At 71.1% G+C, this 55456-nt stretch carries 54 protein-coding genes (1 of these 54 cut by a window edge); 32 read left to right on the top strand and 22 right to left on the bottom strand.

What is annotated here, in order from left to right; translation table 11 throughout:
* Positions 1 to 90: 90 nt before the first annotated feature.
* From ACIPVB_RS01835 to ACIPVB_RS01810, 6 genes are all read left to right on the top strand, one after another.
* Complete coding sequence (locus ACIPVB_RS01835; protein ID WP_400366461.1) at positions 91 to 360, top strand: hypothetical protein; 270 nt, start codon at positions 91 to 93, stop codon at positions 358 to 360.
* Complete coding sequence (locus tag ACIPVB_RS01830; protein WP_400366460.1) at positions 350 to 580, top strand: hypothetical protein; 231 nt, start codon at positions 350 to 352, stop codon at positions 578 to 580. Before ACIPVB_RS01835 ends, ACIPVB_RS01830 begins: the two co-directional genes overlap by 11 nt.
* Positions 573 to 1406 carry a TIR domain-containing protein gene (locus tag ACIPVB_RS01825; RefSeq protein WP_400366458.1) on the top strand — a complete coding sequence of 278 codons (834 nt, stop codon included), beginning with the start codon at positions 573 to 575 and terminating at the stop codon, positions 1404 to 1406. The genes ACIPVB_RS01830 and ACIPVB_RS01825 overlap by 8 nt, the downstream gene beginning before the upstream one ends.
* Positions 1407 to 1410: 4 nt before the next feature.
* Positions 1411 to 1683, top strand: coding sequence for a hypothetical protein (locus ACIPVB_RS01820; RefSeq protein ID WP_400366456.1), 273 nt, complete (start codon positions 1411 to 1413; stop codon positions 1681 to 1683).
* Positions 1684 to 2046: 363 nt separating this feature from the next.
* Positions 2047 to 2424, top strand: coding sequence for a hypothetical protein (locus tag ACIPVB_RS01815; RefSeq protein WP_400366454.1), 378 nt, complete (start codon positions 2047 to 2049; stop codon positions 2422 to 2424).
* 28 nt (positions 2425 to 2452) lie between these two features.
* A complete protein-coding gene (locus tag ACIPVB_RS01810; RefSeq protein ID WP_400368173.1) occupies positions 2453 to 2998 on the top strand; it encodes a dihydrofolate reductase family protein in 546 nt (181 codons plus the stop codon).
* On the opposite strand, the gene ACIPVB_RS01805 is transcribed toward ACIPVB_RS01810, so the two are convergent.
* The 4 genes from ACIPVB_RS01805 to ACIPVB_RS01790 form a co-directional block, all read right to left on the bottom strand.
* Positions 2985 to 3371, bottom strand: a complete 387-nt coding sequence (locus ACIPVB_RS01805) for a DUF86 domain-containing protein (protein WP_400366452.1) — start codon at positions 3369 to 3371, stop codon at positions 2985 to 2987. The genes ACIPVB_RS01810 and ACIPVB_RS01805 overlap by 14 nt on opposite strands.
* Positions 3368 to 3811, bottom strand: a complete 444-nt coding sequence (locus ACIPVB_RS01800; RefSeq protein WP_400366451.1) for a helix-turn-helix domain-containing protein — start codon at positions 3809 to 3811, stop codon at positions 3368 to 3370. The genes ACIPVB_RS01805 and ACIPVB_RS01800 overlap by 4 nt, the downstream gene beginning before the upstream one ends.
* A gap of 87 nt (positions 3812 to 3898) precedes the next feature.
* Positions 3899 to 4975: an alkene reductase gene (locus tag ACIPVB_RS01795; RefSeq protein WP_400366449.1), complete on the bottom strand. Its 1077-nt coding sequence runs from the start codon at positions 4973 to 4975 to the stop codon at positions 3899 to 3901.
* 168 nt (positions 4976 to 5143) lie between these two features.
* Positions 5144 to 5764, bottom strand: a complete 621-nt coding sequence (locus ACIPVB_RS01790) for a hypothetical protein (RefSeq protein ID WP_400366447.1) — start codon at positions 5762 to 5764, stop codon at positions 5144 to 5146.
* Between the two features lie 172 nt (positions 5765 to 5936).
* Between ACIPVB_RS01790 and pdxH the strand changes: the two genes are divergently transcribed.
* The 5 genes from pdxH (at position 5937) to ACIPVB_RS01765 (ending at position 11799) form a co-directional block, all read left to right on the top strand.
* Positions 5937 to 6581 (top strand): pyridoxamine 5'-phosphate oxidase, encoded by a 645-nt coding sequence (pdxH, locus tag ACIPVB_RS01785; RefSeq protein WP_400366445.1) that lies wholly within the window; start codon positions 5937 to 5939, stop codon positions 6579 to 6581.
* 132 nt (positions 6582 to 6713) lie between these two features.
* Positions 6714 to 7871: a GTPase family protein gene (locus ACIPVB_RS01780; protein ID WP_400366444.1), complete on the top strand. Its 1158-nt coding sequence runs from the start codon at positions 6714 to 6716 to the stop codon at positions 7869 to 7871.
* Between the two features lie 147 nt (positions 7872 to 8018).
* Positions 8019 to 8678 (top strand): HEAT repeat domain-containing protein, encoded by a 660-nt coding sequence (locus ACIPVB_RS01775; protein WP_400366443.1) that lies wholly within the window; start codon positions 8019 to 8021, stop codon positions 8676 to 8678.
* A gap of 144 nt (positions 8679 to 8822) precedes the next feature.
* Positions 8823 to 10142: an acyltransferase family protein gene (locus ACIPVB_RS01770; RefSeq protein ID WP_400368172.1), complete on the top strand. Its 1320-nt coding sequence runs from the start codon at positions 8823 to 8825 to the stop codon at positions 10140 to 10142.
* A gap of 169 nt (positions 10143 to 10311) precedes the next feature.
* Positions 10312 to 11799: an SDR family NAD(P)-dependent oxidoreductase gene (locus tag ACIPVB_RS01765; RefSeq protein WP_400366441.1), complete on the top strand. Its 1488-nt coding sequence runs from the start codon at positions 10312 to 10314 to the stop codon at positions 11797 to 11799.
* A 228-nt stretch (positions 11800 to 12027) separates the two neighbouring features.
* Here ACIPVB_RS01765 and ACIPVB_RS01760 read toward each other — a convergent pair whose 3' ends face one another.
* The 3 genes from ACIPVB_RS01760 to ACIPVB_RS01750 all read right to left on the bottom strand — a co-directional run bounded on the left by ACIPVB_RS01760 (position 12028) and on the right by ACIPVB_RS01750 (position 13835).
* Entirely contained in the window at positions 12028 to 12435 is a 408-nt protein-coding gene (locus ACIPVB_RS01760; protein ID WP_400366439.1) for an NUDIX domain-containing protein, read from the bottom strand.
* Between the two features lie 109 nt (positions 12436 to 12544).
* Positions 12545 to 12943 (bottom strand): DUF6992 family protein, encoded by a 399-nt coding sequence (locus ACIPVB_RS01755; RefSeq protein WP_400366437.1) that lies wholly within the window; start codon positions 12941 to 12943, stop codon positions 12545 to 12547.
* Positions 12944 to 13316: 373 nt separating this feature from the next.
* The gene (locus ACIPVB_RS01750; protein ID WP_400366435.1) at positions 13317 to 13835 is read right to left on the bottom strand and encodes a MarR family winged helix-turn-helix transcriptional regulator; all 519 of its coding nucleotides are present in this window, start codon (positions 13833 to 13835) and stop codon (positions 13317 to 13319) included.
* A gap of 82 nt (positions 13836 to 13917) precedes the next feature.
* Here ACIPVB_RS01750 and ACIPVB_RS01745 point away from each other — a divergent pair, with 82 nt between their 5' ends.
* From ACIPVB_RS01745 to ACIPVB_RS01735, 3 genes are all read left to right on the top strand, one after another.
* Positions 13918 to 16044: an MMPL family transporter gene (locus ACIPVB_RS01745; protein ID WP_400366433.1), complete on the top strand. Its 2127-nt coding sequence runs from the start codon at positions 13918 to 13920 to the stop codon at positions 16042 to 16044.
* Between the two features lie 190 nt (positions 16045 to 16234).
* On the top strand, positions 16235 to 16867 hold the full coding sequence (locus tag ACIPVB_RS01740; protein ID WP_400366431.1) for an acyl-CoA synthetase: 633 nt from the start codon (positions 16235 to 16237) through the stop codon (positions 16865 to 16867).
* Positions 16864 to 17250 carry an amino acid transporter gene (locus ACIPVB_RS01735; RefSeq protein WP_400366429.1) on the top strand — a complete coding sequence of 129 codons (387 nt, stop codon included), beginning with the start codon at positions 16864 to 16866 and terminating at the stop codon, positions 17248 to 17250. Before ACIPVB_RS01740 ends, ACIPVB_RS01735 begins: the two co-directional genes overlap by 4 nt.
* Before the next feature lie 47 nt (positions 17251 to 17297).
* Here ACIPVB_RS01735 and ACIPVB_RS01730 read toward each other — a convergent pair whose 3' ends face one another.
* The 5 genes from ACIPVB_RS01730 to ACIPVB_RS01710 all read right to left on the bottom strand — a co-directional run bounded on the left by ACIPVB_RS01730 (position 17298) and on the right by ACIPVB_RS01710 (position 24651).
* On the bottom strand, positions 17298 to 18338 hold the full coding sequence (locus ACIPVB_RS01730; RefSeq protein ID WP_400366428.1) for a zinc-dependent alcohol dehydrogenase family protein: 1041 nt from the start codon (positions 18336 to 18338) through the stop codon (positions 17298 to 17300).
* 176 nt (positions 18339 to 18514) lie between these two features.
* A complete protein-coding gene (locus ACIPVB_RS01725; protein ID WP_400366426.1) occupies positions 18515 to 21904 on the bottom strand; it encodes an OmpL47-type beta-barrel domain-containing protein in 3390 nt (1129 codons plus the stop codon).
* 395 nt (positions 21905 to 22299) lie between these two features.
* Complete coding sequence (gene purB / locus ACIPVB_RS01720; protein WP_400366425.1) at positions 22300 to 23679, bottom strand: adenylosuccinate lyase; 1380 nt, start codon at positions 23677 to 23679, stop codon at positions 22300 to 22302.
* Between the two features lie 26 nt (positions 23680 to 23705).
* Positions 23706 to 24212, bottom strand: a complete 507-nt coding sequence (locus ACIPVB_RS01715) for a low molecular weight protein-tyrosine-phosphatase (RefSeq protein WP_400366424.1) — start codon at positions 24210 to 24212, stop codon at positions 23706 to 23708.
* Positions 24213 to 24246: 34 nt separating this feature from the next.
* Positions 24247 to 24651, bottom strand: a complete 405-nt coding sequence (locus tag ACIPVB_RS01710) for a phage holin family protein (RefSeq protein ID WP_400366422.1) — start codon at positions 24649 to 24651, stop codon at positions 24247 to 24249.
* A gap of 129 nt (positions 24652 to 24780) precedes the next feature.
* Between ACIPVB_RS01710 and ACIPVB_RS01705 the strand changes: the two genes are divergently transcribed.
* The 4 genes from ACIPVB_RS01705 to ACIPVB_RS01690 all read left to right on the top strand — a co-directional run bounded on the left by ACIPVB_RS01705 (position 24781) and on the right by ACIPVB_RS01690 (position 29483).
* A complete protein-coding gene (locus ACIPVB_RS01705) occupies positions 24781 to 25857 on the top strand; it encodes a histidinol-phosphate transaminase (RefSeq protein WP_400366420.1) in 1077 nt (358 codons plus the stop codon).
* An 87-nt stretch (positions 25858 to 25944) separates the two neighbouring features.
* Positions 25945 to 27075 carry a thiamine pyrophosphate-dependent enzyme gene (locus tag ACIPVB_RS01700; protein WP_400366419.1) on the top strand — a complete coding sequence of 377 codons (1131 nt, stop codon included), beginning with the start codon at positions 25945 to 25947 and terminating at the stop codon, positions 27073 to 27075.
* Positions 27072 to 28049, top strand: a complete 978-nt coding sequence (locus tag ACIPVB_RS01695; RefSeq protein WP_400366417.1) for an alpha-ketoacid dehydrogenase subunit beta — start codon at positions 27072 to 27074, stop codon at positions 28047 to 28049. Before ACIPVB_RS01700 ends, ACIPVB_RS01695 begins: the two co-directional genes overlap by 4 nt.
* A 126-nt stretch (positions 28050 to 28175) precedes the next feature.
* Positions 28176 to 29483 carry a dihydrolipoamide acetyltransferase family protein gene (locus ACIPVB_RS01690; RefSeq protein WP_400366415.1) on the top strand — a complete coding sequence of 436 codons (1308 nt, stop codon included), beginning with the start codon at positions 28176 to 28178 and terminating at the stop codon, positions 29481 to 29483.
* A 233-nt stretch (positions 29484 to 29716) separates the two neighbouring features.
* On the opposite strand, the gene ACIPVB_RS01685 is transcribed toward ACIPVB_RS01690, so the two are convergent.
* Positions 29717 to 30103 carry a hypothetical protein gene (locus ACIPVB_RS01685; protein WP_400366413.1) on the bottom strand — a complete coding sequence of 129 codons (387 nt, stop codon included), beginning with the start codon at positions 30101 to 30103 and terminating at the stop codon, positions 29717 to 29719.
* A gap of 124 nt (positions 30104 to 30227) precedes the next feature.
* Between ACIPVB_RS01685 and ACIPVB_RS01680 the strand changes: the two genes are divergently transcribed.
* Both ACIPVB_RS01680 and ACIPVB_RS01675 read left to right on the top strand, forming a co-directional pair.
* Positions 30228 to 31745, top strand: a complete 1518-nt coding sequence (locus ACIPVB_RS01680; RefSeq protein ID WP_400366411.1) for a sensor histidine kinase — start codon at positions 30228 to 30230, stop codon at positions 31743 to 31745.
* A 1-nt stretch (position 31746) separates the two neighbouring features.
* Positions 31747 to 32403, top strand: coding sequence for a response regulator transcription factor (locus ACIPVB_RS01675; RefSeq protein ID WP_400366409.1), 657 nt, complete (start codon positions 31747 to 31749; stop codon positions 32401 to 32403).
* Here ACIPVB_RS01675 and ACIPVB_RS01670 read toward each other — a convergent pair.
* The 7 genes from ACIPVB_RS01670 to ACIPVB_RS01640 all read right to left on the bottom strand — a co-directional run bounded on the left by ACIPVB_RS01670 (position 32388) and on the right by ACIPVB_RS01640 (position 41556).
* Positions 32388 to 33410 carry a hypothetical protein gene (locus tag ACIPVB_RS01670; RefSeq protein WP_400366408.1) on the bottom strand — a complete coding sequence of 341 codons (1023 nt, stop codon included), beginning with the start codon at positions 33408 to 33410 and terminating at the stop codon, positions 32388 to 32390. The genes ACIPVB_RS01675 and ACIPVB_RS01670 overlap by 16 nt on opposite strands.
* Entirely contained in the window at positions 33407 to 34483 is a 1077-nt protein-coding gene (locus ACIPVB_RS01665; protein WP_400366407.1) for a phosphotransferase family protein, read from the bottom strand. The genes ACIPVB_RS01670 and ACIPVB_RS01665 overlap by 4 nt, the downstream gene beginning before the upstream one ends.
* Positions 34484 to 34491: 8 nt before the next feature.
* Positions 34492 to 36324, bottom strand: a complete 1833-nt coding sequence (locus ACIPVB_RS01660; protein ID WP_400366406.1) for an ABC transporter ATP-binding protein — start codon at positions 36322 to 36324, stop codon at positions 34492 to 34494.
* A complete protein-coding gene (locus ACIPVB_RS01655) occupies positions 36321 to 37457 on the bottom strand; it encodes a glycosyltransferase family 4 protein (RefSeq protein WP_400366404.1) in 1137 nt (378 codons plus the stop codon). Before ACIPVB_RS01655 ends, ACIPVB_RS01660 begins: the two co-directional genes overlap by 4 nt.
* The gene (locus ACIPVB_RS01650; RefSeq protein ID WP_400366402.1) at positions 37457 to 38686 is read right to left on the bottom strand and encodes a glycosyltransferase; all 1230 of its coding nucleotides are present in this window, start codon (positions 38684 to 38686) and stop codon (positions 37457 to 37459) included. Before ACIPVB_RS01650 ends, ACIPVB_RS01655 begins: the two co-directional genes overlap by 1 nt.
* Positions 38676 to 39854, bottom strand: a complete 1179-nt coding sequence (locus tag ACIPVB_RS01645) for a glycosyltransferase family protein (protein WP_400366400.1) — start codon at positions 39852 to 39854, stop codon at positions 38676 to 38678. The genes ACIPVB_RS01650 and ACIPVB_RS01645 overlap by 11 nt, the downstream gene beginning before the upstream one ends.
* 259 nt (positions 39855 to 40113) lie before the next feature.
* Positions 40114 to 41556: an MFS transporter gene (locus ACIPVB_RS01640; protein ID WP_400366398.1), complete on the bottom strand. Its 1443-nt coding sequence runs from the start codon at positions 41554 to 41556 to the stop codon at positions 40114 to 40116.
* 153 nt (positions 41557 to 41709) lie between these two features.
* On the opposite strand from ACIPVB_RS01640, the gene ACIPVB_RS01635 reads away from it, so the two are divergent.
* From ACIPVB_RS01635 to ACIPVB_RS01620, 4 genes are all read left to right on the top strand, one after another.
* Positions 41710 to 42612, top strand: coding sequence for a MetQ/NlpA family ABC transporter substrate-binding protein (locus tag ACIPVB_RS01635; protein WP_400366396.1), 903 nt, complete (start codon positions 41710 to 41712; stop codon positions 42610 to 42612).
* Positions 42609 to 43634 (top strand): methionine ABC transporter ATP-binding protein, encoded by a 1026-nt coding sequence (locus tag ACIPVB_RS01630; protein WP_400366394.1) that lies wholly within the window; start codon positions 42609 to 42611, stop codon positions 43632 to 43634. The genes ACIPVB_RS01635 and ACIPVB_RS01630 overlap by 4 nt, the downstream gene beginning before the upstream one ends.
* The gene (locus ACIPVB_RS01625; RefSeq protein WP_400366392.1) at positions 43631 to 44290 is read left to right on the top strand and encodes a methionine ABC transporter permease; all 660 of its coding nucleotides are present in this window, start codon (positions 43631 to 43633) and stop codon (positions 44288 to 44290) included. Before ACIPVB_RS01630 ends, ACIPVB_RS01625 begins: the two co-directional genes overlap by 4 nt.
* A 184-nt stretch (positions 44291 to 44474) precedes the next feature.
* On the top strand, positions 44475 to 44888 hold the full coding sequence (locus ACIPVB_RS01620) for a hypothetical protein (RefSeq protein ID WP_400366390.1): 414 nt from the start codon (positions 44475 to 44477) through the stop codon (positions 44886 to 44888).
* A gap of 216 nt (positions 44889 to 45104) precedes the next feature.
* On the opposite strand, the gene ACIPVB_RS01615 is transcribed toward ACIPVB_RS01620, so the two are convergent.
* Positions 45105 to 46430, bottom strand: a complete 1326-nt coding sequence (locus ACIPVB_RS01615; RefSeq protein ID WP_400366388.1) for an aspartate aminotransferase family protein — start codon at positions 46428 to 46430, stop codon at positions 45105 to 45107.
* A gap of 85 nt (positions 46431 to 46515) precedes the next feature.
* Here ACIPVB_RS01615 and ACIPVB_RS01610 point away from each other — a divergent pair, with 85 nt between their 5' ends.
* On the top strand, positions 46516 to 48018 hold the full coding sequence (locus tag ACIPVB_RS01610; RefSeq protein ID WP_400366386.1) for a PucR family transcriptional regulator: 1503 nt from the start codon (positions 46516 to 46518) through the stop codon (positions 48016 to 48018).
* Between the two features lie 229 nt (positions 48019 to 48247).
* Here ACIPVB_RS01610 and ACIPVB_RS01605 read toward each other — a convergent pair whose 3' ends face one another.
* Positions 48248 to 49762 carry a CoA-acylating methylmalonate-semialdehyde dehydrogenase gene (locus ACIPVB_RS01605; protein WP_400366384.1) on the bottom strand — a complete coding sequence of 505 codons (1515 nt, stop codon included), beginning with the start codon at positions 49760 to 49762 and terminating at the stop codon, positions 48248 to 48250.
* Positions 49763 to 49938: 176 nt separating this feature from the next.
* On the opposite strand from ACIPVB_RS01605, the gene ACIPVB_RS01600 reads away from it, so the two are divergent.
* The 7 genes in view from ACIPVB_RS01600 to ACIPVB_RS01570 are tightly spaced (at most 41 nt apart) and all read left to right on the top strand, a layout consistent with a single transcriptional unit that may run on beyond the window.
* On the top strand, positions 49939 to 50940 hold the full coding sequence (locus ACIPVB_RS01600) for a metal ABC transporter solute-binding protein, Zn/Mn family (RefSeq protein ID WP_400366382.1): 1002 nt from the start codon (positions 49939 to 49941) through the stop codon (positions 50938 to 50940).
* Complete coding sequence (locus ACIPVB_RS01595) at positions 50937 to 51752, top strand: metal ABC transporter ATP-binding protein (protein ID WP_400366380.1); 816 nt, start codon at positions 50937 to 50939, stop codon at positions 51750 to 51752. The genes ACIPVB_RS01600 and ACIPVB_RS01595 overlap by 4 nt, the downstream gene beginning before the upstream one ends.
* On the top strand, positions 51749 to 52609 hold the full coding sequence (locus tag ACIPVB_RS01590; RefSeq protein WP_400366378.1) for a metal ABC transporter permease: 861 nt from the start codon (positions 51749 to 51751) through the stop codon (positions 52607 to 52609). Before ACIPVB_RS01595 ends, ACIPVB_RS01590 begins: the two co-directional genes overlap by 4 nt.
* A 41-nt stretch (positions 52610 to 52650) precedes the next feature.
* Positions 52651 to 53064 (top strand): Fur family transcriptional regulator, encoded by a 414-nt coding sequence (locus ACIPVB_RS01585; protein WP_400366376.1) that lies wholly within the window; start codon positions 52651 to 52653, stop codon positions 53062 to 53064.
* Positions 53051 to 54094 carry a permease gene (locus tag ACIPVB_RS01580; RefSeq protein WP_400366374.1) on the top strand — a complete coding sequence of 348 codons (1044 nt, stop codon included), beginning with the start codon at positions 53051 to 53053 and terminating at the stop codon, positions 54092 to 54094. Before ACIPVB_RS01585 ends, ACIPVB_RS01580 begins: the two co-directional genes overlap by 14 nt.
* Entirely contained in the window at positions 54087 to 54944 is an 858-nt protein-coding gene (locus tag ACIPVB_RS01575; RefSeq protein ID WP_400366372.1) for a DUF1980 domain-containing protein, read from the top strand. The genes ACIPVB_RS01580 and ACIPVB_RS01575 overlap by 8 nt, the downstream gene beginning before the upstream one ends.
* Positions 54934 to 55456, top strand: the 5' portion of a protein-coding gene (locus ACIPVB_RS01570; RefSeq protein WP_400366370.1) for a hypothetical protein. It continues 884 nt past the right edge of the window; the window shows 523 of its 1407 coding nt (coding positions 1-523); its start codon is at positions 54934 to 54936; the stop codon falls past the right edge of the window. Before ACIPVB_RS01575 ends, ACIPVB_RS01570 begins: the two co-directional genes overlap by 11 nt.

The raw sequence follows: 55456 nt of genomic DNA, 5'->3' as shown, positions 1-55456 counted from the left end.
GGGCGTCAAAATAGCTGCGGTTGATTGATGTCGTCCGAGACACGCCGTACATCAATTATCAGAGTTGCCTGGAAGTGGCAGTGCGCCCCTATGGTGGAAGCATTCTTGATCAAGGGGGCTCCGTTGCCGAATGCCGAATCCGAACCGCCATGGGACGCGGTCATTGCCCGTTCGCTCGCCTACCAGGCCATGCATCTCGCGGGTCTCGCTGATGCGACGATGGTCAAGCGCGCTCAATTTTTGATGACGCTCGGCTTACCGCGAGCCGACGCCGCGGCGATGCTGGGCTCGAATGATGAGTCTTTGCGGGTTCAGATCAATCAGGCAAAGCGGAAGGCGGCCACCGCAGATGCCAAGTGAGACCGACGGCGTTGAGAAAATCGCCAATCTGCTCGCCTTGCTGCTGATCAAGGACATGAACAAATCGACGGCGGCGTCTACGCTCGCGACCTCTGGCTTCTCTAACAGGGAGATCGCAGGTCTTCTCTCAACGTCGGAGGGGTCCGTCCGCGCGCTTCTCTCTGCTTCACGGAAGAAGACCGAGAAGGTCGATAGGTCGGAGGCAGCTACGGATGGCTGATGGGGCGCTCATCCGGCGGCTCATCCGTGACAAGACTGGGTACAGCGAGCGACACATCAACCGGCTTGTCACCGCGAAATCCACTTCTGATCTGTTGAGCCGTGATCACGCCTCCATGGCAGTTGCCGTTGAGAACAACGTGAATATCAACAGAGCGGTAGATGATGCTGACTGGGCATCGCTGCGTGGCTCTCATCCTGGGGGAGCAACTTCAATGCCTGCAGCATCACCGAGCTCAGCGCGGCCCGCACGGGCCGCTCGCGCTGCATCAAGTTCGGCAACGCGCACCCCTCGTGTCAAGCCCGGCCGCACTGTAATGGTGGTCTACGGCCGTGACGGCGACGCGAAGAATGCGATGTTCGAGTTCCTGGAGTCGCTTGACCTGAAACCCATGAGCTGGACCCAAGGCATCAGTCAGACCAAAATCGCGAACCCGAGCGTTCGGGAAGTTGTGGACGCGCTCTTTGCCAAAGCGGTAGCCGTTGTTGTGTTGCTGACTCCCGATGACGAGGCCCGACTCAAGCCGGAGTATCACAAGAAGAACGACCCGGCGTACGAGAAAGAGCTTACGGGCCAGGCCCGCCCCAACGTGCTCTTCGAGGCGGGAATGGCGATGAGCAGCCACCCAGAGCGGACCGTCCTGACGCAGATCGGTTCGGTACGGCCATTCACCGACATCGGTGGCATCCACATCACTCACCTCAACAACTCGATTGAAACCCGCCGAGAGCTCGCAGCCAAACTCAGCAACGCGAAATGCCAGATTGACATGGACAGCGACAAGTGGCGGGACGCTGGCAACTTCGAGCCGGACGACGAGGAGTAGGGCTATGGGTGAGGAAGAAGAAGCAACGGTACCCGTATCTCCCGCGACCATCCAGGACCGGATTGCGGCGTTTGAGATGCTTGACCGCATGCATGAAGCTACGCAGGCGCAGAAGACGTATCGGTTGTCCCTCGTCGGTTTCAAACGTGCAGATATAGCCGCGATGCTAAATATCAGCGTGGCGTCGGTGAGCCAGAACATCTACACAGAACGCAACAAGGGCAAGAAGAAGCCGGTGGCTAAGAAGACTGCCGCTGAGGTGGACGCCGCCCAGTGAATCGGGTGGGGGTCTTCGACCCGAACCCTCCTGAACCAAGCGAGAGAGTCAGATCGTCAGTCCCCACTTGGTGACGGTCCGGACGCGACGTGCTGTCGCTTCATTCATGCTCGCCTCGCGTGAGACGGCGTAGCCCTCCGCATACTCGTTGCCGAAACGCGGCCGCGTACGTGGCGTACCCTCGGGCCAACTGTAGACGATCACGGCGTCGAGCAGGAGCTTGAGGAAAGCGCGACGTCGACCGGGCGTCCAGGTCAGCTAGTCCACTGCGTCAGCGAGCGCATTTGCGACGACCGGTCGACCGAGCAGGCCGTTGATCTGGCTCGCGATCGCATCGAGCGCGGCGTCGATCCGGCGGATCGCGTGCGACCCACGGTGCCGCACGGCGCTCCTTTCGCGCCGCGGGTCGTGCCGGGCTGGGACGTCGACGCGTTCGTATCCGCGCGATTCAAGGGGTCGGACACCAATGAGTGGCCCTGCCGCGGGACGCTGTTGCTGCACGCGCCGGCGCGAGACGTGCTGCCGTTCGCGGGCGACGGCACCGTCACCGCCATCGACGACGAGCGCTGCACCCTCGCGGCGGGCTCGTGGTCGTGGGGTGCGCTCGCCGCATCGTTCGGGAGGTTCGAGGTGGCGATGGAGGTCGTCGGGCCGCCGGAGCTGGCGGAGGCGTTCGCGGTGCAGGCCGCGCCGCCCGCCTCGAAAGGCTCTTCCACGGAGCAGCCGCGGCGACAAAGCTAGCGGCATGACCCAGCCTCTCCGCTAGGCCATCAACGTCACCCTCGACGGCTGCGTCCACCACGAGGAGGGCCTACCTCCGGATGCCGAATCCATGGCGTTCTGGACCGACGAGCTGCGCCGCTCCGACACCCTTTTTTATGGCCGCGTCACGTATGAGGTAATGGAAGGCGCGTGGCGCCGACCGCAGTCGGGGGAGTGGCCGGACTGGATGGATGCCAGCGAGGTCGCGTTCGCAGAGGTGATGGATCCGATGCGGAAGGTGGTGGCATCCGGAACCCTTCTTGAAGCCGACTGGAACGCCGAACTCGTGCGGGGAGACGTCGTGGAGGCCGTTCTTCGCCTGAAGGAGCTGCTGGGGCGGGGGATCTCGCTCGGTGGGGTGCGGCTGCCGGCTGTGCTGGCGGCTCACGGGCTGATCGATGAGTACACGTTCGTCGTGCATCCCGTGGTTGCGGGGCGGGGGCCGCGGCTGCTCGACGGCGTGGGGGATGAGGTGAGACTGCGCCTCTTCGAGCGACGAGAGCTGCCGTCGGGGGTCTCGGTGCAGCGGTATCGGCCGGTCACGCGTGACTGAGCGACGGGTTTGATCGGAGACCTCCGTCGAGAGCAGGGATCACCACGTCGTCGAGATAGGCGCGAAGGCGCGGCACATCGCGCGTCAGGGTCCGCCAGACGCGGTGCGGATCCAAGTCGTCGTACTGATGCGCGGCGAAGTTTCGCATGCCGATAATCTGCCGCCACGGCTGGTCGGCGAAACGCTGGCGAACCGGCTCGGGGATCTTCGCGACTGCCTCTCCGATGCGGATCAAGCCCATCTCGGCAGCCCACTGCGCTTGGACATTCGTCGAGAACGCCTCCTCGCCTTCGGCCACGATCAGCGCGATCACGTCGCAGACCGTGGTGATGCGGGTCGCGGCATCCAGAGCCTTCTGTGTTTCGCCGCTCACACGGGCACCGCTTCAGAGAGGATCCGCTCGCGCAGGTCGCCGCGCAGGGTGTCGGAGGCCACCACATCGACGGGGACCTGCAGCAGGTCGACGAGCGCCAGCCGAAGACCGACCTCGTCCAACAGTCCCGCGTCGGGAGTGAAATCCACGACAAGGTCGATGTCGGAGCTTTCGGACGCTTCGCCACGGGCAACCGAGCCGAAGACGCGCGGATTCTCGGCGTGATGCTCGACGACGAGCCGGTGAATCTCGTCGCGGTGCCGGAACAGCCGGTCGTTCAAGGTGCCGACGAGCGCGCGTCGGATCCGATCGAGCACCTCGGGGCTGGGCTGACGGCGGCCATTCTCGTACGCGGAGATGTTGGGCTGCGGCACCTGAGCCGCGCGAGCGAGCTCGGCCTGGCTCATGCCCGCCGCCCTACGCCCCGCGCGGATGTTCATGCGGCCAGGATAGCGGAGGGTATATCGGGGTCGATATACCGCGGGGCGACGCCATCGTCGTGACGTCGCCCCGTTGGCATCCGCGAATCAGGCCTGGAGGAACGGGTAGTCCGTGTACCCGCCCTCGCCACCGCCGTAAACCGAAGCCTGGTCGACCTCGTTCTCGTCGGCGTTCTGCTCCCACCGCGTCACCAGGTCGGGGTTGGCGATCGCGGGGCGGCCGACGGCGACGAGGTCGGCGATGCCGTCGTCGACGGCCGAGACGGCCTCGTCGCGCGTGGTCATCTTCGAGAAGCCCGAGTTGACGATGAAGGTGCCGCCGAAGGCGCGGCGCAGGTCCTGGATGAGGTCGCTCGCGGGGTCGGCGTGCAGCACGCTCAGGTAGGCCAGGCCCAGGGGGGCGAGGCCGGCGATGAGGGCCTCGTAGGTGGCGCGGGTCTCGGCCTCGTCCTTCTCCCACACGTCCTGGATGTTGTGGGCGGGCGAGATGCGGATGCCGACACGGTCGGCGCCCACCTCGGCCACCACGGCGCGGGCGACCTCGATGACGAAGCGCGCGCGGGCCTCGGGCGAACCGCCGTACCCATCGGTGCGCTGGTTCGACGCGGGCGAGAGGAACTCGTGCAGCAGGTACCCGTTGGCCGCGTGCAGCTCGACGCCGTCGATGCCGGCATCCACTGCCCGTCGAGCGGCCTTCACGAACTCGTCGCGGATCGTCTGCAGCTCGTCGGTCTCGAGGGCGTGCGGAACCGGGAACGCGACCTTCGAGCCGTCGGCCAGGCGCGTGTCACCCTCGATCGCGATCGCCGAGGGGGCGACGATGCGGTCGGTTCCGGTGATGCCGGTGTGGGTGACGCGCCCGCCGTTCATCAGCTGCATGAAGACGACGCCGCCCTCGGCGTGCACCGCGTCGGCGACCTTCGCCCACCCGGCGGCCTGCGCGTCGGTGACGATGCCCGGCTGACCCGGGTACGCCTTCGACTCGGCGCTGGGGAACACACCCTCGGTGACGAGCAGTCCGATACCCGCGCGCTGCTGGTAGTACTTCGCGACGAGGGGTCCGGGAACGCCGTCCTCGCTCGCGCGCAGACGGGTCATCGGAGCGAGCGAGACGCGATTGCGGACGCCGATGCTTCCGACGGTGGTGGGGGTGAAGAGGCTCACGGGTGTCCTTTCGTGGGGGTCACAGGGCCACGCGGAGGTAACGGAGCGCGGCGACCATCTATTCCACGGGATGCGCATGTGCGCAGCGGTGGGTTGACGCGTGGGTCATCGGCTGGCGGATGGGGTCGGCATCGCGCGGGAAGCGCACGTCATCAGCCGCTGGCCCCGTCAGCGACCCGAGCAATCCGACGAGATCGCCGGCAGGGTGAACGCCGGGTCAGCACTCCCGCCCGCGTAGGCGATGTCGATAACCTCGCCGCGCTGCTCAGCGCTATAGGTGCCCAGGAGGAAGGGGCGAGCGAAATCGTCGCCGGCGAACGTCTGAACCGTCTGGAAGAAAAGTCCGTCGCGCACGCCGATGGAGCCTTCGGGGCTGAGGCCATTCGGCTCAGCGGCGAGATATCCCGATGGGCAGCCGTCGATCATGACCGGCGTCACTTGCGATGACGTGAGGGGGAGCAGCAAGAACCCCACGAAGAGCACACCGATTGCGATGACGCGCGCCGGTATCGCCAGGAGCAACCACCACGCCCGACACCGCACCGTGAACACCGCCACCGTTGCCGCCGCCCATCCGACCAGCAGAGCGTAGAAGCGGATCTGCCACCCGAAAGTGTTGCCGATGAGCACGTCCGTCGAGCCCGACGTGATGGACGCAATGCCTTCGTAGATTGCGACACAAATCAGGAACAGTGCTGCGCATCCGATGAGAATCCCGACGCGTACCCGGGGCCTCGAAACGCGGGGAATGTCGCCCCACCGAGAATGCGTTCCAGCGGCCTCTTCCATGGCGCGAGCCTACCCACGCCTCGCAACTGTCGACGTGGCGATCACCGATTGTGCGATCCGCCCACCGCTTCCTCCGCCTCACCCTGCGATCCTGCTCAGATGCGAGGAATCGGCTGGGGACTCCCGCGGATCGTCCTACGCTGGTGACCCACCCCCGCACCGGAGGAACGCGATGACCGAGAACCCCCTCGCCCACCGGCTCGATTACACGCTCGACGAGCTCGATGACGCCGCGCTCGCGGCATCCCCCCTCGCGCTATTTCAGCGGTGGCTCGCGGATGCGGCCGACCTTCCCGAGCCGAATGCCATGGTCGTCTCGACGGTGGATGCCGAGGCCCGCCCGACCTCGCGCACCGTGCTGCTGCGCGGGATCGACGACGACGGTGCGCTGTGGTTCTTCACCAACCGCGGCTCGCGCAAGGGGCAGGCGCTGGCGGGGAACCCTTCGGTCTCGATCCTGTTCCCCTGGTACGCGCTGCAGCGGCAGATCATCGTGCTCGGCACCGCCACGCCCCTGCCCGCCGAACGTGACGACGCGTACTTCGCGTCCCGGCCGCGCGGATCCCAGCTGTCGGCCTGGGCGAGCCACCAGTCGGAGCCCGTGGCATCCCGTGCCGCACTCGAGGAGCAGATGGCCGAGGTGGCCGCGCGGTTCGGTGACGACGCGGTCGTGCCGCGCCCGCCGCACTGGGGCGGGTACCGGGTGGAGCCGCGCGAGATCGAGTTCTGGCAGGGACGACCGTCGCGGCTGCACGACCGGATCGTGTTCACGCGGGATGCCGCGGGGGAGTGGCGGGGGATGCGGCGGCAGCCGTGACGCGTATACCGGTTCGCGCAAGGGGGACGCGGCGGGGAGGCCGGGAGCGCCCCGCCCCGTAGATTCGTCACATCCTCATCCACGGCTTGAGTCGCGGCATCCTGAGGTCGACGTACGGGGGTAGGCGAGACGATGGCGAAGAAGAACGCGGACAAGCCGCCGCTCGACGACAAGGCGTTCATCCAGGCGTCGACCGAGGCGAAGTCGCGCTACGGGCGGTTCAGCCTCGCGATCGTCGGCGCGTCGGGGGTGGGTAAGTCCTCGCTCGTCAACGCCGTCTTCGGGCGCGACTGGGCGAAGGTCGGGCGCGGGTTGCCGGTCACGCGGGGCGTGCATTTCTACAGCGACGACTCGCTCGGCATCTGGGATGTCGAGGGGTTCGAGATCGGCTCGCCCGTCCCGCCCGACCAGCAGCTGCGGAATCACCTGGATGCCATCGCCGCCCACCCCGGCGACCACCAGATCTCGGTCGTCTGGTACTGCGTGCGAGCCGCCGACGATCGCCTGACGCCGGCCGACATCGCCATGATCCGCGAGCTCGACGCGCGGGGGCTGCCCGTGATCCTCGTGCTGACCAAGGTCGACTGGATCAAGAACCCGATCACCGGGCACCAGGGCGTCGCGAAAGACTTGGAGGCGTTCGTCGAGTGGCTGAACGACCCGATCGACCCGAACACCGGTGAGCGGCTGCGTATCCCGTATCGGCAGGTCATCCTGACCTCCACCCGCGATAAGAACGGGAAGGGCAAGGGGCACGGCCTCGGTGACCTTGTCACGCAGACCCTCGAGCTGGCCCCCGAGCGCGACAAGGACGCCTTTCGCATCGCACAGCGACTCAACCTCCCCTGGAAGCGCGAGATGGCGCGGCCGCTCATCGCCGCAGCGTCCGCGGCGGCCGCGGGGGCGGCATCCGTTCCGCTTCCTGTGTCGGATGCTGTCACGCTGGCGCCGATCCAGCTGACGATGATGGGACGCATCGCCGCGATCTACGACCTCGAGGTCAAGACCATGCTCTCGGCCGGGGCGCTCGCGCAATTCGGTGTGCAGGTCGCGGGACGCGCCCTGGCGACCAGCTTTCTCAAACTCATCCCGGGCGCCGGCGTCGTCGTGAACGCCGCGGTGGCCGCAGCGCTGACCGCGGCGACGGGCGAGAGCTGGCTCAAGATCTGCGAACTGCTGCACACCGGCAAGATCGACGTGCGAAAGCTCGACCAGGAATGGGCGAAGTACGCGCCGAGCTTCATGGACGTGGCGCGCAAGCTCGTCGAGCGGCGGGTGGGGCGGAAGTAGGGGTCGCCCCGTCGTTCGATCGACGTAGACGGGCGAGCGGAGGATGGATGCCGCTGCGACGGCCCCCGCGGCTGCCGGCCGTCCGCCGGTCGCGGGCTCGATCCCGCCGGCCCCCGCCGCCCCGAGGCGTGAAACCCTGGGACCACCATGACCGAATCCACCGCCTCCGACCGCCTGCGCGCCGCCCTCGAACACCCCGACGCCTCGGCCCGGCTGCAGGCCGCGCTCGCCGCGGGCACCCGGCCCGACGACAGCTACGTCGCCGAGCTCGTCGCCCGCTGCGCGGTCGAGCCCGACTTCTTCGTGCGCGACATGCTGACGTGGGCGTTGACGCGCCACGACCCCGCACGCGTGGTGCCGGGCCTGCTGCCGGAGGTGACGTCCGAGGTGCCGCAGGCGCGCAGCCAGGCGCTGCACACGCTGTCGAAGATCGGCGACCCCGCCGCCTTCGGCGCCATCACGCGGGCGGTGCTGCGCGACCGGCACCCCGAGGTGGCGCGGGCGGCGTGGCGGACGGCATCCGGTCTGGTTCCCGACGACGCGCGCGAGGCGCTCGCCGAAGAGCTCGCCACCCAGTTCGGACGCGGCGACCACGACACCCAGCGCAGCCTGAGCCGGGCCTTCGCGGCCATCGGCCCGCGCGCCGAGCCGGTTGTCGAGCATGCCGCGGCCTCGTCATACGACGTGATCAGCGCGCACGCGCGAGCAACTCTGATCGTCATGGACGACCCCGACACCGAGTTCGCCGAGGCGGTCGTCGAGGCGCGTCGCGTGGTCGCGCAGCGGGCGCTGGCGGGCGAGGACTGACGGCTCAGGCGTCCCGCGGGTGCGCCGAAGGCCGACGAGCCGAACCGTCAACCCCCTGGCCATCCCAAGGTTCCGCTCAAGAGGGGGCGGTACTTTCGAGAATGGTTCGCCGCGAGGCGCCCCTCCCGGGCGCCCACCGCGTAGCTGGAGAGGAGGCGGACGACCATCAGTACGACTCTGATCCGGCCCGCCGCGTCGACGGCATCCGCTCCTCCCCCGGGGCTGCGCCACCTCCCCTCGCTCACCGGACTGCGCTGGGCGACCGCGATGCTGATCTTCGGCCACCACATCATGGCCGTGCAGTACTTCGGCGGAACCCCCGGCGACGTGTGGGCCCTCGTCTTCGAGGCGGGCAAGACCGGCGTCACCCTGTTCTTCATCCTCTCGGGCTTCGTGCTCGCCTGGGGGTATAAACCGCAGCAGTCCGCCGGATCGTTCTGGTGGCACCGTGTCGCCCGCATCTACCCCCTGCACGTCGTGGGCGTCGCGCTCGCCCTGGTCGCGGCGGCGACCCTCATCCCCGAGATCCGCACCGACGGCGCCGCCCCCCTGGCCGCCAACCTGCTGCTGGTCAACGGGTGGGTGCCCGACTGGTGGCAGGCCGGCAACCCCGCCAGCTGGTCGCTCGTGTGCGAGGCGTTCTTCTACCTCGCGTTCCCGTTCCTCATCCGTCCGCTCGTGCGCCTGTCGACGCGCGGACAGGTGATCGTGATCGCGTCGTCTCTCGCGCTGGTGGCGCTGGCCCCGCAGATCGCCGCCTTCGCCCCGGGCGTGCTGTCGTCGGCATCCACCCCCCTTCTGCGACTGCCCGAGTTCGTGATCGGCATGAGCCTCGCGCTGCTCGTGAAGAGCGGGGCATGGATGCCGGTGCGCCTGCGCCTCGCGCTGCCTCTCGCCGTCGCCGGATACGCGCTGTCCGAGGCGCCCACCGTGCCCGGCACCGACGTGCACCCGGGCCTGGCGGCGACCGTCGGCTTCTTCGGGCTGCTGGTCGCCTCGCTCGCCGCGGCCGACGCGCACCGGGGGTCGACCGTGCTCGCCCGTCCGCTCTGGCAGGAACTGGGCCGGGTGTCCTTCGCCTTCTACCTCGTGCACCTGCTGGTCATCGCCTCGGTGTCGTCGGGCTCGCCCGAGGGCCACCCCGAACTGCCCTGGCGTCAGGCCGTTGCGCTCGCGCTCGCCGCGTTCGGCATCGCGCTGGCGATCGCGTGGGTGCTGCACCGCGCCGTCGAGGTGCCGGCGCAGCGGTGGCTGCTGCGGTTCGACCCGGCGCGGCGCTCGGGTGCGGGTGGCGGTGCGGCGGGTGCCGGTGCGGCCGGCGGCGGCATGGCGGGCGGCGGTTCGGCGGGTGGCGGCGGTGCGGCGGCCGGCGGCGGCATGGCGGGCGGCGAAGCGGCGGGTGGCGGCCGCGCGGCGGCTGGCGGCGGCGCGGGTGGCGGCGACGCGCGGGTGGCGGTGCGCTGAGAACAGGAGATGCGCCGAGAACAGGCTGATCGGCGCGGTTTCGGCCTGTTCTGGTGGCATCCCCTGTTCTGGTGACGGTGTCGGTGGCCGTGACGGCGTCGACGGCGGACGCCGGCGCGCGACACGCCCGGCCCACCGCACGTTCAGCAAGGCCCCGATACACTGCCCCGTGCCCGAAACACAACTGCTTGCCGACCGCGATGCCGCGCGGTCGACCACCATCGACCCGCTCGAGCTCGAGATCGCGCTGCGCGTCATCGACGCCGCCTCCTCGCTCGACCACGACGACCCCGCCTACATCGCCCTGCGCCGCCAGACCGGCAAGCTCTATAAGGACGTCAAGCGGCAGTCGCGCAAAGAGAAGCGCCAGCGCATCGCCGACGCCGACCGCGCCGTCGTCGCCGCCACCGCCACGGGCGCCGCCGATCGCATCGACGACGAGACCCGCGGCATCCCGCTGCAGGCCCGTACCGCCATGCCGTTCGCGGGAGAATTGATCAAGGCCCGCGCCTGCTACATCTGCAAAGAGGACTACACCCTCGTCGACGCGTTCTACCACCAGCTCTGCCCCGACTGCGCGTCGATGAGCCACGAGAAGCGCGACGCCCGCACCGACCTGACCGGACGACGGGCCCTGCTCACCGGCGGCCGCGCCAAGATCGGCATGTACATCGCGTTGCGGCTGCTGCGCGACGGCGCCCACACGACCATCACCACGCGCTTCCCCCGCGATGCGGTGCGCCGCTTCTCGTCGCTCCCCGACAGCGCCGACTGGCTGCACCGACTCAAGATCGTCGGTATCGACCTGCGCGATCCCGCCCAGGTGATCGGGCTGACCGAGTCCGTGGCATCCGAGGGTCCTCTCGACATCCTGATCAACAACGCCGCGCAGACCGTCCGCCGCTCGCCCGGGGCTTACAAACCCCTGGTGGATGCCGAACTCGAGCCGCTCCCCGACGGACCGCTGCCCGAGCTGGTCACCTTCGGTCACACCAACGACGCCCACCCGCTCGCGCTCGCGCAGTCGGTGTCGGCGCACCCGATCCTCGCGTCGGCGGCCCGGACGGCCGACGAGCTGACCGCCGAGGCGATGGCCGCGGGATCGTCGTCGCTCGAGCGCCTGATGGCCGGGACCGCGATCGACGCGGGCGGCCTCATCCCCGACGAGGACCGCATCAACAGCTGGACCCAGCACGTCGACCAGGTCGAGCCCCTCGAGATGCTCGAGGTGCAGCTGGCCAACATGACCGCGCCGTTCCTGCTGGTCAGCCGTCTGCGTCCCGCGATGGCGGCGTCGACCGCGAAGCGCAAATACATCGTCAACGTCTCGGCGATGGAGGGCGTGTTCGGTCGCGGCTACAAGGGCCCCGGTCACCCGCACACCAACATGGCCAAGGCCGCGCTGAACATGCTCACGCGCACGAGCGCGCGCGAGATGTTCGAGTCCGACGGCATCCTGATGACCGCCGTCGACACCGGCTGGATCACCGACGAGCGCCCGCACTTCACCAAGGTGCGTCTGGCCGAAGAGGGCTTCCACGCCCCACTCGACCTCGTCGACGGCGCCGCCCGCGTGTACGACCCGATCGTGCGCGGCGAGGCCGGCGAGGACCTGTTCGGCATCTTCTTGAAGGACTACCGCAAGAGCTCGTGGTGAGCCCTCGGCCCGTCTTCGCGCGGTGAGTGTCCACGACACGCCGCACCGGGCGGTGCCGGCGCGGCGTGTTCTGGACACTCGCGCACCGGTGACGGAGCGGCGGCGGGCGGGGGCTCGCGGGGTGGGTGTCCAAGACACCCGGACGGTTTTGGTCGGGATCCGGGTGTTTCGGACACTCGATCGGCGCGGGGCACCGCGGGGCGTGGGGCCCCGCGAGGGCGCGGGGCGTCAGGCGGGGAGGAAGAACTCCCGCGCGAGCGGGGCGATCTCGAGACCGGATGCCGTGCCGGCGGTGATCCAGCGCAGTTCGGCGATCTCGGCATCCGGCACCGGCCGCTGGTCGCCGATGTCGACACGGAACACGTCGGCGACCACCGCGAAGCCGGGCTCGTTCGCCGCGCTCGCGGTGAACCGGCCGAGGGGCTCGAGCGCGTCGGGGGACACCCGGATGCCGACCTCTTCGGCCAGCTCACGGGCCAGCGTCTCGGCGGGGGTCTCCCCGGGCTCGGGCTTGCCGCCGGGCTGCATGAACGCGGTGGTTCCGGCCTTGCGCACGACCAGCAGGCGGCCGTCGGCGTCGGTGATCACCGCGGCCGAGACGTGGATTCGGCGTGGGGGTGTGGCATCCGGAATCACGCCCGCACGCTAGCAGGAGCCGGGGCCGCGCGGTGTCGCGTAGGCGTCCGCGCGCTCCGCTCGCGTGGACGGGGGAGCGGCGGTGATCGGACGGTGACCGGCGCCGGTGTCAGCGGCGCAGGCGCCGCGCGGCGGTCAGATCGAGCAGGAACAGTGCGGCGCCCTGGATGACGACGGCCACACCGTGACCGCGCGCGTCGGCGGCGCTCAGACGGCCCCCGAACGTCGGCCTGCGAACCGCGAGATGCGCGCCCGCGGCGGCGTACCCGACGTCGAGCGCCGTGTTGATCAGCAGCAGACGCCGCAGCGGGCCACGCTTCGGCGCGGCCCCGCGGCGGACGGCGGACATCGCCAACGCGAGGTCGACGGCCCCCCACATCGCCGTCTGCACGCCGAAGGCGCGGGTGCGCGGGAAGAGCGCCAGGGCGCCTCCCGCGACGACGGATGCCGTACCCCATCGCCGCAGACGACGCACGAGGGTGCCGGCGACGGCCTTCGTTGATGCCATGACATCCATGATGCCGCCCGGCTGGCATCCCTGGGCGCTCCGCCGGCGCTGCCCGCGCGGGGGGTTGAGCGGTCGAGTGTCCAGGACACGCGGGTGCGGGGCATCGGCGTGCGGCGTGTCTTGGACACTCGACAGGCTGGGGCGCGGCGGGGCGCGGCGGGGTGCGAGCGCGCGGCGGGGACCTTGCGGGATGCGAGCGCGGGGCGGGGGCCCGGCGGGCAGAGGGGCGGGCGCGCGGGTCGGCGCGGGCGCAGGAATAGCGGGCGCGCGGGTCAGCGCGCGCGCAGGCATAGCGGGGGCGCAGGGTCGGCGCGGGCGCAGGAATAGCGCGGGCGCAGGAATAGCGGGGGCGCAGGGTCGGCGCGGGCGCGGGTCAGCGCGCGGCGCGGGGGACCGCCATCGACGGCTCGGCGTCGTCGGGGAGGCCGTAGGTCGCCACGACGCGTTCGAGGTAGCGCTCGATCACCCGCTGTTCGGCGTCGTCGAAGTCGTCGAGGACCGCGTCGACCCCCGCGATCATCGGCATGAGGTGACCCATCGCGCGCTCGACCGACGATTCCGTCGGTACGACCAGGACGCTGCGTCGATCGGTCGGGTGAGGGATGCGGGTGACGTGCCCGAGGTCGACGAGGCGGTCGATCGCGGCCGTGGTCGCGGCGGTGGTGAGGTCGAGGCGCCGCGAGAGCTCACCCGGTGACAGCGGACCCGACATGACCAGGTGACCCATGGCATCCAGTCCCGTCGGATTGACGGCGAGAGCGCGCTGCAACGCCTTCTCGAAGGCCGAACCCGCGGTGAACAGGTCGCGCACGAGCGCGGTCGGGCGCCGCGTGCGGGGCACGGGGGCGCCGCCGGCGGTGGGGGGATGGGTGGAAGATTCCGACGCTTCCATGGCTGGCACTCTACGCCCGTTTAGGATACTTTTCTCGTATCTCGATGATCGAGATACTCCAAAATCTAGGGGAAGAGTCGCGATGAACCGGCTGCTGCACCTGCTCACCTCGGCGCGCACCTCGTGGATCGTGCTGGTGGTGGCCTTCGCCGGCGTCGCCGCGCTGTTCACGCTCGGGTCGAGTTCCGCGGCCGAGACGGCCCCCTCGAACGGCCTCCCCGACTCCGCCGAATCAGTGCAGGTGTCGAAGATCCTCGACACCTTCCCGGATGCCGACACCACCAGCGCCCTGCTCGTGTTCGCCGCCGACGACGGACAAGCGCTGAGCCCCGAGACCGTCGCCGCGATCCAGCAGAAGGCCTTCGGCGACCTCGTCGACCTCACCCCGGACGGGTTCATCCCCCCGCCGCAGGTGTCGGAGGACGGCACGGTCGCCCTGCTGGTCGTACCCCTGACGCCCCAGCCCGACGTGGCCGCGCAGACCGAACGCGCCGATGAGATCCGCGCGCTCGCCGCCGACGGTCTCGACGGCGTACGCACCTACCTCACCGGCCCCGAGGGCTTCGAGGTCGACATCGCCGCGGTGTTCGACGGCGCCGACTTCACCCTGCTGCTCACGACCGTCATCGTCGTGGCGGTGCTGCTGCTCATCACCTACCGCAGCCCGTGGCTGTGGCTCGTGCCGCTGGTGGTCATCGGCACCGCCGACGCCTCGGCCGGGATCGTCGCGCGCCGGGTGGCGCAGGCGGTGGGGGTGCAGCTGGACGCCTCGATCACCGGCATCCTGTCGGTGCTCGTCTTCGGCGCCGGCACCAACTACGCGCTGCTGCTCATCGCGCGGTATCGCGACGAGCTGCGCCTGGCCGAGGACCGCCGTGAGGCGATGCGCCGGGCGGTCCGGGGCGCCGGGCCGGCCATCATCGCCAGCGGCTCGACCGTCGCACTGGCCCTGGCGACTCTGCTGCTGGGCGAGCTCTCGGGCAACCGCGCCCTCGGTCTCGCCTGCGCCGTCGGCATCATCGTGGCCATGGTGTTCGCGCTCGTGGTGCTCCCCGCCGCGCTGGTGCTGTTCGGCCGGGGGCTGTTCTGGCCCTACATCCCCCGCTTCGGCTCGCCCGACGCGATCTCGCGCAGCCCGTGGGGCCGGCTCGGACGCGGCGTCTCGCGCCGCCCGGTCGTGGTCGCCCTCTGCGGTGCCGTCGTGCTGGGAGCGCTCGCGAGCGGCATGTTCTTCGTGCAGACGGGCCTGTCGCAGAACGATCGATTCCTGCAGAAGCCCGACGCCGTCACGGGTCAGGAGATCCTCGCCGGCGCCTTCTCGGCCGGGGCCACCTCTCCCGCGACGGTGATGGCCGCACCCGCCGATGCGGACGCGGTGGTCGAAGCTGCGACGGCCATCGAGGGTGTCGACTCGGCCCGCGTCGTCGAGGAGACGACCGACTGGGCCCGCATCGACGTGACGTTGAACGCGTCGGCCGAGACGCCCGAGGCCTTCGCCGCGATCGAGCGCATGCGCGCCGACTTCGACGGCGTCGGCTCGGGGCAGACGCTCGTGGGCGGCCTCGACGCCCAGGCGCTCGACGTCGCCGGCGCGCAGGAACGCGATCAATCGCTGATCATCCCGCTCATCCTGGTGCTGGTGTTCATCGTGCTCGTCATCCTGCTGCGGGCGCTGCTGGCCCCCGTGCTGCTGCTGCTCGCGGTGGTCGCCAGCTTCTTCTCGGCCGTGGGCGCCGCGTGGTGGCTCTTCCAGACGCCGCTGTTCGGCTTCCCCGCGATCGACACGAACGTGCTGCTGTTCAGCTTCTTGTTCCTGGTCGCCCTGGGCGTGGACTACAGCATCTTCCTCGTCACCCGCGCACAAGAAGAGAGCCGCACCCTCGGCACCACGCAGGGCATGATCCGGGCACTCGCCGCGACCGGGGCGGTCATCACCAGCGCCGGCATCCTGCTCGCCGCGGTGTTCGCCGTGCTGGGGGTGCTGCCGCTGATCACGCTCACGCAGATCGGCATCATCGTCTGCATCGGTGTGCTGATCGACACACTGCTCGTGCGCACGGTGATCGTGCCGGCGATGGCCTTCATCGCCGGAGACAGGTTCTGGTGGCCGCGCGCGCCGAAGGTGACGGATGCCGAGGCCCCGTCCCCCCGCACACCGGACGCCCCGCAGACCCGCGCCGCCCGCCGCAGAAGCGTGCCGGTGCCCTGAGCGCCGCGGGCCGGGAGATGGCCCCCACTTCCTCCCGGTCCGCGGTCTCCCCGACGGGGAGCGGCCGTCCCCCGCGGCCGCTCCCCGTCGCATCCGTGCTCGACTGATTCGCCGTCGAGCTTCCCCGGGAGCCGCTCAGGCGCCGAGGAATAGACTGGACGCCATCGACACCGTCTCTCGGGGATCCTCCGTGACCACTGCTCCCGCCGCCCGCACCTTCGACGCTCGCCACCTCCAGCTGGCGCGCGCTCTCTTCGCTGCGCTCGCGGCCGTCATGGTCACCTTCTCCTCCGACCACTCGGCGCCGCTGGGTCTGGGCGTCTTCAGCGGCTTCGCGCTCGCGACGGGTCTCGTCTTCGCGCTCGCGGCCTGGCTGATCGCTCCGCGCGGCGAGCGGGCGGTGCCGGTGCTGCTGGCATCCGTGTCGGTGCTGGCGGGTCTGCTCGCCAGCGTCACCTCGTGGCGCACGACGGGGATGTTCTTCGCCCTCGTCATCTCGTGGGCGATCCTGTCGGGACTCATCGAGCTGGTCGGTGCGCTGCGTGACCGCAAGGCCGGCCGTGCCGCCGGGGCGCGTGACGGCATCCTGATCGGCATCCTCGGGCTCGTCCTGGGCGCGGTATTGCTGCTCACCCCGGCGCAGTACGCGCTGAACTACGACATCACCGGCGCGGGTTCGTTCACGCTGACCGGCATCACCATCGCCGTGGGACTCTTCGGCGGGTATGCGGCGGTCGTCGCCGTGTTCCTCGCGATCGCGGGCTTCTCGCCGCGCCGCCCCGAGCCCGTTCCGGCCGTACCCTCCGAGGAGGCCGCGTCATGACCGACAAGCCCACCACCCGCCGCGACCTGATGAAGCCCGTCCAGCTTCTGGGTCTGGCCTTCGGAGCAGCCCTGTTCGCGGGCTTCATCACCCTGATGTCGATGGGGTTCTTCCAGGCCCGCCCGGCCGATCAGATCCAGCGCGCCCTCATCGTCGGTCTCGTGGCCGCCGGGGCAACGTTCATCATCGTGCTCGTGAGCGTTTCGCTCATGCTGCTGGCCGTCGATCCGGCCAAGGTCACCACGACGGTCGACCGTCCGCTGCTCCTGCCCAAGGAGGCACCGGATGCCACGACCCCCGGCGCGGGTGCCGAGGCGTCGGCTCCGTCGGAGAGCGCGGTTTCGCCGCGAGCCGACGACACGGGCAGCGCTCCGCGTTCCTGACCTCGTCCGTGAGGTAGATCGTCAGGGCCCGGCCACGGGCCGATCCGTCAGGCCCGCCGCGGGTCGATCATCGTCATGCCGGCCGGTGACGCCGTGGCCATCGTCGTCAGCATCGATGCCGCCTCGCCCAGCCCGACGACCCGTTCGATCAGCTCCTGCGGACGCAGTGCTCCGCTCTCGATGAGCGACAGCATCTCGGGGTAGTCGACCGCGGCCATGCCGTGGCTGCCGAGCAGGTCGAGCTCCCACGCGATCACCCGCGCCATCGGCATCGACGTCATGCCGTCGTCCGTCGGCAGCAGGCCGATCTGCACGTGACGGCCGCGGCGACGCAGGCTGAGCACGGCGTCGCGCGCGGTCTGGGCGCTGCCCACGGCATCCACCGAGACATGGCTGCCGCCGCCGGTGATCTCGTGCACCGCGGCCGGGACGTCCGTGTCGCCGGCCCGCAGCGTGTGCTCCGCGCCCAAACGGCGGGCCGCCTCGAGGGCGGCGGGCGTGCGGTCGACCACGATCACCCGTGCTCCGATGGCGACCCCGATCATCACGGCGCTCAGGCCCACGCCTCCGGCGCCGACGACCGTGATCCACTCGCCGGCCTGCACGCGCGCGCGGCCGGTCAGGGCGCGGTACGCGGTGGCGAAGCGGCATCCGAGGGCCGCCGCCGCCTCGAACGAGACGTCGTCGGGAATGCGCACGACGTTCGTGTCGGCCGCGCGCAGCACCACCCGCTCGGCGAAGCTGCCCCACTGCGTGAAGCCCGGCTGCTGCTGGTCGGGGCACACCTGGGCGTTCCCGCTGCGGCACCACTCGCAGGCTCCGCAGCCCATCACGAAGGGCACGGTGACGCGGTCTCCGACGCTCCAGCGCTCCACGCCGTCGCCGACCTCGACGATGACACCGGCCAGCTCGTGCCCCGGGACGTGCGGCAGGGCGACGTCGTCGTGTCCCACCCAGGCGTGCCAGTCGCTCTTGCACAGACCCGTGGCGTGCACCTCGACCACGACGCCGCCGGCGGGGGCGGCGGGCTCGGCCACCTCGCGGACCTCGAGGGGTTCGGCCAGGGCATCCATGATCATCGCGCGCATGGCATCCATTCTCGCGGGGTCAGCCCACCCGTCGAGTGTCCACGACACGCCGCTCGGGCGCGCCGTGGTGCGGCACGTCCTGGACACTCGACGGCGGGGGACTTCGGAGGGCGGACGCGATTGTGACCCGGACGACGGACGCGCGGATGCCGAGGGGCACCCGCGCGTCCGCGACCTCAGGCGCGGCGGCGGCGCACCGCGAGCAGCGCACCGCCGGCGACCGTCAGCAGCAGGGCCGTCGCGCCCAGCGCGAGCGGGGCCGCGGCGCCGGTCGCGGCGAGACCGCCCGGGGCGCGGGTGCCGGACGACGCTGCCGGCGCACCCGCCGATCCGGCCGGCGCACCCGATCCGACCGGAGCGCCCGAGGCGCCGGGAGCGGGGGTCGACGGGGCGGGGGTCGACGGGGCGGGCGTTGCCGATCCGGTCGGCTCGGGCTGCGGGCCCGGCGTCGCGGCGACCGTCACGACGATCGACCGCGTCTGCTCGACGTTGCCGGCCACGTCGGTCGAGCGGTACTGCACGGTGTGGTCGCCGGCATCCGCGATGGTCAGCGACGTGCCCGTCGTCCAGGTCGTACCCGCATCGACCGAGTACTCGGTCGTCGCCACCCCCGAGGTGGCGTCGGTCGCAGTGAGTTCCACCGTAGAACGTGCGGGCGCCTCCCGCACCGCCGCGGGATCCATCAGCCGCGAGAGCAGCGCCGCATTCGCCGTCTCCGCACGTGTGCGGGGAGCGACCGTGTCGATGCGGATGTCGATCGATCCCGCGACAGCCGCCACCTCGTCGCCGTTCCACAGCGCGCGGTAGTCGACCGTGTGCGCGCCGTCGCCCGAGACCTCGAACTCCACGCCCGTCGTCCAGTCGCCGTCATCGGTGCGGTGCTGAACGGTGACGTCGTCGCCCCCGTCGTGCGAGAGCAGCACGCCCACGGAATCGCGGTACCAGCCGGCGGCGTTTGCCTCGCCCGTGAGCTGCGGGGTGATGCGGGCGATCCCGCCGGCCTCGGGCACGACGATCTCGGGGATCTTCAGGTACGAACCCGGGGTCGCGAAGGTCAGGCGCAGTCCCGTGGCCAGCACGGTCGAGAACGACATCGTGGTCTCGGTGCCGTTGACGACGGTCGGCGCCGCCCCGGCGGTCGTGACGGGCCTCCACTCACCCGACGGCGCGCGGAATTCGGCCGTGACCCCGGCGATCGCGCCCTCGATGTTCGTGAAGCGCACCTCGTTGAGGCGGTGGATCTCGCTCGTCTCGAGGGTGAAGGTCGAGGTGTCCTTGTAGCCCGCATCGGTCCAGGTCGACCACTGCGTGTTCAGGCGACCGTCGCACGCGTTGCCCGCCGGCATGGTGGCCCATTTGGTCTGGTGGAACGATGCCGACACCGTCGCATCGCCCCCGCGGCACACGTTCGGTGCCGAGGCGTTGCCCCACACGTCCACCTCCGCGATCGACTGCCACGTGTTCGCCTCGCTGGTCAGTCGAAGACGCAGGGCGCTCGCGGCGGGGAGGCTGCGCGCGTCGATCACGGCGACGGGCGCCGGGGCGGTGGCATCCTGAGCCAGGGTCGCGGCCACCTCGGTGTCGATCCACGCGCCGGAGGCGTCGCGGTACTGCGCCTGCACGCGCGAGGGCCAGGTCGCGGTGGGGCCGTCCTTGTAGGTGTGCACGACGATCGAGTCGAACGTGCGGTCGGTGCCCCAGTCGAACTCCAGCCAGCTGTCGCGCGGGTAGCCGTTGCCGGTCCAGTCATCCCACCCCTTGGCGGTCGCGTTGCCGTCGACGATCGTGCCGACGAGGTCGTTGCGACTGGATGCCGTGACCGTGGCCTCGGGGGCGATGTCGGCGATACCGGGCTCGACGACGGTGATCGTCCGCTGGAACGATCGGCCCGCGGTGAAGTGCGCGTCGGCGGCGAGGGTACCGGTGAGGGTCTGCGGACCGAGGACGCGAGTGTCGACCGCGCTCCAGGTCACCGCCACGGGTGTGGTCGTGCCGTCGACGTCGACGGGCACGCTCGTCGGCAGTTCCGGCGCCGTGCCGCGACGGACGGTCTCGGGAACGCCCGCGGTCAGGGCCTTCCACGTGCCGTGCCCGAAGCCCTTGTCATCCCAGTACGACGCGTCCCATCCGTCGCCGTAGCGCGCGGGATCCTCGGCGGCGGGATTGTGCATCTCGAGGCGGCCGTTCTCGCCCACGGTCAGGGGCAGCCACACGTACGTCGAGTCCGAGGCGCCGTCGTTCCAGCGGTCTCCCATGTAGACGAACTTGCCCGGCTCGAGCTCGAGCACGTTCGTGCTCTGCGAGCCGAAGGTGGAGCGGCGCACGTCGCCGATCGACAGCAGGCCGTCACCCCCGTCGGGGATGGCGTCGTACGACACGGTCTCGTTGGCATCCCCCGTCTCGACGCCGCGGATCCACCCGCCCATCAGGTTCTTCGTCGTGTAGTACGTCTGCGGGTTGGGAGCCCATCCGGTCGCCCCGGAGGCGATGACGCTGTAGGTGCCGTCGCGCTCGAAGATCGCGGGGGCCTCGAGGTGGCCGCACTCCTTGACGATCTGGAAGTCCTCGCCGCGCACGGGCGCCTCGGGGGTGCCGTCGGCGAAGACGTAGGGGTAGCGGCCGTCCTCCGAGTACTGCTTCACATCGAGGGTGTCGCGGTCGGTCGTGTGGGTGACGTTCGTGTACGAGTCGTCGAGGGCGGCGACGTACAGGCTGTAGTTCTCTTCGGACGAGTACGAGATGTACGCCCGGCCGTCGTCGTCCTGGAACACCGTCATGTCGCGGGCCTGGCCGGGCACCGCGTACGGCGTGCAGGCCTGGTAGTCGGCGCGGTTCGGCATGCGGAACGCCCCGGTCATGCGGAACGGACCGGCGGGCGAGTCCGACACGGCCACCGCCGCCATCGATCGGGCGTACGTGCTACCGCCGGGCTCGGTGCGCCCGTCGGCGTGCCACCACATGACCCACTTGCCCGTCTTCTCGTTGTGCAGCACCTTCGGTCGCTCGAAGATCGCCGTGTAGTCCGACTCCTGCGTCGAGTTCAGGTGGTAGGCGAGCTGGTCGATCTTCTCGGCCCGGGGCCGGCCGTCGTCGTCGACGGTGTCGTAGAGGTCGTCGAAGTAGGGCGTCAGCAGATCGTCGCGTGTCGAGATGCTGCGCAGCGCGTCGCCCAGATTGGTCCAGTTCATGGCATCCGTCGATCGGTAGACCGCGACGCCGGGGCTGTTCCAGTAGCCCTTCGTGCGGTCTTCGCCGTACCAGTAGTAGACGGTCTGGCCGTCCTCCTGGGTCGTGACGACTTGACCGCCGTGGGCCTGGATGTGGCGTCCGTCGGTATCGAACCACCGCGGCTGGAAGTAATCCGCCGCCCCGCGCCCCGGGTCGGCGAGCGGCTGGAAGCGGTCGTACGCGACGGGTGGGTCGACGCGGGGGACGCCGTCGCCCGGGTCGGTGGGCACGCCCGTGGCGGCGATGGCGGCGAGGGGGGATGCCAGAGCTCCGGCCAGGACGGCCGCCGCGGCGGCCGCGAGGAGTCGGCGGGTGGTCAGGGGGCGTCGAGGCGTCATCGCGTCTGTTCCGTTCCGCGCCGCGACGGTGCAGCGCATGGCGGCGCGAGCGCCGCGGGGGGATGTTTACGTCAACACACTACGGCCGGACGGCGGCGGCGTCCAGGTTTTTCTCGCCGGGCCGCGCCGGGCCGGGGCGGGGCGGGGCGGGCGGGGGCGCTCGCAAGCGGGCGCAGGCGCCGCCGCGGGCTCGCGGGGCGCGCGCACGCGTCGAGTGTCCAGGACACGCCGCGCGGGTGCGAGGCGATGCGGCGCGTCTTGGACACTCAACGGGGAGACGGGGGCGCGCGGGGCGGGGGCGCGCGGGCGGGGGCGCGCGGGCGGGGGCGCGCGGGCGGGGGGCGCGCGGGGCGGGGGCGCGGGCGGGGCGCGCGCGGGCGAGGGCGCGCGGGCGCCTACAGCGCGTCGACCACCCGCGAGGCCAGGCCCGCGTACGCGGCGGGGGTCAGCGCGAGCAGGCGCTGCTTCGCGTCGTCGCCGATGTCGAGGCCGCGCACGAACTCCGCGAGCTCGGGGCCGCCGACGCGGCGCCCGCGCGTGAGGTCCTTGAGCAGCGCGTAGGGGTCGGTGATCTGCGAGCGGCCCGCGGCGATCTCGGCGCGCACGACGGTCTGGATGGCCTCGGCCAGCACCTCCCAGTTCACGTCGAGGTCGGCGAGCAGCACGTCCTCGGCGAGCGAGATCTCGGTCAGACCGCGTCGCAGGTTGTCGAGCGCCAGCAGCGAGTGACCGAAGGCGACGCCGATGTTGCGCTGCGTGGTGGAGTCGGTGAGGTCGCGCTGCAGACGACTGGTGACCAGGGTGGATGCCAGGGTCGCGAACAGCCCACCGGCGATCTCGAGATTGGCCTCGGCGTTCTCGAACCGGATCGGATTGATCTTGTGCGGCATCGTCGACGACCCGGTGGCCCCCGCGACGGGGATCTGGGTGAAGTACCCGAGCGAGATGTACGTCCAGATGTCGGTGGCGAGGTTGTGCAGGATGCCGCCCGTGTGCCGCGCGCGGTCGTACAGCTCGACCTGCCAGTCGTGCGATTCGATCTGCGTGGTCACCTCGTTGAACCCCAGGCCCAGCGACTCGATGAACTCCCGCGTGAGCACGGGCCAGTCGACGTCGGGCTCGGCGGCGACGTGCGCCGACCAGGTGCCGGTGGCGCCGGAGAACTTGGCGAGGTAGTCCCCGGCATCCAGTTGACGGATGACGCGCTGCAGACGCCACGCGAAGACGCCGATCTCTTTGCCCATCGTCGTCGGCGTGGCCGGCTGGCCGTGCGTGCGCGAGAGCATCGCGGCGTCGCGGTGCTGCACCGCGAGCTCGGTGAGCGCCGCGGTGACCTCGCGCAGCTTCGGCAGCCACACGCGCTGCACCGCGCGCTGCACGGTGAGGGCGTACGCGGTGGAGTTGACGTCTTCGCTGGTGCAGGCGAAGTGCGTCAGCTCGGCGAGGGCCGAGAGGCCGAGGGTGTCGAGGCGGTCGCGCACGAGGTACTCGACGGCCTTGACGTCGTGGCGCGTGACGGCCTCTTTCTCGCCCAGCCAGGCGATCTCGTCGGCGCCGAAGTCCTCGTAGAGCGAGCGCAGACGGGCGCGGTCCTCGTCGGACACGGGTGACGTGCCGAACAGGGAACGGTCGGTGAGGGCGAGCAGCCACTCGACCTCCACCTCGACGCGGGCGCGGTTGAGGCCCGCCTCCGACAGGTAGTCGCCGAGTTCGGACACGACGCCGAAGTAGCGTCCGTCAAGAGGGCTGAGGGGCTGCGGAGGCAGAGCGGACACGGGTCTCCCGGGGGTCGCGCGAGCGGTCAGCCCGCGGAGCGGATGGCGGGCTCGAGCTGCCGGAACAGGGCGAGGCTGGCCCGTTCGATCATACCGAGCACCTCGTCGAACATCGGGGGCCCGGCGTAGTAGGGGTCGGGGACGTCGAGGGTCTCGGCATCCGGAAGGAAGGACTGCAGCAGCGCGATCTTGTCGGCGTCGTCGTCGTCGCGGGCCCAGCCGCGAAGCACCCGCTCGTGGCTGCGGTCGAGGGCGACGACCAGGTCGTTGCGGTCGAAGTCGACGTACTGGAACTGCCGCGCGCGGTGCGACGACCCGTCGTATCCGAGCCGATCCAGCGCCGCGAGGGTGCGGTGGTCGGCGCGCTCGCCGACGTGCCAGTCGCCGGTGCCCGCCGAGCTCGACGCGACACGGCTGCCCACGCCCGACGCCTGCGCGAGACGGCGGAACACCACATCGGCCATCGGCGACCGGCAGATGTTGCCGCTGCAGACGAACACGACGCGGAAGGGCGCGTCGGCACTCGCGGTCATCCCTCCATCATGGCGAGAAAGCGCCGCGCGCGCATCAGTCTCGTACGCGCTCGTTCCGCCGTGAGCGCAGGACGCCGCCGAGGACGGCGTTGATGATGCCGATCAGCAGGGCCGCCACGACCGTGAGCCAGAACTCGCCGGTGCGCAGCCCCCAGTCCCAACCGCTCGTGATCGCGGCGGTCAGCCACAGCAGGAAGCCGTTGATGACGAGCGAGATGAGCCCGAGCGTGAGGATGTAGAGGGGGATCGCGACGATCCTCACCACCGTGCCGACGATGGCGTTCACGACGGCGAAGATGAGCCCGACGACCAGCAGGGTGAGCAGCACCTGGAACCATTCGCCCGGGGCGAAGGGCACCAGACGCACCTGCAGAGCGGGCAGCAGCGTGACGATCCAGATGGCGAAGGCGTTGACGGCGACGCGGACGACGAAGCGCATGACTCCATGGTGGCACCCGTTCGCGTCGGCGCCACGGGGTTGCGTCCGGCGCGGACGGTGCACCGGCCGAGCGCGACCGCTCGCAAGAGGGGCTGACGCGCCCGCGTCGCCCCCGGTTAGGCTCGCGATGTGAGTGAAGAGCCGGTCCTGCCCCGCATCCGTCCCGAGATCGCCGCCCTGCCCGCCTACCGTCAGGGCAAGCAGGCCAGCCCCGACGCGTTCAAGCTCTCGAGCAACGAGAACCCGTTCGAGCCGCTGCCCGGCGTTCTGGACGCGGTCGCCGCCGCGGGGGCCTTCAACAGGTACCCGGATGCCACGGCCGCCCGCCTGCGCGAGCGCCTCGCCGCGCGCTACGGCGTCTCGCCCGATGAGGTGCACGTCGCCGCCGGCAGCATCTCGATCCTTGCGCAGCTGCTGCTGGCCACCTCGGGTCCGGGCGACGAGGTCGTCTACGCGTGGCGATCGTTCGAGGCCTACCCCTCGCTCGTCGCGGTCGCCGGAGCGACCAGCGTGCAGGTGCCCCTGACGGCCGACTTCCGCCACGACCTGCCCGCGATGGCCGACGCGGTGACCGCGCGCACGCGCCTGGTGATCGTGTGCAGCCCCAACAACCCGACCGGGCCGACGGTCGGTTACGACGAGTTCGTCGCGTTCGTCGACCGGGTTCCCCGCGACGTGCTCATCGTGCTCGACGAGGCGTACGCCGAGTTCGTCACCGACCCGGCCGCGGTCGAGGGCGGTCGCGTGCGCGCGGTGCTCGCCCGCCCCAACGTGGTGGTGCTGCGCACCTTCTCGAAGGCCTACGGTCTCGCCGGCCTGCGTGTCGGCTACGCGATCGGGCACACGGGTGTCCTCGACGCCGCCCGCAGCACCGCGATCCCGCTGTCGGTGACGGCCGCGGGCGAGGCGGCGGCACTGGCCAGCATGGATGCCGAGAGCGAATTGCTGCACCGGGTCTCGGTCATCGCCGAGCGGCGCGACCGCCTGGTCGCGCGGGTGCGCGAGACGGGGTGGGATGTGCCCGACGCGCAGGGCAACTTCGTGTGGTTCGCGGCGGGGGAGCGCGCCCTCGAGGTCGCGGCGGCGTTCGAAGAGGCCGGGCTCATCGTCCGGCCGTTCCCGGGCGACGGCATCCGCGTGTCAGTCGGCGAAGAGGAGTCCCTCGATCGCGTCGTCGAGGTCGCCGCGGCCACCGCGCCGCGCTGACCGTTTGTCCGACGTCCACGGCGGATCCCGGCATCCGTTGTGCACCTCATGCGGTCCGGCGCATGGGTGGCGCGTTAGCGTGGGTTCATGACCCCGCTCGACGACCCCGCTCTCGTGCGCGTTCTGGCGGCCGACGGCACGCTGGCCCCCACGCCCGCCGCCGAGCGCTACCTGCCGCTCATCGACGCCCTCACCGACGCCGAGCTCGAGACCTTTTATCGCGACATGGTCTCGATCCGCGCGTTCGACGTGCAGGCCACCAATCTGCAGCGTCAGGGCCAGCTGGCCCTCTGGCCGCCGTCGTTCGGGCAAGAGGCGGCGCAGGTCGGTTCGGCGCGCGCCGCCCGCGCGCAGGACCACATCTTCCCCTCGTACCGCGAGCACGTGGTCACCCGCATCCGCGGCGTCGACCCGCTCGACATCATCCGGCTGATGCGTGGGCTCACCCACGGCGGCTGGGATCCGGCCGACCCCAAGAACGGCAACACGCACATCTACACGCTCGTGCTCGGCGCGCAGACGCTGCATGCCACGGGCCTGGCGATGGGCCTGGTCTTCGACGGCAAGAGCGGCACGGGCGACCCCGAGCGCGACGAGGCCGTGATCGTCTACTACGGCGACGGCGCGTCGAGCCAGGGCGACGTGCACGAGGCGATGGTCTTCGCCGCGAGCTTCCAGACCCCCGAGGTGTTCTTCCTGCAGAACAACCAGTGGGCGATCTCGGTGCCGGTGACGACGCAGTCGCGCTCGCCGCTGTTCAAGCGCGGCGAGGGGTACGGCATCCCGAGCCTGCAGGTCGACGGCAACGACGTGCTCGCCAGCTTCGCCGTGTCGAAGGTGGCGCTCGACGAGGCCCGTGCCGGCGGCGGCCCACGCGCGATCGAGGCCATGACCTACCGCATGGGTGCGCACACGACGAGCGACGACCCCACCAAGTACCGCACCTCCGACGAAGAGACGGCGTGGGCCGGGCGCGATCCGATCGCCCGCATGCGCGCGTTCCTCGAGGCCCGCGGCGCCTCGCAGCAGTTCTTCGACGACGCGGATGCCGAGGGTCGGGCCCTGGCCGACGACGTGCGCGTGCGCACGAACGAGCTCGGCACGATCCCCCGCGCGCACATGTTCGAGAGCGTCTACGCCGACGCGCACGCGCTGATCTCCGAGGAGCAGCGCTGGCTCGACGACTACGAGGCCTCGATGGAAGGGGACGCGCGGTGACGGACAATCTGCCGATCAGCCGGGCGCTCAACGCCGGACTCCGCCGTGCGCTCGAGTCGAACGACCGCGTCCTGCTCATGGGAGAGGACATCGGCCCGCTCGGCGGGGTGTTCCGGGTGACCGAGGGCCTGCAGAAGGACTTCGGTCCGCGCCGCGTCATCGACTCGCCCCTGGCGGAGTCGGGCATCGTCGGCACGGCGATCGGGTTGGCGATGGGCGGGTTCCGCCCCGTGCTCGAGATCCAGTTCGACGGCTTCGTCTTCCCGGCCTTCGACCAGATCACCTCGCAGCTGGCGAAGATCACCAACCGCCACGAGGGCGCGGTGCGCATGCCCGTCGTCATCCGCATCCCCTACGGCGGACACATCGGCGCGGTCGAGCACCACCAGGAGAGCCCCGAAGCGTACTTCACGCACACCGCGGGTCTGCGCGTGGTCAGCCCCTCGAACGCGAATGACGCGTACTGGATGATCCAGCAGGCGATCGACTCGCCCGACCCGGTCGTGTTCCTCGAGCCCAAGGCGAAGTACTGGCAGAAGGGCGAGGTCGATCTCGAGGCCCCCGCGCTGCCGTTGCACGCGAGCCGGATCGTCCGCCGCGGCACCGACGTGACCCTCGTCGGCCACGGCGCGATGGTGACGACCCTGCTGCAGGCGGCCGCGCTCGCCGAGAGCGAGGGGACCAGCTGCGAGGTCATCGACCTGCGCTCGCTCTCGCCCGTCGACTACGGCCCGCTTCTGGACTCGGTGCGTCGGACCGGTCGCATGGTCTACGCGCAGGAGGCGCCGGGCTTCACCTCGCTCGGCTCCGAGATCGCCGCGACCGTGATGGAGAAGGCGTTCTTCGCGCTCGAGGCGCCCGTGCTGCGGGTGTCGGGCTTCGACGTGCCCTTCCCGCCCGCGAAGCTCGAGGGCACGTACCTGCCCGACGCCGACCGCATCCTCGAGGCCGTCGACCGCTCCCTGGCGTACTGACCCGCCGCCGCCCTCCCTCCCGCCGCCCCGCCGCTAGACCGCGAGACTGCACGTGGCTGACAAGTCGGTGACATTCCGTCACCGTCTCGTCGGTGAGATGCTGTTTCGCGAGCAAAGGACACCATCGTGACCGAGCAGACTTTCGTCCTCCCCGACGTCGGAGAAGGCCTCACCGAGGCCGAGATCGTGCAGTGGCGCGTCGCCCCGGGCGACACCGTCGCCGTCAACGACGTGATCGTCGAGATCGAGACCGCCAAATCGCTCGTCGAGCTGCCCTCGCCGTACTCCGGAACGGTGGGCGAGTTGCTGGCATCCGAGGGGGCCACCGTCGAGGTCGGCGCGCCGATCATCACGATCGGATCGACGGATGCCGGCTCCCCGGCCCCCGCCGAGCCGGTGAGCGTCCCCGAGCCCAGCGATCCCGGCGGGGCCGTCCTGGTCGGCTACGGCACGGGCGGTGCGGTGTCGTCCCGTCGTCGCAAGCCCGCCGAACGTCCGGTGAAGGCATCCGTCGGTGTGGTCGCGAAGCCCCCGATCCGCAAGCTCGCGCGCGACCTCGGCGTCGATCTCTCGGCCGTCACGCCCAGCGGTCCCGCCGGTGAGGTGACCCGCGACGATGTCGTCAAGCACGCCGAGCAGGCGAGCGTCTTCCGCAACATCGAGACCCCTGCCTGGGGCGAGGTGCGCGAAGAGACGATCCCTGTGGCATCCGCCCCCGCCCCGGCGGCCGACGCCCGCGAGGAGTCGATCCCGGTCCGCGGCGTCCGCAAGGCCACGGCCAACGCCATGACCTCGAGCGCGTACTCGGCCCCGCACGTGTCGGTCTGGGTCGACGTCGACGCCTCGCGCACGATGGAGCTCGTCAAGCGCCTGAAGGCCTCGCCCGACTTCGCCGACGTCAAGATCTCGCCGCTGCTGATCATGGCGCGCGCGGTCATCTGGGCCCTGCGGCGCACGCCGATGATCAACGCGGCGTGGGTCGACAGCGAGGACGGCGCGCAGATCTCGGTGCGCCACTACGTCAACCTCGGCATCGCCGCGGCGACCCCCCGCGGCCTGCTCGTGCCCAACATCAAGGACGCGCAGGCGATGAAGACGCGCGAGCTCGCCAAGGCGCTCGAGCACCTCACCCTCACTGCGCGCGAGGGGAAGACCAGCCCCGCCGACCAGACCGGCGGCACGTTCACCATCACCAACATCGGAGTCTTCGGGGTGGATGCCGGCACCCCGATCATCAACCCCGGTGAGGCCGGCATCATCGCGCTCGGCGCCATCCGGCAGAAGCCGTGGGTCGTCGACGGCGAGGTGCGCCCGCGCTGGGTGACCACGGTGTCGGGTTCGTTCGATCACCGTGTGGTCGACGGCGACGGGATCTCGCGGTTCATCGCGGACGTGGCATCCGTTCTCGAGGAGCCGGCGCTGCTGCTCGACTGATGTGAGATGTCCGGGATGCGGCGCATCCGTCGAGGGCGCTGCTGCGTTTGCGCCTCACCGCGTAGCGCGGAATCGTTAGCCTCACCGCGACCCTCCCTCGCCTTCGTGAACGCGGGCAGAGGTCGGAGGACGGGGACTTCCGAGCCGCCTACCGGACCGAGGAGGCCAGCGGTGGTGCCGACCCCACGGACGTCGTCGGGAGGTCCCGCTGTCGCTGCTCCACGCTCGCGATCTCAGTCGTCGTCATCGTCGTCCCCATCGTCGTCATCGTCGTCATCGGGTGCGACGGGCACCGGCGCGGGGGGCTCCACCGGCTGAGGGGCGGGGGGCACGACCGGTTGCTCCTCCACCGGCGTCACGGGCACGGGCGCGGGCTCGGGCGAGGGGGGCGGCGTCGTCGGCTGCGGCGAGGGCGTCCCGCTCGGCGACACCGTGGGGGCGACGTCGGGCGTGGGCCCCGGGGTGGACGAGGCCGGGTCGCCCGTGAGCGTTCCGCCGGGCAGGACGCGATCGGTCACCGTACGCGGTTCGAACGCCGCGGCGACGGCGGCGGTGGCGCCGATGCCGCCGAGCGCGGCGACGGCGATCAGGGCCGTTCCGACCCATGCACGACGTGACATCTCGAAGCTCCATCCGTTGTCGTGGTCTCCACTGTGAGGCCCGGCGGTAAGGCGGCGACAAGACCATGATGAGAGCTCTCTTATTCGGCCGGACCGGATGGTCGGCCCCGGCATACTGAACTGCATGCGAACCGCGCCCACCTCCGTCGCGGGCAGCGGATGGACCGTCCGCACACGCATCGTCGTCGTGATCACCGTGGTCGCCGCGGTCGGCCTGCTCGCCGTGGGCGCGTCGGTGTATTTCGTCGAGCGGACGCGCATCCTCGCCGCCGTCGACACCCGCCTCGACGCGGCCCTCGAGTCGGCGCGCGCCCTGGTCGCCACCGGCGACGGCGAGGCTGCGTGGCCGTCGTCGACCGCGGCCCTCGAAGCCGCCGTGACGCGAATCAGCCCCGACGACAACACCGGCGTCCTCGGAGTGATCGACGGCGCAGCGGCCTTCATCCCCGGCGTGCCTCTCGATGTCGACCTGCAGACCGCACCGGGCTTCGTGCCGCACGTCGTCTCCGTCGTCCAGGAGGACCCTCTCGTGGGCACGTACGCCGAGGACGGGGTCGCGTGGAGATATCTGGCCGCTCCCATCTCGATCCAGGACACGGCCACGCCCCGGGTGGTGTTCGTCACGGCATACGATCTCGACGCCGAACTCGCCGAGATCGACGACGCCGCCCGTGTCTACCTCATCGCCGCGCTGATCGTCCTCGGCGTGATCGCCGGTGCCGCCGGCGTCGTGGCCGCGCGCCTGCTGCGCCCCCTGCGTCGTATGCGCGAGACCGCGGCACGGGTATCGGAGCGCTCCCTCGCCGAGCGTCTGCCCGTCCAGGGCAACGACGACGTCTCGGCGCTCGCGGCCACGATGAACGACATGCTGGACCGGCTCGACAGGGCCCTCGGCGCGCAGCGCACGCTCCTCAGCGACGTCGGTCACGAGCTGAAGACCCCGGTGACCATCGTGAGCGGGCACCTGGACGTTATGGACGCGGACGATCCCGCCGATGTGCGCGCGACACGCGAACTGGTCCTCGACGAGCTCACGCGGATGGGTCGCCTCGTGCAGGACCTCACGCACGAAGCGGCGCTGCGCGGACCGAGCCCTCTGCGTCTCGGTGAAACCGACATGGCCGCGCTGATCGAGCAGGTCGCCGTCAAGGCGCGGGGCATCGAGGGTGCCACCGTGCGGATCGGGGCGGTGGTGCCCGCCTCCGCCCTCGTCGACTCCGCACGCATCACTCAGGCCCTGCTGCAGCTGGCGCAGAACGGCGTCGATCACGGCGGCGGCGATCTCGTCGTCGGCAGCCGGCGACGGGCCGAGACGCTCGAACTGTTCGTCCGCGATCATGGTCCAGGGGTGGGTCCAGACCAGCGTGAGCGCATCTTCGACCGCTTCCACCGGGGCGTTTCCGGCGACGGACGCGGCGGAAGCGGCCTGGGCCTGAACATCGTGGCGACCATCGCCGCCCTCCACGGCGGGAGCGCCCGCGTGCAGAACCCCGCTGATGGACCGGGGGCGGAGTTCGTCCTCTCCCTTCCGCAGTCCGCGGCGTCCCCGTCCGCGGGCACCGATCGTCATCGTGCGCTCACGGTCCCCCCGCGTCCCCCGCTGCCCGGCGTCCCGGGCGCACCGAACCACGAGGAGCAGTGACGTGGCATCCATCCTCATCGTCGACGACGAGACCCGCATCTCTTCCTTCATCGACAAGGGACTGCGGGCGGCCGGCTACGCCACCCGCGTGACCGGCGACGGTCGCCAGGCGCTCGAGCTCGCCCTCTCGGGTGAGTTCGACCTCGTGGTGCTGGACGTCAATCTGCCCGGGATGAGCGGCTTCGAGGTGCTCGAGCACCTGCGCGGATCGGGCTCGACCGTGCCCGTCATCATGCTGACCGCCCGCGTCGAGCTCGACGACACCGTCGCGGGGCTCGAGGGCGGCGCCGACGACTACCTGGGCAAGCCCTTCCGGTTCGACGAGTTGGTCGCGCGGATCCGGTTGCGCATCCGTCGCGAACCGGCGGCCACCACCGCGGAGCTGCGGCACGGCGACATCGTCCTCGACATCCGCGCCCGAACCGCCGCCGTCGCGGGACGCCAGATCGTCCTGTCGGCCCGCGAGTTCGCCCTCGCCGAGGAGCTCGTGCGCCACCCCGGCCAGGTCCTGAGCCGTGAGCAGCTGCTCAGTCGGGTGTGGGGTTTCGACTTCGACCCGGGTTCCAATGTGGCCGACGTCTATATCGGCTACCTGCGTCAGAAGCTCGGCGCCGACCGGATCGAGACGATCCGCGGCGCAGGCTACCGTCTGGTCTGAGCGGCCTCGACGGCGAGCCACCGCGCGGCCGCCGTCCGCCACGCCGGACGGAACAGATAGACCGCGCCCAACCGCAGTCGCGTCGACTTCTCGTAGACCGCGACCCGAGCCGGATCCACCTCCGCCCGCGCGGTGACCTCGTCGATCGCGTCCCGTGCGCCGCGCGCCCGCGCGACCGACAGACGCCCTTGCGCGAGCCGCCATGCGACGTGGGCGCGCAGGTTGCCGAGATCCAGGGCCGGTTCCGCACGCGCGGCGGTGTCGAGGTCGATCAGCCCGACGCTATCCCCGTCGAAGAGGATCTGCTTGTCGTGCAGGTCGCGGTGGGCTGCGGCCGAAGGGTCGCCCGGGTCGGTGACGAGCTGCCGCGCCGCCCGATCGAACGCCGCCGCGGTGCCCGGATCGACACCGGCCCTCAGCGCGTGATCCCGCCACCGGACGAGGACCTCGGCCTCGTCGGCCGGCGTGTATCGTGCCGCGTCGGGGTCGGGCGGCGCCGTCAGTACGCGCTCCCAGCCGCGGGAGAAGGCGCACCAGGCGGTGCGGACGGCGGTGTCCGAGACGCGTCGGTCGGCGCCGAGGTCGAAGAGGGTCGAGCCGGCGACGCGCGAGAGACGGACGGCACCCGTGTCATCCAGGACGGTGAGGGCGGGGGTGGCGAAGCCGCGGCGGAACGACTCCGCGCGTTCGTGGGCACGGGTGATCGTGTCCACCGTCTCTCGCCGGACGACCTTGACGAAACCACCGCCGTCGTTCGCGCGGATCACGATGCGGCGTCCGCGCCGCCACGAGATCACCGGGCCCGCCGCCGAGACCTGCGCGAGCGCGGGAAGGTGACGGTCGACTCCCGGTTCGAGCAGGTGAGCGCGCCCGTCCCGCCACCGCCCCGCGCGCAGTCGGCCGTCCGCGTGCATGACCTCGAGGTCGCAGCCGTTCGACGACGGCCAGGCGCGGCGCACGCTCCACTGCTCCCCTCCGTGGTGCACGACGCGTGGGGGAAGGGTCATCGCAGATCCCCCGCCCGCTCGACGGACGAGGTCACGAGGGAGGGCCACTGCGGGTGGCAGCGGCGGAACGGCTCGATCGCGCGCTCGAGGGCGCACAGCACGGTCGCGGCGCGCCACTCCTTCTCGGTGACGATGCCGCCGGCCGCGCGATACGCGGCGAACAGGGGCGTCATCAGGGTCAGCTCGCCCGTGCGCAGGTACTCCTCGACGGCGAACGCGGCGAGGTCGAGAGCGGGATCCCCCGCCGCCATGCGGTCGAGATCGATGACACGGATCCGTCCGTCGGGGCCGCTGAGGATCTGGTCCGCGGTGAAGTCCCCGTGCACGGTGGCCCGGCGGGAGGACAGCGGCAGGTGCCGGGCGAGATCGGCGGCACGACCGGCCACCGCCGGCAGGGCGGTTCGCAGTGCTCGCAGGGCCCGGTCTGCACGCGGACCCGGCTCCGACCCCTGGGCGAGGTCGACATCGCCCGTGAGCGCGTGCAGGCGGGCGAGCGCGACCCCCGCGGCTGCGGCATGCGCGGTCGAGACGATCGTGGCGAGGTCGGTGTCACCCCACGATGCGGTGGCCCAGGTGTGCGCGGTGACCACCCGTGGTTCGAGGGTGGGGATCCCCGCCCTGCGCAGCACGTGCGCATTACGGGCGGCGGCGTGGGCGCGTCCCGGAGCGGTCTTGGCGTACGCGTCGGCGGTCCGGACGACGAGGCGCCGCCCGGGATTGTGCCGCACCACCTGCGCCCCCCGCCACGACGGTTCGCGGTGCTCGGCGGAGCGGACGGCGCGCGCGAGCACGCGGTCGCTCCGTGCGGGACCACCCGCGGACCAGGGGATGCCGGGCAGTTGCCGGACGGAGGAGTCCCGTCGTCGGGCCGACGCGGGCTTGTCCGGCCCCGCCCACACACCCGCCCAGTGCGCGCCCCGCGCCGTGGTGTACGCCACGAGGACGCTCGTGCCGGGTTTGTAGCGCAAGTACTGCAGGTCAGCCGGCTCGCCGACGACCTCGGAGAGGGATGCCGCGTCGAGCAACGCGGACATCCCGGGCAGTCGGGGGTCGCGGTCGGCGAGGTCGTGCACGGCGGGGATCATCGGCGTGCCCCCGGGTGAGCGGCGACCACGCCGTCGTCCGTCGCGCGGCGCGTCCAGGCCCGCAGCCGGGAGTCGTCGTCGCCGAGAAGCTCCTCGGGGGAGCCGTCCTCGACGATGCGGCCGTCCTCGATCCACACCACGCGATCGGCCGACAGCGCCTGCGACACGTCATGCGTGATCGACAGGGTCGTCCGTCCACGGGTGAGCGCGCGCAGCGAATCCTCGACGTGCCGGCGTGCGCGCGGGTCCAGGCCCGTCGTGGCTTCGTCGAGCACGACGATCGGGCTGTCGCGCAGAAGGGCCCGCGCGATGGCGACGCGTTGACGCTGGCCGCCCGAGAGCGTGCCGCCGCGTGCGCCCAGGACGGTGTCGTATCCGTCGGGGAGGGCCGCGATGAAGTCGTGTGCGAAAGCGCGACGGGCGGCGTCCTCGACCTCGGCGTCGGTGGCGTCCAGACGCCCGAATCGGATGTTCTCGCGCAGGGACGTCGCGAACAGCACCGACTCCTGCAGGAGCAGCGACACCGAGGCCCGGACGCTGCCGACCGTCGCGCGGGAGATGTCGATCCCGTCCACTCGCACCCGTCCCGCGACGGGGTCGGCCGCGCGGACGAGCAGGCCTGCCAGCGTCGACTTGCCCGCCCCCGAGGGGCCGAGGAGGCAGACGTGCTGGCCGGCCGGGATGCGCAGGGTGAGGTCGCGGAAGACGGCGCTGCCGCGCGCATCGTCGACGGAGACGGCTTCGAGATCGATGTCGCCGCGCAGCACCGGAAGGGGGGCCGCGTGGGGGCCGTCGGCGATCTCGACGGGCTCGTCGAGCAGATCGGCGACGCGCTCGCCCGACGCGGTGGCCCGCGCGATGCGGCCGGTGTACTTGGCGAGGTCTTTCAGGGGCCGCATGGCGAGCTTGAGGTACGCGACGAAGACGACGAGGTCGCCGGGGGTCATCGTCCCCGACAGCACCTGCCACCCCCCTCCGACGAGCACCGCCGCGGTGGCGAGACCGACGATAACGTCGGTGCGTCGCTCGAGGGCGGCAGCCAGGCGCCGAGCGCGGACCCCCTGCGTCAGGGCTTGGTCGTTGCCGGCGGCGAAGGCCCCCGCGAGGCGCCGTTCGAGGCCGTAGGCCTGCACCACACGGATGGCCCCCAGGGCCTCGGAGGCGGTGTCGGCCAGAGCGCCCTCGCCCTTCCGGGTCGTCCGCGAGGCGGCGGTGATCCGGATCGAACTGCGCCGCGACGACACCGCATACAGCACCGCCGCGCTGACGACGACGGCCGTCAGCATCAGATCCATGAACGACATCACCACGACCAGGATGACGAGGGTGAGAACGTTGCCCACGAGCGGCAATCCGGCGGTGACGGCGACTTCTTGCAGTCGACCGATGTCGCTCACCAGCCGCTGGACGACGTCTCCCGACGAGGCGGTCGAGTGGTACCGGGCCGACAAGGACTGCACGTGGGCGAAGACGCGGGCGCGCAGCTCGGTGGCGACCTTCGAGCCGACCAGCGCGAAGGCGACGGTGCTCGCGTACGCCGACACCGCGCGCAGCGCGATCAGGCCGAGCAGCAGAGCCGCGCACGCGACGAGGAGCCCGATGCTGGCCTGGGGGAGTCCCGCGGCCGCCCCCGAGGAGGCGCCCAGACTCACCGAGACGGCGTCGACGACGAACTTGAGCGGCCACGGCTCGAGGACGCGGAAGACCACGTCGGCGAGCAGGGCGACCATGCCCAGCACGATGAGCGACGCCTTGCCGCGCAGGTGCGGCCGGACGATCGCGAGGCTCCGGCGCAGCGCGCGCGGGGAGGGGGTCCCGCCGCGTTTCATGCTGTCACCGCCGGGTGCACGGCATCCAGAATGCGGGAGAGGACTCCACCCCACCCGTGCGCGGCGACGGCCTGACGCCGCGCCTCGTCGGCCATCCGCCGGCAGAGCACCGGGTCGTCGAGGAGGAGCTGCAGCGCATCGGCGAGGGCGCGGGCATCGCCCGGGGTCACCAGGAGGCCGGTGCGCCCGTGGCGCACGATGTCGGCGAGCTGCCCCACCCGACTGCCGACGACCGGGAGGCCCGCCGCGAGGTATTCGTACGCCTTGAGGGGCGAGAAGTAGTCGTCGGCGGCCCGGTAGGGCGCGGCGCCGACGTCGAGACGCATCAGGACCTCGGGGATGTCCTGTGGCGCGACGGCGCCGGTGAAGGCGGCATCCACCCCCCTCCGACGCGCGTGCCGCTCGAGTTCCTCCCGCTGCGGGCCGTCGCCGACGATGAGGAGACGGGCGTGCAGACCGCGCCGCCGGATGTCGGCCATCGCCTCCACCAGGACGTCGACGCCGTGCCACGGTTTGAGCGTGCCGACGAAGCCGACGGTCGGGGTCGTGTCGTCCGCCCGTCGCACGAGAGGCGGACGGACACGGTCGGTGTTGACGCCGTTGGGAACGACCAGGGGGTTCGTCGCGCCGTTCGCGCGCGCCCACTCGGCGACGGGTGCGGACACGCAGGCCACCACGTCCGCGCTTCGCAGGGCACGCCCGGCGAGGGCGACCGCGCCCTCCTCGTCGACGAGGTCGCGATGCAGACGCTGCTCGTCGACGAGCGGGGCGTTGACCTCGAGGACCACGGGCACGCCGAGGCGTTCGGCCACGTCGGCGCCGCCCGCCGAGAACAGCGAGAACCGTTCGTAGACGAGATCGCAGCCCTCGCGGGCGATGGCGTCGACGAGGGCGTCCACGGCGCGACGGATGCCATGCTCGCGCTGCTGCGCACCCGTTCCCCGCACGCGCTCCTCGACGATGCGGACGTCGGCCAGATCGTCCGGCACGGCATCCCCCCGACGCGTGGCGTACACCGTCACGTCGTCCCCGCGCGCGCGGAGGGCGCGCACGATCTCCTGCACGTGCACACTCGCCCCCTTGGTGCCGAAGACGGGGATGCCGGGGTCGGCGACGAGATAGGCGACGCGCATCAGGCCGCCTCCCCCGCGTCGATCGCGGCGGGACCCGCGGTCAGGGCGGCGAGCGATTCCGCCTGCGCGTGCGCATCGAAACGCTGTTCGATGAGCCGGCGCGCTCGACGTGCGACCGCCGCGACCGGGTAGTCGGCTCGACTGATGCGCCGGAGGCCCTCGGTGAGCGATTCGAGATCGCCGGGGGCGCAGAGCACGCCCGTGCGGCCGTCCTCGACGATCTCGGGGATCCCGGTCACCGCCGTCGACACGCAGGGGATGCCGCTGGCCATCGCCTCGAGAAGGACGGTGGGAAGTCCATCGGCGTTTCCGTCGGCGCCCACGAGGCAGGGGGCGACGAAGACGTCCGCGTGGCGCAGGCGCACCGCGACCTCATCCTGCGGCAGCGGACCGAGGAAGCGCACCGCGGCGGATCCCGCCGCTCGTCGGCGCAACGGCTCGGCGAGCTCGCCGTCCCCCACGATGTCGACCGTGGCATCCACGCCCTCCGACCGCAGACGCGCCACCGCGTCGATGAGGAGGGAGAAGCCCTTCTTCTCCACGAGGCGGCCGACGGCGAGCAGGCGGAGGGGACCCTCGCGACGGCCGCGGGCGACGAAGGGGAACCGAGGCAGATCGATTCCGTTGTAGACGCGGACGACGCGTCCGGCAGAGGGGAAGCGGCGCTCGAGGTGGCGGAGGTTGAAGTCGCTGACGGTGACGGCGAAGGCGGCGTCGGCGAGCTTGCGTTCGAGGTCGAGCGGATCGACCGAGGAATGGAAGATGTCCTTCGCGTGGGCGGTGAAGGAGTACGGGATGCCGGTGAGCAGCGAGGCGAGTCGGGCGACGGTCGTCGCGGTGGAGGCGAAGTGCGCGTGCAGATGCGTCACCCCGCGGGCGACGACCTGAGCGGCGACCTCGACGGCTTGCACGGCGTCGTCGGGTTCCGCCGTCAGCAGCTCCGGCAGGTGCCGCCCGATCGCCGCGCGCAGCCCCGGGTCGGCCTGTGCGCGGCGCAGGCCGTCCCACGCGGACGACAATCGACGCGGCACCGGGATGGCACGCACCGGAGCCTGCACGCGGGCGAGTTCGGCGTGGAAACGGGTGTCGTCGCTCGGGCGCAGCGCGAAGATCTCGAGACGCTCGCCACGGGCTTCGCGGGCGAGGATCTCGGTCACGATGAACGTCTCGGAGAAACGCGGGTACATCTTCACGACGTAACCGATCAGGGGGGTGGCGTCAGTTGGCATGAGCGGAGAGCCCTTCGATGGTCGGGGACAGCAGGCGCGCGGCGAGGGTGCCGACCGTGGACAGCCCGCCGAGGTCGAGGCCCGCGCGGGGCGAGCGCGTGCGGTGGGCGCGGCGGAAGAAAGAGCCGATGACGGCGTGGTCGACGCCGTCGTCGCCGACGGTCTCGATCGCGCCGCTCTGCGCCAGCGCGTGCGCGCGGATGCGCTGTTCGTCGCGCCGCCCCGTCCGGGGCACCACGAGCGCGGGGGTGGAGGTGCTCATGACCTCGCAGACGGTGTTGTAGCCGCCCATCGTCACGACGGCCGCGGCCCTCGCCATCAGCCCCGGCAGGTCCGCGACGCTCTCGACCACCTCTGCTCCGGTGACGGTGGCGGCGGCACGGACGCGCCGCCGATCGGGCTCCGACATCTGCGGGCCCGTCACGACGAGGTGGTGGTGCCCGGCCGGGAGGGGGGCGCCGGCGGCGGCGATGGCGACGGCCGCTCCGTCGGACCCTCCGCCGACCGTCGTCAGCACGAAGGGGTCCTCGCCCGCGGTCGCCCCCGGGGTGATGCGACCGTGTGAGAGGTATCCGGTGAAATCGATCAGGGATGAGATGCCCGGGGGCGTCTCTCCGCTGCGACGCAGATCGTGGACGGCCGGGTCGCCGTACACCCAGACCGCGTCGAAATTCTCCCGTATCGCCCGCGCTCCCCCGACCGACCGGAACTCCGCACGGACCTTCGCCGGTCGATCCAGCACGTCCCGCAGACCGAGGACCGTGGTGCATGAGGGGTGCGATCTGCGCAGCGCGTGCAGGGCGCGGCGCAATTCGCCGTTCACACCGAAGGGGTGACGATCGACGACGAACAGATCGGGGGAGAAGGCACGCAGCAGTTCCGCGATGACGCCTCCCCGCATCGCGGTGACCTGTCCGATGTCGGATGCCAGGTGGCGGGCCCGGTACCCGGCATCGTCGACGGAGATGCTCGGGACCACGACCCAGTCCCATCCCGGAGGGGTGGGGAAGGTCGTGGCCGACGCCTGGCCGGTGATGAGAACCCCGGTGACATCACCGCCGGTCAGGGTCGGAAGGTCTCGAGCGAGGGCATGGGCGAGGGCGAGGTTGCGCCGCACGTGTCCGAGGCCGACGGAGTCGTGCGACGACAGGGCGATTCGATAGACCACGGGATCCTCCTGGGGTGGGCGCCTCGTTCGCGGGGGGTCCCGCGATCCCATGCTCCTGCCCGCGTGTAAAGCCGGAATAAGGCGATAACGAGAGGGTTCTTAGGAACCGCGCGCGGGAGTCGAGCGCGTCGACGTCACCGATAGCCGCACGATCCTGACGGCGTCGCGGCGTCGCCTCGCGTGCAACGGCGTCATCCGTCGCGCGGGGGTTTTGCGCCCGCTCGCTATCGACGAGATGGGGCGAGCAGCGTCGTGGGGGCTAGTCGGGCAGCGACGACCGCGTGGAGCCGAGCACCGGCCGCGCGGGGATGAACAGCGCCAGGACGAGCGCCACGATTGCGGCCCCGATGCCGAGCAGGAACGACACCTGGAACGCCTGCGCCGTCGGCACGCGCGTGTCGCCGTCGCCGGTCGACAGGGTCGCCAGCACGACCCCCACGATCGCCGCGGCGGTGCTGGTGCCGAGCGAGCGTGCGAGGGCGTTGAGCCCGTTCGACGCGCCCGTCTCGCTCGGCGGAACGGCGCGCATGATCAGCATGGGCATCGCGGCGTAGCCGAAGCCGATCCCGAAACCGATGAGGATGTTGGCCACGACGAAGTGCCACACCTCGGTCGAGAAGATCAGGCTGAACCCGTACGCGACGATGAGCGAGAACGCCCCCGCGATGAGCAGGATGCGGGGTCCGATCGTCCGGGCGAGCGTGCCCGAGATCGGCGAGAGCACCATCATCACCAGCCCCGACGGCATGACGACGAGGCTCGCGGCCAGGAGCGAGAGTCCCAGGCCGACGCCGGTCGCCACCGGCAGTTCGAGCATCTGCGGGTACGCGACGTTCGAGGTGAAGAGCGCGAAACCCATGGCGATGGATGCCAGATTGGTCAGCAGGACGGGACGTCGGGCCGCGACCCGCAGATCGAGCAGCGGGTTGTCGACGCGCAGTTCGTACCAGCCCCACAGCAGCAGCACGCCGACCCCGCCGACCGCCAGCGACAGGGTGAGCGGAGACGTCCACCCCCAGGTGTTGCCGCGCGAGACGGCGAGGAGCACGCCGATCAGACCGACCGCGAGACCGGCGGCGCCGACGTAGTCGAACCGCCCGGCGGTGCGCAGCACACTGACCGGAACGATCGACAGCACGAGCGCGAACACGATCGCGCCGAGAGCTCCGGCGATCCAGAACAGCCAGTGCCAGTCGGTGTTCTCGGCGACGAGGGCGCTGATCGGCAGTCCCAGCGCCCCGCCGACGCCGAGGGTCGCGCTCATCAGGGCGATGGCGCTGTCGACGCGGTTCTCGTGCAGGACGTCGCGCATGATCGAGATCCCGAGGGGCACGACGCCGACGATCGCGCCCTGCAGGGTGCGGCCGACGATCATCCCGACAATCCCGGTCGACAGCGCCGCGACCGCCGATCCGACGATCATGACGACCAACAGCACCAGCACGATGCGCCGCTTGCCGTACATGTCGCCGAGGCGTCCGGCGATCGGGGTGATCACCGCGGCGGCCAGCAGCGTGGACGTGACCACCCACGCGGTGTCGTCTCGCGACGCATCCAGCAACTGGGGCAGCTGCGACTGGATGGGCACCACGAGGGTGAACATGAACGACGAGCACAGCCCCGCGAGGGCCAGCACCGCCACGACCAGACCCTGGGGGCTGTTCCGGGAGAGTCTTCTTCGCGTCTTCTCATCCCGTGACATCGTCCCTACGCTATCCCGGACCAGCGGGGCGAGGGTCGCGCTGCCTACCCCGCCACCGCGGCATCCACCTCATCCATTACCCCGCGTGACAGCCCGTTACCCGTCGTAACGCGTCGGTTTGGACGCCTCTCGCGCGCATGTTGACGTGGTGTCATGACTTCGCACCGCACCGCACGCCTGGCCACGATCCTCAGTGCCTCCGCCGCCGCCCTTCTGCTGACCCTCACCGGATGCGCCGGGGGAGCGGCATCTTCCGACGACTCCTCGCGAATCGTGCTGGGCGCCGACGACGGCAACGAGGCGCACTGGACGGTGCTGAAGCAGAAGCTCGCCGACGAGGGCATCGACCTCGAGGTGCGAACGATCAACGACGGCGTGCAGCTGAACCAGGGCGTGCAGGACGGCGAGCTGGACGTGAACCTCTTCCAGCACCTGATCTACCTGTCGCAGTTCAACGTCGACAACAGCGGATCGCTCGTCCCGGTCGGCGCGACCGCGGTGTACCCGCTCGCCCTCTACTCGGAGCAGTACACCGACGTCACCGACCTGCCCGAGGGCGCGAAGGTCGCGATTCCCAACAACCCCACGAACCTGGCCCGCGGCCTGCTCAACCTGCAGAAGGCCGGACTGCTCACGCTCAAGGACGGCGGAACCGCGCTGTCGACCCCCGCCGACATCGAGACCTCGAAGGTCGAGCTGGTGCCGGTCGACACCAACCAGACGGTGACCGCGCTCAAGGACGGCAGCGCCCAGGCCGCGATCGTCAACAACACCCAGGCGCAGAAGGGCGGGCTCGGCGACGAGCTCATCATCTTCAAGGAAGACCTGAACAACCCGCAGCTGGCGCCGTACATCAACGCCTTCGTCACCCGCGACGACAAGAAGGACGACCCGCGCTGGGAGAAGCTCGTCGCGGCGTACCACTCGCCCGAGGTCGAAGCGGCCGTCACCGAGCTGAACCAGGGCAACCTGCAATTCAAGACCGAGTGGACCGGTGCCCAGCTGCAGGACGAGCTCACCAGCCTCGAAGACGCCCTCGAGGCCCGGAACGGATGACCGCGGTCATCGAACTGCGGGGCGTTACCAAGAGCTTCGCCACCGATCGCCGCTCCTCCACCACCGCCGTCGACGATGTGTCGCTGGCGGTGGAGGAGGGGTCGATCGTCGGTGTCATCGGGTACTCCGGCGCGGGCAAGTCCACACTCGTGCGGCTGCTGAACGGCCTCGAGAAGCCCACGTCCGGCACCGTCGAGGTGCTGGGGGTGGATGTGGGGGATGCCAGCGAGGCGACGCTGCGCGACCTCCGGCGCCGCGTCGGCATGATCTTCCAGCAGTTCAACCTCTTCACCTCGCGGACCGTGGCGGCCAACGTCGCCTACCCGCTGAAGGTGGCGGGCTGGAAGAAAGCCGACCGCGACAGGCGCGTCGCCGAGCTGCTCGACTTCGTCGGCATCGGCGACAAGGCGAAGCAGTACCCCCGCCGACTCTCGGGGGGCCAGAAGCAGCGCGTCGGCATCGCCCGCGCGATCGCGACCGACCCGAGGATCCTGCTCGCCGACGAGGCCACCAGCGCCCTCGACCCGCAGACCACGGCCGAGGTGCTCGACCTGCTGCGCGAGATCAATCGGCGTCTCGGCATCACGATCGTCGTCATCACGCACCAGATCTCGATCGTCCACGAGCTGTGCGACCGGGTCATCGTCATGGAGGGAGGCCGCGTCGTCGACAGCGGCGACACGTACCGCGTGTTCGCCCACCCGCGCGCCGAGCTCACCAAGCGTTTCGTCGCGGCCGTGACGCAGGGCGTGCCCACGGGCGAGACCCTGTCGGCGCTCGCCGCGGGCGGGGGAGACCTGGTCAGTGTCGAGATCAACGAGTTCTCGAGCGAAGACGTCTCGGCGATCTTCCACCGACACGGCGCGCGTCACTCGGTCGTCTACGGCGGGGTCACCGACGTGCTCGGCAAGCAGCTCGGCACCCTCACCTACCGGGTGCACACGGACGACCTGGATGCCGTCGTGACCGACCTGCGCGCCCACACCGACGTCGCGGTGCCTTCGACGGAGGTGCGCGCATGAACAAGTGGGACACCCTGACCCCGGTCCTGCTGCAGTCGATCGGCGAGACCGTCTACATGGTCGCCGTGTCGCTGCTCATCTCGGGCGTCGCGGGCCTCGCGATCGGCGCACTGCTGTACGCCACGCGGCCGGGCAACCTGTTCGAGAACCGCGTCGTCTTCTTCGTCGCGAACCTCGTGATCAACGTCATCCGCCCGATCCCGTTCATCATCTTCCTCACCGCCGTGGCTCCGGTCACCCGCGCCGTGACGGGAACGACTCTGGGCACGGATGCCGCGATCGTGCCGATCACGATCATGGCCACCGTCGTGATCGCCCGCGTCGTCGAGCAGAACCTCGTCGCGGTCGATCCGGGCACCGTCGAGGCGGCTCGTGCCGTGGGGGCGCGGCGGATCGGTGTGCTGTTCGGCGTCGTCATCCCCGAGGCCCTCGCCCCGCTGATCCTGGGCTACACGTTCATGTTCATCGCGGTCGTCGACATGTCGGCGATGGCGGGGTACATCGGCGGCGGAGGCCTCGGCAACTTCGCGATCATCTACGGCTACCAGCAGTTCAACCAGCAGGCGACGTGGGTGACGGTGGCGATCATCGTCGTGATCGTCCAAGCGGGCCAGCTGCTCGGCAACGCGTTGGCGCACCGCATCCTGCGGCGCTGAGCCCCCGCCCCCCCGGCTCGGTATCCTCCCCTCCCCCACCCCCTCCACCCCTGTTGAGTGTCCAAGAAACGCCGGGGGCGCGCCCCCGTGCGCGGCATGTCTTGGACACTCAACAGGGGGGCGGGGGGGCGGGGGGCAGGGGGGCGGGGGGAGCGGGGGGAGTGGGGGCGCCTACCCTCGGAGGATGAGCCTGCCCCGAACCCTCGCCCGCTGGCTGCTCGGTGCGGCGCTCGTCTTCGCCGGCACCGCGCACCTCACCTTCGCGCGCGACGAGTTCGTCGCCCAGGTGCCGTCCTGGCTGCCGCTCCCGGTCGACGTCACGGTCGTGGCATCCGGGATCGTCGAGATCGTCCTCGGACTCGCGTTGCTGGTCCTCGGGCGGTTCCGCGTCGCCGTCGGGTGGATCGTGGCGGCCTTCTTCGTCGCGATTTTCCCCGGCAACATCGAGCAATTCGTCCGGGGTACCGACGCCTTCGGCCTCGACACGGACCTGGCCCGCGGCATCCGTCTGCTCTTCCAGCCCCTGCTGGTGATCTGGGCGCTGTGGTCGACCGGGGCGTGGCGCGCCTGGCGTGCGCGCAGGGCCCGCGCCCGCTGAGCCGCCCGCCCGACCGGGTCCGCCCGGTGCGCGTCAGTTCCGTGCGCGTCAGGCCCGACCGGGTCTGCCCGGTGCGCGTCAGTTCCGTGCGCGTCAGGCCCGACCGGGTCTGCCCGGTGCGCGTCAGACCCGTGCGCGTCAGGCCCGCGCCGAGTCTGCCCGGGTGCGCGTCGGTTCCGTGCGCGTCAGGCCCGCGCCGGGTCTGCCCGGCGCGCGTCAGCCCTGCGCCGCCTCCGCGTGCAGCACGTCGGCCAGCACGTCGAGGCCACGGTGCGCGTCGGCGTCGCCGATGACGGCGGGCGGCACCACGTGCACGCGATTCTCGGCGAAGAAGCCGAGCACGCCGCGCTCGAGCATCGCGGCCTTGATCGCGCCGACGCGGGCGGCGGCGAGCGGCTCGCGTGTCGCCTCGTCGGCGACGAGCTCGACGGCCCAGAACACGCCGCGGCCGCGCACCTCGCCCACCAGCGGCGAGTCCTCGGCCAGCTGGCGCAGGCGCGGGCCGATGACCTCGTCGCCGATGCGGCGCGCGTTGTCGACCACGCCCTCGTCGGCCATCGCCTGCTGCGCGGCGACGATCGAGGCGGCTGCCAGCGGGTGGCCCGAGTACGTCAGCCCACCGGGGAAGACGCGGTCGTCGAACACCGAGGCCACGGCATCCGAGATCACCACCCCGCCCACGGGTACGTACCCGGAGTTCACGCCCTTGGCGAAGGTGATCAGGTCGGGGCGCACGCCGAACGCGTCGAACGCGAACCACTCGCCGGCGCGCGCGAAGCCCGCCATGACCTCGTCGAGGATGAGCAGGATGCCGTAGCGGTCGGCGATCTCGCGGACGCCGGCCAGGTATCCCGGCGGGGGGACGAGGATGCCGGCGGTTCCGGGGATCGTCTCGAACAGGAACGCCGCGATCGTGTCGGGTCCCTCGGCCTGGACGGTGCGCTCGAGGTGACGGAGTGCCCGCTCGGTCTCTTGTTCGGGGGTCTCGGCCCAGAACTCCGTGCGGTACAGGTACGGGCCGAAGACGTGGACGTGACCGCGCGAGTACTCGTTCGGCATCCGTCGCCAGTCGCCGGTGGCCACGATGGCCGCGCCCGTGTTGCCGTGGTACGAGCGGTAGTGCGAGACGATCTTGTCGCGCCCCGTGGACAGTCGGGCCATGCGGATCGCGTTCTCGTTGGCATCCGCCCCGCCGTTGGTGAAGAACACCTTCGTGAAGCCCGCGGGGGCGCGTTGGAGCACCAGCTCGGCGGCGTGCGCACGGGTCTCGTTCGCGTGCGCGGGGGCGACCGTGGTCAGGGTCGCGGCCTGCTCCTGGATCGCCGTGACCACGCGGGGGTGCTGATGGCCGATGTTGACGTTGACCAGCATGCTCGAGAAGTCGAGGTAGCGGCGGCCGTCGGCATCCCACACCTCCACGCCCGAGCCCCCCGCGAGGGGGAGCGGCGCGAGGGTGCCCTGGGCCGACCACGAGTGGAAGACGCTGGCGCGGTCGCGGTCGCTGATCTCGGCGTTGCGGGTCGTGGTGAGGGGAGTCGACATGCCCCCAGTGTGCTCCGTCACGGCACAGCCGCCAGTGGCGGAAGTGTCAGTACGCTCGAATCACAATCGACAGTTTGGCCAGCCGATGCCCGCCTCGCTCCGCACGCTCCTCGACCACGATCGCGCGCGCCTGCGCGCACGGACCCCGCTCGACGGCGCGGTGCTCGACCGACCGCTCTCGTGGGTGCACAGCTCCGACTTACTCGACCCGACGCCCTGGCTCGAGCCGGGGAACCTGCTGCTGACCAACGGCGCACCCTTCGCCGGGACGGATGCCGCCGACCCCCGCGCCTACGCGGAACGCCTGCGCGCCGCGGGCGTGGCGGGTCTGGGTTTCGCAACCGACGTCATCCACGCCGAGGTGCCGCCCGAGGTGGTCGAGGCGTGCGCCGCCGCGGGTCTGCCCCTGATCGAGGTCGGCGGCCGCGCGCCGTTCATCGGCATCATCCGCTTCGTCGCCGACCTGATCGCCGCCGATCGGGCGGCGCGCTTCACCTGGCTGCTCGATGCGCAAAGGTCGGTGGCGCGCGCGGCGGTGCGCGATGACGGACTGCGCGAGATCCTGCGCACGCTGTCGCGCCTGCTCGACACCTGGGTCGCGCTGTACGACGGTGCCGGTGCCCGCATCCCGCTCGAGGGGATCCGCTCCGCCCCGTCGGGCGATGAGGAGCGGGTCGCCGCCGAGATGCGTCGCCTGCTCGAACGGGCGACCGCGGCGAGCGTGCAGCTGCCGGCGCCGGGCGGGGCCGTGCTGCAGACGATCGGCCGCAGCGGCCACCTGCGGGGGGTGCTCGCGGTCGGTGCGCGTGCCGCGTTCGACCCCGCCGAGAAAGACCTGGTGGCCACCGTGGTCGCCCTCGCCAGCATCGCCCTCGACCAGCAGCGTCAGGTGCAGACGTCGCTGCGCAGCGTCCGCGCGGGGGTGATCGAGCTGCTCGTGGACGGCCACGTCGACGCGGCCGGGCGCCTCGCCGAGGCGGTGTTCGGCGCGCTACCGCCGGCGCCGATGACGGTCGTCTCCCTTCGTGAGGCATCGGCCGAGCCGGGACTGCTCGACGAGCTCGACGTGGTGATGACGGATCCCCGGCGGCTGTTCTTCGCCGCACGCGGGGGCGACGTCGTGGTGCTCGCCGCCGAGGGTGAGGACGCCGTGGTCTCGTCGCTCGTCGCGCGGCGCGGCCTGGCCGCGGGGAGTGCGGCCCGCCTCGACGGCGACGACCTCGCCACGGCGTTGCGTCGCGCGGGCCTCGCCGCGCGCGAGGCGTCCGCCGGGACGGTGCGCGCCTACGCCGAGATCGCCGGGTCCGGTCTGGTCGGCGCCCTCCGCGCGCGCGGTGGCGACCTGATCGCGGCTTCGCTGCTGCGGCCGCTCGAGGCCGTGGCCCCGGGTGAACGGCGACGCCTGCTCGACTCGGCGCGGGCGTGGCTCGACGCGAACGGCGCGTGGGACCCCGCGGCGCGGGGGCTCGGCATCCATCGGCACACCCTCAAGGCGCGGATGGCCCAGCTGGAGCAGATGCTGGGGATCGACCTGACGAGCTTCGCGGCACGTGCCGAGCTCTGGGCGGCACTGCAGCTCACGCACTGACGGGGTCGCCTGAGGGCGGCGGCCGGGTGGATCCGTCGTGCGGACGAGGGGGCAGACGCGCCGGTGCGGGCGGCCGTGGGGCGGCGTGTCGCCGGGGGTATCCGCGGGACGGTGCGCTGTCGGGCCGCCGGGCGACGCCGACCGGACCCGCGGCGCGGCGGAGCGGATGACGGATGCCGCGACGCCGGGGCCGTACCAGGCCCGAGGTCGCGGCATCCGTCGTCGTCGGTCAGCTGTTCTGCGGGAAGCCGAGGTTGATTCCGCCGTGGGTGGCGGGGTCGAGCCAGCGGCTGGTGACGGCCTTCTCGCGGGTGAAGAAGTCGAAGCCGTGCACGCCGTACGCCTTGGCGTCGCCGAACAGGCTCTTCTTCCACCCGCCGAACGAGTGGTAGGCCACCGGGACGGGGATCGGCACGTTGATGCCGATCATGCCGACCTGCACGTCGTTCTGGAAGCGGCGTGCCGCCCCGCCGTCGTTGGTGAAGATCGCCGTACCGTTTCCGAACTCGCCACGGTTGATGAGGGCGAGGCCCTCGTCGTACGAGGCGACGCGCACGACCGACAGCACGGGTCCGAAGATCTCCTCGGTGTAGGCGCGGGATGACGTAGGCACCTCGTCCAGCAGCGTCGGACCGAAGAAGAAGCCGTCCTCGTGCCCGTCGACGGTGTGGCCGCGGCCGTCGACGACGATTCGCGCTCCGTCGGCCTCGGCGATGTCGACGTACGACGACACCTTTTCGCGATGGGCGGCGCTGATGAGGGGGCCCATGTCGGGCTCGACGTCGGCCGCGCCATCGCCGACGCGCAGCTCGTGGATGCGCTCGGTGACCTTGGCGATGAGCTCGTCGGCGACGGGCTCGACGGCGAGGACGACGCTGATGGCCATGCACCGCTCGCCGGCGGCGCCGAAGCCGGCGTTGACGGCGGAGTCGGCGACGAGGTCGAGGTCGGCATCCGGCAGGACGAGCATGTGGTTCTTCGCCCCGCCCAGGGCCTGCACGCGCTTGCCGTTCTTCGCCGCGGTCTCGTAGATGTACTGGGCGATGGGGGTCGAGCCGACGAACGAGACCGATTGCACCTCGTCGGCGTGCAGCAGGCCGTCGACGGCGACCTTGTCGCCCTGCAGCACGGTGAACGCGCCGTCGGGCAGGCCCGCCTCCTTCCACAGCTGCGCGAGCCAGAGGGAGGCCGAGGGGTCCTTCTCGCTGGGCTTGAGCACGACCGCATTGCCCGCAGCCAGGGCGATGGGGAAGAACCACATCGGCACCATCGCGGGGAAATTGAAGGGGCTGATGATGCCGACGACGCCGAGCGGCTGCTTCAGGGAGTACACGTCGACGCCGCTCGAGGCGTTCTCGCTGTATGCGCCCTTGATCAGGTGCGGGAACCCGCAGGCCAATTCCACGACCTCCTGGCCGCGGGCGATCTCGCCCATCGCGTCCGAGGCGACCTTGCCGTGCTCGGCGGTGATGATCCGGGCCAGCTCGCCCTTGCGCGCGTTCAGCAGCTCGCGGAACGCGAACAGCACGCCCTGTCGCTTGGCGATGGAGAATGCGCTCCACGCGGCGAAGCCCCGTGTGGCCGAGGCGAGGGCCGCGTCGATGTCGGTCTGGTCGGCGAGGGCGACGTGCGCGCGCACCGCACCGGTCGCCGGGTTGTAGACGTGGGCGGTCCGCCCGCTCGCCGAGGGGGTGGCGGCGCCGTCGAACCAGTGCGCGATGACGGGGAGGTCGGTGTCGGTCATCTCTCCAGTAAACGCCGCGACGACGCGGCTCGCGGCTGACAGATCGGCCACGTTCGAACCCCGGGCGGGACAGTTCGTCACTTCGGGTGGCCCGGGGCGGGAAGCGCTCGCTGGGAGTGTCGTATGTACCGGCGGCTGAGTTTGAGAACGGTTATCATCAGCGTTAACGTGTTCACATGACCCGTCGCATTCTCGCCCCCGTCGTCCTCGGGGCCGCTTCCGTACTCGCGCTCGCAGGATGCGCGGGCGCCTCCCCCTCGGCGCAGTCGTCGACCGACGCCCCCGACACGATCACGGTCGTCGCGTCCACCGACGTCTACGGTTCGATCGCCGAGGCCGTGGGCGGCGACTTCGTCGACGTCCAGTCGATCATCACCTCGCCCACGCAGGACCCGCACGAGTACGAGGCGAGCGCGCAGGATCAGCTGACGCTGAAGAACGCCGGCCTGATCATCGAGAACGGGGCCGGATACGACGCCTTCATGGAATCGCTCCGCGAGGCCAGCGGCTCGACCGCGCCGGTGATCACCGCCGTCGAGTTCAACCACGACTACCCGGGCGCCGAGGACCACGACCACGAAGAGACCCCCGCCCCGGGCGAGAGCGCCGACACCCACGACCACGCCGAGGGTGACGGGCACGACCACATCGACGGCTTCAACGAGCACGTCTGGTACGACCCGCACACCGTGGAGCACGTCGCCGAGGACATCGCCGAGCACCTCGGCGAACTCGCCCCCGACCACGCCGCGGACTTCACCGCGAACGCCGAGGCGTTCGTGGAGCAGATCGCCGGTCTCGAGGACTCGCTGGGCGAGATCGAGGCGACGGATGCCGGAGCCAAGGTCTTCGTGACCGAGCCGGTCCCCGTGTACCTCGTCGAGGCGGCCGGTCTGGACAACGCCACCCCGAACGAGTTCAGCGAGGCGGTCGAAGAGGGACAGGACGTTCCCCCCGCCACGCTGCTGGAGTCGCTGCAGCTGATCGACTCGGGCGAGGTCAAGGTCATGATCGTCAACCCGCAGACCGGCGGAGCCGAGACCACCCAGGTCGAGGACGAGGCGAAGGCCAAGAACATCCCCGTGATCGAGTTCACGGAAACGCTCCCCGAGGGTCAGACTTACATCTCGTGGATGCAGAGCAACATCATGGCGCTGAGCGACGCGCTGACGGCGTGAGCGCAGCCGCACCGCTGCGTATCCGCGACGCCGCCCTCGAACGCGGCGGCCGCGAGCTGTGGTCCGGGCTCGACCTCGAGGTCGAGCCCGGCGAGCTCGTCGCCGTGCTCGGACCCAGCGGATCGGGCAAGACCACGCTGCTGCGCGCGATCCTGGGTCTCGAACGGCTCAGCTCCGGATCGATCGAGGCCCTCGGCGCTCCGGTGCGTCGTGCCGGAAACCGCCGCATCGGGTACATCCCCCAGCAGCGTCCCCTGCCGCGCGAGACCCCGCTGCGCGGACGCGACATCGTCGGCATGGGCGTCGACGGCCATCGTCCGGGCCTGCCCCTGTCGCGCAAAAAGGACCGGGCCCGCATCGACGAGCTGCTCGCAGCCGTCGGAGCCACCGAGTTCGGCAACCGCCCGGTCGGGTTGCTGTCGGGCGGCGAGCAGCAGCGACTGCGCATCGGGCAGGCCCTCGCCGACGATCCGCTCCTGCTGCTGTGCGACGAGCCGCTGACGAGCCTCGATCTCGCCAACCAGCAGGCCGTCGTGCGCGTGATCGACCGCCACCGGCGCGAACGCGGGGCCGCGGTGCTGCTGGTCACCCACGACATCAACCCCGTTCTCTCGGGCGTCGACCGCATCCTCTACATCGCGAACGGGCGGTTCACGCTCGGCACCCCCGACGAGGTTCTGACCACCGAGACGCTGTCGGCCCTCTACGGCGCCCCCGTCTACGTGGTGCGCGCGGGCGGGCAGCTCATCGTCGTCGGGGCGCCGGACGCCGACGACGCGCACCACCATCACCACGACGAGGACGACGCATGAACTGGTCCGACGTCGGCGACGCCCTCTTCGGCGGGGTGGGCCAGTACGGCGCCATCCTCGAACTGGTGCAGAACTCGGTCTACGCGGGCGCTGTCCTCGGTCTGGTCGGCGGGCTCATCGGCGTCTTCGTGATGCAGCGCGACATGGCGTTCGCGGTGCACGGCATCAGCGAGCTGTCGTTCGCCGGTGCGGCGGTCGCCCTGCTCGTCGGCGCCGACGTCGTGTCGGGCTCCATCGTCGGCTCGCTCATCGCCGCGGGGCTCATCGGCGTGCTCGGTGCCCGCGCGCGCGACCGCAACTCGATCATCGGCGTGCTCATGCCGTTCGGGTTGGGCGTCGGCATCCTGTGCCTGTCGCTGTACAACGGGCGCAGCTCGACGCGTTTCAGTCTGCTCACCGGGCAGATCGTGTCGGTGCAGAGCGAGCAGCTCGGTTGGCTCGTCGTGATCGGCGTCGTCGTGCTGGTGGCCCTGCTGCTCATCTGGCGGCCCTTGCGCTTCGACTCGCTCGATCCGCAGTCCGCCGCGGCGCGGGGCGTTCCCACCACCGCCGTGTCGCTGGCGTTCATGCTGCTGCTCGGCCTGATCGTCGCGGTGGCGGTGCACATCATCGGTGCGTTGCTGGTGATGGCGCTCCTGGTCACCCCGGCGGCGGCGGCGATGCGCGTGGCATCCGGCCCGCTGTCGGTCCCGGTGCTGGCGGCGCTGTTCGGTTTCGTCTCGGCCGTGGGCGGAGTTCTCCTGGCCGTCGCGGGAACCCTGCCCGTCAGCCCGTACATCACGACGATCTCGTTCGCGATCTACCTCGCGTGCCGCCTGATCGGCGCGCGGCGCGACCGCACGACCCGCGCGTTCTAGCACCCAGCCGATTCACCGAACGCCTCGCTAGACTCGCCGCCATGGTCCAGCGCAACACGTGGCAACGCGAACGCGTGCGCGAAGCCCTGTCGGGAGCCGGCGGGTTCGTGAGCGCGCAGTCGCTGCACGCCACCCTGCGCGACGAGAACACCGGCATCGGCCTGGCCACCGTCTACCGCACGCTCGCGGGGCTCGCCGCTCGCGGCGACGCCGACTCGCTGCAGAGCCCCGACGGCGAGAACCTCTTCCGCGCATGCGAGACGCGCGGACACCATCACCACCTCATCTGCCGCTCGTGTGGAAAGGCCGTCGAGATCGCGGCCACCGACGTCGAGGACTGGGCGCAGCGCACCGCCGCTCAGCACGGCTTCAGCGAGGCCGAGCACGTCGTCGACATCTTCGGCATCTGCACAGACTGCGCCCTCGCCCGGGCTCGCGAGCGTGGCGACGAGTAGTCGCACCGCGGCGCCCACCCGTCGCCGCCCGGACGCCCCCCGCACGGGCGCCTCCCGCACCCTCGTCGCCCTGGGCCTGGGTGTCGCCGTCGTCACCGCGCTGTTCCTCGTCGACGCGTTCGCCCCGGCGTTCTTCGCGCAGCCGCTGCCCACGCGGGCGCAGGACGGGCTGACCCTCGCGCTCAGCGTGCTGATCGAGTCGCTGCCGTTCGTCATCCTGGGCGTGCTGCTGTCGATCATCGTGCAGGTGTGGGTGCCGCCGGGGGCGATCGAGAGATGGATGCCGCGCGCACCGTGGGCGCGCCGGGCGGTGCTGTCGCTGCTGGGCATGTTCATCCCCGTGTGCGAGTGCGGCAACGTGCCCTTCGCGCGCGGTCTGCTCATGCGCGGATTCGGGGTGTCGGACACGCTGACGTTCCTCGTCGCGGCCCCCATCGTGAACCCGATCGTCATCATCTCCACGCACGCCGCGTTCGGGTTCAGCGACGGCATCCTCGTGGCGCGCCTGATCGGCGGGTATCTCGTCGCCAACCTGATCGGATGGCTCTACAGCCGGCATCCCGATCCCGACAAGCTGCTCACGGAGCGCTTCCTCGAGACGTGCGAGATCGTCGTGCAGGAGCGCGGCGACCGGGGGCGTCGCACCCTCGCCCAGTTCGTCGTCGAGCTGCGGTCGGTCATGCCCGCGCTCATCATCGGCTCGCTGCTCGCGGGAGCGGTGCAGGTGCTCGTCCCGCGCAGCGCGCTGCTGGCGATCGGTTCGGATCCCGCACTGTCGATCGCGGCGATGATGGTCCTCGCGCTCGTGGTGTCGCTGTGCTCGAACGTCGACGCGTTCTTCGCGCTGTCGTTCGCCTCGACCTTCACGCCCGGATCGATCGTGGCGTTCCTGGTGGTCGGACCCATCATCGACCTCAAGATGATGGCGCTGCTGCGCACCACCTTCACCACGCGCGTGCTCGCGGGCATGACGGTCGTGGTGGTGCTGTTCGCCTTCGCGCTGGGAACGGTGGTGAACCTCCTTGTCTAGAACCGGTGCGCTCGCCACCCGCTGGCTGGGAGTCGGACTGACCGCCTGCCTGTCGATCACCACCATCACGCTGTGGCTCACGGGACGGATGTCGCTGTACATCAACCCCGAGTCCGCCTGGTTCGCCGTGGGCATGTCGGTCGTCGCCCTCGTCGGCGCGATCGCCTCGTTCGCCCTGCCGTTGGGGGCCGAGGCCGATCACGGTCACGACCACGAGCACGGGCACGCGCCGGCGGCCGCCGCAGCGCGCCGAGAGGCGTTCGCCCACGCCGACCACGCGCACTCCGACCCGCTCGACGAGCACGACCGCATCGCGCACGAGCACCTCGCCGCCCGGCCGCGGTTCACGCCCGGCGGTGTCGCCGCGTTCACCGGTGGCCTGATCGCCTCGGGCGCGGTCGTCGCCGTGCTGCTCACGCCGGCCGCCTCGCTGTCGACCGAGCTCGCGGTCTCGCGCGACGTGGGGGCGCCGCCCCTGTTCGCCGGCAGCGACGTGGTGACCCTCGCCGCGTCGGGCGACACCTCGCAGTTCGGCATCGGCGACTGGTCGGCGGTCTTCGCCCATGCCACCAACCCCGAGACCTTCGACGGCAAGCCCGTCACGCTGACGGGCTTCATCACCCCCGGCGGCGACGGGGCGAGCTTCGACCTGACGCGCCTCGTGATCACCCACTGCGTCATCGACGCGCAGACCGCGCGCCTGCCGATCGCGGCGACCGGGGCCGCACCGTCCACCGGGCAGTGGGTCACGGTGACCGGTACCGTGCGCTCCAGCGGCGACGGCAGGCTCGAGGTGCAGGCCGAGCAGGTGGCCGCGATCGACGAACCGGCGGACCCGTATGAGTACTGAGTCCCGTCGCGCTCGGACGCGTCGTCGGCGCGGACGAGGCTTCGCGACCGCCTTCGCCGCGGTGCTGATGGCGCTCGTGGTCGTCGGAGGCGTCGGCGGGGTCGTGTCGGTGGCGCAGGGTCCTCGCATCACCGACGTGCAGGTCGACCCGGCGGCCGCCGTCGCGGCATCCGGGTCCCGGGTGATCCTCACCACGACCCAATCGCTGCAGAGCGTCGACCCCTCGCAGGTCGAGGTCGAACCGGCGACACCGTTCACGGTCGACACGGCCGGACGCAGCGTCGGCGTGCGATTCACCCTGCCGCTGCGCGACGACACCGACTACCGCATCACCGTGAACGGGGTGAACGGCCTGGGTGCGGGGCCCTCGTCGACGCTGACCGAGACCTTTCGCACACCGCCGCTGCAGGCGTACCTGATGCAGCGCGGCACACCCGAGGGCGACACCATCTTCCGCACCGACCTCGCCGGCGAGGCGGGACTGCCCGTGTTCGTGCACCCGCACATCGAGG

Origin of the sequence: Microbacterium sp. NPDC090007 (assembly GCF_044748345.1) — a bacterium.
GTDB lineage: Bacteria > Actinomycetota > Actinomycetes > Actinomycetales > Microbacteriaceae > Microbacterium.
Note: the sequence above shows the minus strand (reverse complement) of the source record. Positions and strands in the feature narration are given on the sequence as shown.

Coding starts and splice junctions, on each gene's coding strand:
- ACIPVB_RS01685 (WP_400366413.1), bottom strand. CDS start 30,103: ATGTCACGTCGTGCATGGGTCGGAACGGCCCTGATCGCCGTCGCCGCG.
- ACIPVB_RS01605 (WP_400366384.1), bottom strand. CDS start 49,762: ATGACCGACACCGACCTCCCCGTCATCGCGCACTGGTTCGACGGCGCC.
- ACIPVB_RS01775 (WP_400366443.1), top strand. CDS start 8,019: ATGACCGAATCCACCGCCTCCGACCGCCTGCGCGCCGCCCTCGAACAC.
- ACIPVB_RS01735 (WP_400366429.1), top strand. CDS start 16,864: ATGACCGACAAGCCCACCACCCGCCGCGACCTGATGAAGCCCGTCCAG.
- ACIPVB_RS01670 (WP_400366408.1), bottom strand. CDS start 33,410: ATGACCCTTCCCCCACGCGTCGTGCACCACGGAGGGGAGCAGTGGAGC.
- ACIPVB_RS01835 (WP_400366461.1), top strand. CDS start 91: ATGGTGGAAGCATTCTTGATCAAGGGGGCTCCGTTGCCGAATGCCGAA.
- ACIPVB_RS01590 (WP_400366378.1), top strand. CDS start 51,749: ATGAACTGGTCCGACGTCGGCGACGCCCTCTTCGGCGGGGTGGGCCAG.
- ACIPVB_RS01700 (WP_400366419.1), top strand. CDS start 25,945: ATGACCCCGCTCGACGACCCCGCTCTCGTGCGCGTTCTGGCGGCCGAC.
- ACIPVB_RS01710 (WP_400366422.1), bottom strand. CDS start 24,651: ATGCGCTTCGTCGTCCGCGTCGCCGTCAACGCCTTCGCCATCTGGATC.
- ACIPVB_RS01680 (WP_400366411.1), top strand. CDS start 30,228: ATGCGAACCGCGCCCACCTCCGTCGCGGGCAGCGGATGGACCGTCCGC.
- ACIPVB_RS01660 (WP_400366406.1), bottom strand. CDS start 36,324: ATGAAACGCGGCGGGACCCCCTCCCCGCGCGCGCTGCGCCGGAGCCTC.
- ACIPVB_RS01610 (WP_400366386.1), top strand. CDS start 46,516: ATGCCCGCCTCGCTCCGCACGCTCCTCGACCACGATCGCGCGCGCCTG.
- ACIPVB_RS01600 (WP_400366382.1), top strand. CDS start 49,939: ATGACCCGTCGCATTCTCGCCCCCGTCGTCCTCGGGGCCGCTTCCGTA.
- ACIPVB_RS01800 (WP_400366451.1), bottom strand. CDS start 3,811: ATGAACATCCGCGCGGGGCGTAGGGCGGCGGGCATGAGCCAGGCCGAG.
- ACIPVB_RS01750 (WP_400366435.1), bottom strand. CDS start 13,835: ATGGAAGCGTCGGAATCTTCCACCCATCCCCCCACCGCCGGCGGCGCC.
- ACIPVB_RS01635 (WP_400366396.1), top strand. CDS start 41,710: ATGACTTCGCACCGCACCGCACGCCTGGCCACGATCCTCAGTGCCTCC.
- ACIPVB_RS01725 (WP_400366426.1), bottom strand. CDS start 21,904: ATGACGCCTCGACGCCCCCTGACCACCCGCCGACTCCTCGCGGCCGCC.
- ACIPVB_RS01615 (WP_400366388.1), bottom strand. CDS start 46,430: ATGTCGACTCCCCTCACCACGACCCGCAACGCCGAGATCAGCGACCGC.
- ACIPVB_RS01730 (WP_400366428.1), bottom strand. CDS start 18,338: ATGCGCGCGATGATCATGGATGCCCTGGCCGAACCCCTCGAGGTCCGC.
- ACIPVB_RS01825 (WP_400366458.1), top strand. CDS start 573: ATGGCTGATGGGGCGCTCATCCGGCGGCTCATCCGTGACAAGACTGGG.
- ACIPVB_RS01625 (WP_400366392.1), top strand. CDS start 43,631: ATGAACAAGTGGGACACCCTGACCCCGGTCCTGCTGCAGTCGATCGGC.
- ACIPVB_RS01755 (WP_400366437.1), bottom strand. CDS start 12,943: ATGGCATCAACGAAGGCCGTCGCCGGCACCCTCGTGCGTCGTCTGCGG.
- ACIPVB_RS01830 (WP_400366460.1), top strand. CDS start 350: ATGCCAAGTGAGACCGACGGCGTTGAGAAAATCGCCAATCTGCTCGCC.
- ACIPVB_RS01655 (WP_400366404.1), bottom strand. CDS start 37,457: ATGCGCGTCGCCTATCTCGTCGCCGACCCCGGCATCCCCGTCTTCGGC.
- ACIPVB_RS01780 (WP_400366444.1), top strand. CDS start 6,714: ATGGCGAAGAAGAACGCGGACAAGCCGCCGCTCGACGACAAGGCGTTC.
- ACIPVB_RS01820 (WP_400366456.1), top strand. CDS start 1,411: ATGGGTGAGGAAGAAGAAGCAACGGTACCCGTATCTCCCGCGACCATC.
- ACIPVB_RS01620 (WP_400366390.1), top strand. CDS start 44,475: ATGAGCCTGCCCCGAACCCTCGCCCGCTGGCTGCTCGGTGCGGCGCTC.
- ACIPVB_RS01745 (WP_400366433.1), top strand. CDS start 13,918: ATGAACCGGCTGCTGCACCTGCTCACCTCGGCGCGCACCTCGTGGATC.
- pdxH (WP_400366445.1), top strand. CDS start 5,937: ATGACCGAGAACCCCCTCGCCCACCGGCTCGATTACACGCTCGACGAG.
- ACIPVB_RS01585 (WP_400366376.1), top strand. CDS start 52,651: ATGGTCCAGCGCAACACGTGGCAACGCGAACGCGTGCGCGAAGCCCTG.
- ACIPVB_RS01790 (WP_400366447.1), bottom strand. CDS start 5,764: ATGGAAGAGGCCGCTGGAACGCATTCTCGGTGGGGCGACATTCCCCGC.
- ACIPVB_RS01640 (WP_400366398.1), bottom strand. CDS start 41,556: ATGTCACGGGATGAGAAGACGCGAAGAAGACTCTCCCGGAACAGCCCC.
- ACIPVB_RS01650 (WP_400366402.1), bottom strand. CDS start 38,686: ATGCCAACTGACGCCACCCCCCTGATCGGTTACGTCGTGAAGATGTAC.
- ACIPVB_RS01630 (WP_400366394.1), top strand. CDS start 42,609: ATGACCGCGGTCATCGAACTGCGGGGCGTTACCAAGAGCTTCGCCACC.
- ACIPVB_RS01715 (WP_400366424.1), bottom strand. CDS start 24,212: ATGACCGCGAGTGCCGACGCGCCCTTCCGCGTCGTGTTCGTCTGCAGC.